47 protein-coding genes (2 of these 47 cut by a window edge) are annotated in these 57,671 nt (G+C 69.7%); 18 read left to right on the forward strand and 29 right to left on the reverse strand.

All coding sequences use genetic code 11. The features are described 5' to 3' along the window. A protein-coding gene (locus FHS29_RS04425; RefSeq protein ID WP_184688412.1) for a hypothetical protein crosses the window boundary here: on the reverse strand, window positions 1–401 show its 5' portion. The gene continues 127 nt to the left of window position 1, outside the view; the window shows 401 of its 528 coding nt (coding positions 1–401); the start codon lies at window positions 399–401; its stop codon lies off the left edge, out of view. A 535-nt stretch (window positions 402–936) separates the two neighbouring features. Between FHS29_RS04425 and FHS29_RS04430 the strand changes: the two genes are divergently transcribed. Continuing rightward, window positions 937–1,377, forward strand: a complete 441-nt coding sequence (locus FHS29_RS04430; protein WP_184688414.1) for a hypothetical protein — start codon at window positions 937–939, stop codon at window positions 1,375–1,377. Window positions 1,378–1,608: 231 nt separating this feature from the next. On the opposite strand, the gene FHS29_RS04435 is transcribed toward FHS29_RS04430, so the two are convergent. Together FHS29_RS04435 and FHS29_RS04440 are read right to left on the reverse strand one after the other, a co-directional pair. Then, a complete protein-coding gene (locus FHS29_RS04435) occupies window positions 1,609–2,271 on the reverse strand; it encodes a response regulator (RefSeq protein ID WP_184688416.1) in 663 nt (220 codons plus the stop codon). Further along, entirely contained in the window at window positions 2,268–3,557 is a 1,290-nt protein-coding gene (locus FHS29_RS04440) for a sensor histidine kinase (RefSeq protein ID WP_221455286.1), read from the reverse strand. The genes FHS29_RS04435 and FHS29_RS04440 overlap by 4 nt, the downstream gene beginning before the upstream one ends. Before the next feature lie 211 nt (window positions 3,558–3,768). Between FHS29_RS04440 and FHS29_RS04445 the strand changes: the two genes are divergently transcribed. Beyond that, window positions 3,769–5,370 carry an alpha/beta hydrolase family protein gene (locus FHS29_RS04445; RefSeq protein ID WP_312864742.1) on the forward strand — a complete coding sequence of 534 codons (1,602 nt, stop codon included), beginning with the start codon at window positions 3,769–3,771 and terminating at the stop codon, window positions 5,368–5,370. Window positions 5,371–5,771: 401 nt separating this feature from the next. On the opposite strand, the gene FHS29_RS04450 is transcribed toward FHS29_RS04445, so the two are convergent. Both FHS29_RS04450 and FHS29_RS04455 read right to left on the reverse strand, forming a co-directional pair. Then, complete coding sequence (locus tag FHS29_RS04450) at window positions 5,772–6,461, reverse strand: response regulator (protein WP_184688418.1); 690 nt, start codon at window positions 6,459–6,461, stop codon at window positions 5,772–5,774. Beyond that, window positions 6,458–7,639: a sensor histidine kinase gene (locus FHS29_RS04455; RefSeq protein ID WP_312864743.1), complete on the reverse strand. Its 1,182-nt coding sequence runs from the start codon at window positions 7,637–7,639 to the stop codon at window positions 6,458–6,460. Before FHS29_RS04455 ends, FHS29_RS04450 begins: the two co-directional genes overlap by 4 nt. Window positions 7,640–7,938: 299 nt before the next feature. Between FHS29_RS04455 and FHS29_RS04460 the strand changes: the two genes are divergently transcribed. The 3 genes from FHS29_RS04460 (at window position 7,939) to FHS29_RS04470 (ending at window position 15,493) form a co-directional block, all read left to right on the forward strand. Further along, a complete protein-coding gene (locus tag FHS29_RS04460; protein WP_221455455.1) occupies window positions 7,939–8,958 on the forward strand; it encodes an alpha/beta hydrolase family protein in 1,020 nt (339 codons plus the stop codon). A gap of 198 nt (window positions 8,959–9,156) precedes the next feature. Continuing rightward, window positions 9,157–11,190 carry an eCIS core domain-containing protein gene (locus FHS29_RS04465; RefSeq protein WP_221455287.1) on the forward strand — a complete coding sequence of 678 codons (2,034 nt, stop codon included), beginning with the start codon at window positions 9,157–9,159 and terminating at the stop codon, window positions 11,188–11,190. A 313-nt stretch (window positions 11,191–11,503) separates the two neighbouring features. Then, a complete protein-coding gene (locus FHS29_RS04470; protein ID WP_184688422.1) occupies window positions 11,504–15,493 on the forward strand; it encodes a P-loop domain-containing protein in 3,990 nt (1,329 codons plus the stop codon). Between the two features lie 30 nt (window positions 15,494–15,523). On the opposite strand, the gene FHS29_RS04475 is transcribed toward FHS29_RS04470, so the two are convergent. Further along, the gene (locus FHS29_RS04475) at window positions 15,524–15,916 is read right to left on the reverse strand and encodes a hypothetical protein (RefSeq protein ID WP_184688424.1); all 393 of its coding nucleotides are present in this window, start codon (window positions 15,914–15,916) and stop codon (window positions 15,524–15,526) included. Between the two features lie 198 nt (window positions 15,917–16,114). Here FHS29_RS04475 and FHS29_RS04480 point away from each other — a divergent pair, with 198 nt between their 5' ends. Further along, window positions 16,115–16,558: an STAS domain-containing protein gene (locus FHS29_RS04480; RefSeq protein WP_184688426.1), complete on the forward strand. Its 444-nt coding sequence runs from the start codon at window positions 16,115–16,117 to the stop codon at window positions 16,556–16,558. A gap of 197 nt (window positions 16,559–16,755) precedes the next feature. On the opposite strand, the gene FHS29_RS04485 is transcribed toward FHS29_RS04480, so the two are convergent. The 5 genes from FHS29_RS04485 to FHS29_RS04505 form a co-directional block, all read right to left on the reverse strand. After that, window positions 16,756–17,367, reverse strand: coding sequence for a hypothetical protein (locus FHS29_RS04485; RefSeq protein WP_184688428.1), 612 nt, complete (start codon window positions 17,365–17,367; stop codon window positions 16,756–16,758). 133 nt (window positions 17,368–17,500) lie between these two features. Beyond that, window positions 17,501–19,024, reverse strand: a complete 1,524-nt coding sequence (locus FHS29_RS04490; protein WP_312864744.1) for a pentapeptide repeat-containing protein — start codon at window positions 19,022–19,024, stop codon at window positions 17,501–17,503. Between the two features lie 276 nt (window positions 19,025–19,300). After that, a complete protein-coding gene (locus FHS29_RS04495; RefSeq protein ID WP_184688431.1) occupies window positions 19,301–20,734 on the reverse strand; it encodes a sensor histidine kinase in 1,434 nt (477 codons plus the stop codon). Next, a complete protein-coding gene (locus FHS29_RS04500; RefSeq protein ID WP_446689056.1) occupies window positions 20,731–21,939 on the reverse strand; it encodes an IS701 family transposase in 1,209 nt (402 codons plus the stop codon). The genes FHS29_RS04495 and FHS29_RS04500 overlap by 4 nt, the downstream gene beginning before the upstream one ends. 68 nt (window positions 21,940–22,007) lie before the next feature. Beyond that, window positions 22,008–23,057 (reverse strand): hypothetical protein, encoded by a 1,050-nt coding sequence (locus FHS29_RS04505; RefSeq protein ID WP_184688432.1) that lies wholly within the window; start codon window positions 23,055–23,057, stop codon window positions 22,008–22,010. A 453-nt stretch (window positions 23,058–23,510) separates the two neighbouring features. Between FHS29_RS04505 and FHS29_RS04510 the strand changes: the two genes are divergently transcribed. From FHS29_RS04510 to FHS29_RS04520, 3 genes are all read left to right on the forward strand, one after another. Next, window positions 23,511–24,329, forward strand: a complete 819-nt coding sequence (locus tag FHS29_RS04510; protein ID WP_184688434.1) for a helix-turn-helix transcriptional regulator — start codon at window positions 23,511–23,513, stop codon at window positions 24,327–24,329. A gap of 181 nt (window positions 24,330–24,510) precedes the next feature. Further along, complete coding sequence (locus FHS29_RS04515; RefSeq protein ID WP_184688435.1) at window positions 24,511–25,974, forward strand: AAA family ATPase; 1,464 nt, start codon at window positions 24,511–24,513, stop codon at window positions 25,972–25,974. Window positions 25,975–26,056: 82 nt separating this feature from the next. After that, a complete protein-coding gene (locus tag FHS29_RS04520) occupies window positions 26,057–28,990 on the forward strand; it encodes a type I polyketide synthase (protein ID WP_184688437.1) in 2,934 nt (977 codons plus the stop codon). An 82-nt stretch (window positions 28,991–29,072) separates the two neighbouring features. Here FHS29_RS04520 and FHS29_RS04525 read toward each other — a convergent pair whose 3' ends face one another. From FHS29_RS04525 to FHS29_RS04565, 9 genes are read right to left on the reverse strand one after another with little or no spacing between them, the layout of a single operon-like run. Next, window positions 29,073–30,317 (reverse strand): PP2C family protein-serine/threonine phosphatase, encoded by a 1,245-nt coding sequence (locus tag FHS29_RS04525; protein WP_184688438.1) that lies wholly within the window; start codon window positions 30,315–30,317, stop codon window positions 29,073–29,075. After that, window positions 30,286–30,747 carry an ATP-binding protein gene (locus FHS29_RS04530; RefSeq protein WP_184688440.1) on the reverse strand — a complete coding sequence of 154 codons (462 nt, stop codon included), beginning with the start codon at window positions 30,745–30,747 and terminating at the stop codon, window positions 30,286–30,288. The genes FHS29_RS04525 and FHS29_RS04530 overlap by 32 nt, the downstream gene beginning before the upstream one ends. Beyond that, window positions 30,747–31,067, reverse strand: a complete 321-nt coding sequence (locus FHS29_RS04535; protein WP_184688442.1) for an anti-sigma factor antagonist — start codon at window positions 31,065–31,067, stop codon at window positions 30,747–30,749. The genes FHS29_RS04530 and FHS29_RS04535 overlap by 1 nt, the downstream gene beginning before the upstream one ends. After that, entirely contained in the window at window positions 31,067–33,199 is a 2,133-nt protein-coding gene (glgX, locus tag FHS29_RS04540; protein WP_184688444.1) for a glycogen debranching protein GlgX, read from the reverse strand. Before glgX ends, FHS29_RS04535 begins: the two co-directional genes overlap by 1 nt. Then, window positions 33,196–33,531 (reverse strand): STAS domain-containing protein, encoded by a 336-nt coding sequence (locus FHS29_RS04545; protein WP_184688445.1) that lies wholly within the window; start codon window positions 33,529–33,531, stop codon window positions 33,196–33,198. Before FHS29_RS04545 ends, glgX begins: the two co-directional genes overlap by 4 nt. A gap of 29 nt (window positions 33,532–33,560) precedes the next feature. Further along, window positions 33,561–35,387, reverse strand: a complete 1,827-nt coding sequence (locus FHS29_RS04550; protein WP_184688447.1) for an AGE family epimerase/isomerase — start codon at window positions 35,385–35,387, stop codon at window positions 33,561–33,563. Next, window positions 35,380–36,048 (reverse strand): DJ-1/PfpI family protein, encoded by a 669-nt coding sequence (locus FHS29_RS04555; RefSeq protein ID WP_184688449.1) that lies wholly within the window; start codon window positions 36,046–36,048, stop codon window positions 35,380–35,382. Before FHS29_RS04555 ends, FHS29_RS04550 begins: the two co-directional genes overlap by 8 nt. A 15-nt stretch (window positions 36,049–36,063) precedes the next feature. Then, window positions 36,064–37,671: a thiamine pyrophosphate-binding protein gene (locus tag FHS29_RS04560; protein ID WP_184688451.1), complete on the reverse strand. Its 1,608-nt coding sequence runs from the start codon at window positions 37,669–37,671 to the stop codon at window positions 36,064–36,066. A gap of 28 nt (window positions 37,672–37,699) precedes the next feature. Next, on the reverse strand, window positions 37,700–38,524 hold the full coding sequence (locus tag FHS29_RS04565; protein ID WP_184688452.1) for a type 1 glutamine amidotransferase domain-containing protein: 825 nt from the start codon (window positions 38,522–38,524) through the stop codon (window positions 37,700–37,702). 248 nt (window positions 38,525–38,772) lie between these two features. On the opposite strand from FHS29_RS04565, the gene FHS29_RS04570 reads away from it, so the two are divergent. Then, the gene (locus FHS29_RS04570; protein ID WP_184688454.1) at window positions 38,773–40,428 is read left to right on the forward strand and encodes an NAD(P)/FAD-dependent oxidoreductase; all 1,656 of its coding nucleotides are present in this window, start codon (window positions 38,773–38,775) and stop codon (window positions 40,426–40,428) included. Window positions 40,429–40,497: 69 nt separating this feature from the next. Here FHS29_RS04570 and FHS29_RS04575 read toward each other — a convergent pair whose 3' ends face one another. From FHS29_RS04575 to FHS29_RS04590, 4 genes are all read right to left on the reverse strand, one after another. Continuing rightward, window positions 40,498–41,184: an EthD domain-containing protein gene (locus FHS29_RS04575; protein WP_184688456.1), complete on the reverse strand. Its 687-nt coding sequence runs from the start codon at window positions 41,182–41,184 to the stop codon at window positions 40,498–40,500. Window positions 41,185–41,195: 11 nt separating this feature from the next. Next, the gene (locus FHS29_RS04580) at window positions 41,196–41,504 is read right to left on the reverse strand and encodes a muconolactone Delta-isomerase family protein (RefSeq protein ID WP_184688458.1); all 309 of its coding nucleotides are present in this window, start codon (window positions 41,502–41,504) and stop codon (window positions 41,196–41,198) included. 4 nt (window positions 41,505–41,508) lie between these two features. Continuing rightward, window positions 41,509–42,966: an ankyrin repeat domain-containing protein gene (locus tag FHS29_RS04585; protein WP_184688460.1), complete on the reverse strand. Its 1,458-nt coding sequence runs from the start codon at window positions 42,964–42,966 to the stop codon at window positions 41,509–41,511. 207 nt (window positions 42,967–43,173) lie between these two features. Further along, entirely contained in the window at window positions 43,174–44,085 is a 912-nt protein-coding gene (locus FHS29_RS04590) for an alpha/beta hydrolase (RefSeq protein ID WP_184688462.1), read from the reverse strand. A gap of 220 nt (window positions 44,086–44,305) precedes the next feature. On the opposite strand from FHS29_RS04590, the gene FHS29_RS04595 reads away from it, so the two are divergent. Then, window positions 44,306–45,706 (forward strand): FAD-dependent monooxygenase, encoded by a 1,401-nt coding sequence (locus tag FHS29_RS04595; protein WP_184688464.1) that lies wholly within the window; start codon window positions 44,306–44,308, stop codon window positions 45,704–45,706. A 5-nt stretch (window positions 45,707–45,711) separates the two neighbouring features. On the opposite strand, the gene FHS29_RS04600 is transcribed toward FHS29_RS04595, so the two are convergent. Beyond that, window positions 45,712–46,929: a phosphotransferase gene (locus FHS29_RS04600; RefSeq protein ID WP_184688466.1), complete on the reverse strand. Its 1,218-nt coding sequence runs from the start codon at window positions 46,927–46,929 to the stop codon at window positions 45,712–45,714. A gap of 97 nt (window positions 46,930–47,026) precedes the next feature. After that, window positions 47,027–48,751, reverse strand: coding sequence for a maltose alpha-D-glucosyltransferase (gene treS, locus FHS29_RS04605; protein WP_184688468.1), 1,725 nt, complete (start codon window positions 48,749–48,751; stop codon window positions 47,027–47,029). A gap of 282 nt (window positions 48,752–49,033) precedes the next feature. On the opposite strand from treS, the gene FHS29_RS04610 reads away from it, so the two are divergent. From FHS29_RS04610 to mdlC, 4 genes are all read left to right on the forward strand, one after another. Beyond that, entirely contained in the window at window positions 49,034–49,519 is a 486-nt protein-coding gene (locus FHS29_RS04610; RefSeq protein WP_184688470.1) for a cupin domain-containing protein, read from the forward strand. Between the two features lie 19 nt (window positions 49,520–49,538). Then, complete coding sequence (locus FHS29_RS04615; protein WP_184688473.1) at window positions 49,539–49,835, forward strand: antibiotic biosynthesis monooxygenase family protein; 297 nt, start codon at window positions 49,539–49,541, stop codon at window positions 49,833–49,835. A gap of 2 nt (window positions 49,836–49,837) precedes the next feature. Further along, window positions 49,838–50,797, forward strand: a complete 960-nt coding sequence (locus tag FHS29_RS04620; RefSeq protein WP_221455290.1) for an NADP-dependent oxidoreductase — start codon at window positions 49,838–49,840, stop codon at window positions 50,795–50,797. A gap of 223 nt (window positions 50,798–51,020) precedes the next feature. Beyond that, window positions 51,021–52,643, forward strand: a complete 1,623-nt coding sequence (mdlC, locus tag FHS29_RS04625) for a benzoylformate decarboxylase (protein ID WP_184688475.1) — start codon at window positions 51,021–51,023, stop codon at window positions 52,641–52,643. Window positions 52,644–53,048: 405 nt separating this feature from the next. On the opposite strand, the gene FHS29_RS04630 is transcribed toward mdlC, so the two are convergent. From FHS29_RS04630 to FHS29_RS04640, 3 genes are read right to left on the reverse strand one after another with little or no spacing between them, the layout of a single operon-like run. Continuing rightward, window positions 53,049–54,284: an MFS transporter gene (locus FHS29_RS04630; RefSeq protein WP_184688476.1), complete on the reverse strand. Its 1,236-nt coding sequence runs from the start codon at window positions 54,282–54,284 to the stop codon at window positions 53,049–53,051. 40 nt (window positions 54,285–54,324) lie between these two features. Continuing rightward, on the reverse strand, window positions 54,325–54,738 hold the full coding sequence (locus tag FHS29_RS04635) for a GlcG/HbpS family heme-binding protein (RefSeq protein WP_184688478.1): 414 nt from the start codon (window positions 54,736–54,738) through the stop codon (window positions 54,325–54,327). 35 nt (window positions 54,739–54,773) lie between these two features. Beyond that, on the reverse strand, window positions 54,774–55,196 hold the full coding sequence (locus FHS29_RS04640) for a nuclear transport factor 2 family protein (protein ID WP_184688480.1): 423 nt from the start codon (window positions 55,194–55,196) through the stop codon (window positions 54,774–54,776). A 287-nt stretch (window positions 55,197–55,483) separates the two neighbouring features. Here FHS29_RS04640 and FHS29_RS04645 point away from each other — a divergent pair, with 287 nt between their 5' ends. The 3 genes from FHS29_RS04645 to FHS29_RS04655 form a co-directional block, all read left to right on the forward strand. Further along, on the forward strand, window positions 55,484–55,729 hold the full coding sequence (locus tag FHS29_RS04645) for a hypothetical protein (RefSeq protein ID WP_184688482.1): 246 nt from the start codon (window positions 55,484–55,486) through the stop codon (window positions 55,727–55,729). A gap of 58 nt (window positions 55,730–55,787) precedes the next feature. Then, window positions 55,788–56,672 carry a TIGR03619 family F420-dependent LLM class oxidoreductase gene (locus FHS29_RS04650; RefSeq protein ID WP_221455291.1) on the forward strand — a complete coding sequence of 295 codons (885 nt, stop codon included), beginning with the start codon at window positions 55,788–55,790 and terminating at the stop codon, window positions 56,670–56,672. A 399-nt stretch (window positions 56,673–57,071) separates the two neighbouring features. Beyond that, a protein-coding gene (locus FHS29_RS04655; protein ID WP_184688660.1) for a class I SAM-dependent methyltransferase crosses the window boundary here: on the forward strand, window positions 57,072–57,671 show its 5' portion. The gene runs 75 nt beyond the window's last position; only the first 600 of its 675 coding nucleotides appear in the window; the start codon lies at window positions 57,072–57,074; its stop codon lies off the right edge, out of view.

Here is a 57,671-nt window from a genome sequence, read left to right on the forward strand (position 1 = left end):
CCGGGCAACGCCCACACCGCCTCGTAGGGAATCCGGACGCGCCAGTACCGTCGCAGGCTGTAGACGTTGGGCCACAGGCACTTGCCCGGGTCGGGGTTCCACAGGCGTCGGGCGAACGCGGGGTCGCGGAAGGCGTGCCCGACCTCGCCGATGGCTTGCACGTGCTTCTGGCCGGTGAGCAGCACGACGTCGCCGGTGCGCACGGTGGCCATGCGCCGGTCGTGCTTGGCGGTGGCGCCCCAGAACCGGGCCCGGCCGGTCGGGTGCAAGTCCTCCAAGCGCTCCAGAACTTCCGGATCGAGGCCCGCGTCCCGGTACGACACGGCCCGGTCCAGCGTGGCCGTCCCGTACCGACGGGCCTCGGGCGTGCCGTAGGACGGCTGGATGAACACCTGCACCACGCAGGTACCGTACCCACGCGATCGGTTCACCGAACCACGCATTGCCGGCGGCTCGGCGATCCGGACATCCTGCTGGTCGCCGATGCCGGCTACGACGAACCTCGCCTGGCCGACCTGCCTCACCGTGTTGGCGCGGACGCGCTCGAACCGGGTCCAGCGCCGTCCGGGGCGATCCCGAAACCGGTGCGGTTATGGTATTCCGGACCGGTCCGGACGCCGCGGATGGGCACGAACACGATGCCCGCCAGTTCGGTCGCAAACCTTGTGTTACTCATGGATCGCGCCTTTGTCAGTGCGGATGCGAGTGCGGATCCACTGTGTCCTACTGCTCGTGGGACAGGTCCCGGAAACGGCGAGGCAGCCAGTCCGCACAACACTGCGGAGTAGGTCGGCTCCCCGAGGCGATCAAAGAGCGGATCGGGCCGAACGGCAACAGGAGCCGCGACGGCTGATCCGCCGACCACAAGACTGGCTACGTGACAGTCCTTGTGCGGTGCGGTGCGCGGGGCTGCGGCCGGCAGGCTAGTTTGCTCGGGTGAGCCTCCTCGATGATGTAGCCGAGCGCGACGGCTGGCGGTGCTGGGTCTGCGACGAACCGGTCGACCCCGACATGTCGGTGAACGACCCGCGAGGGCCCAGCGTCGACAGCCGGACCGCCGACCGGAAGGCCAAGATCGCCGAGCGGCTCGCGCACCGCGGGTGCAACTCCCGCAAGGGCGCGGTCACAGTGGTCATCGCCTGGCCGGACCGCCTGCACGTGGTCGAACCCGCGCCGCTGATCACCGTCGCCGGGAGGCTGGAGCGCAAGGGTGGCCGCGAGATGGTGGCCCGCTGCCCGACCGAACAGGACGCCCGCGAGGCGGCGGATTGGCTGGTGGACCGGTTCTCCCGACTGGTACCAGGGCTGCCGGTGACTACCGACATCGAACCGGGCGGCGGCCAGTACCTCGTCATCCTGACCACCGGCCGCCGCTGACCAGGAATCCGTACCTGCCGACAACCTCATCCATGCAGGCCGCGGACCGCGCAAAGCTCAGTGCCGCGAAACGTGGTTCCGCCACCAGCGCGGCATCGAGCAGTTGCGCGCATGAGTGGCCGGCAACGCGCTACCCAGGAAGGCGAGATGTCCGCCGAGGACGCCGGGAGCCTGCTGACGTAGGCGTTGGCGCCTGCGCCACGACCTGCTCACCGCTGACGGGCAGCAGCATCATGCCGGGTGGATGAGGCGGCTTTCGTAGGCGAAGACCACGGCCTGTATCCGGTCGCGGAGTTCGAGCTTCTGCAGGATTCGCCCCAGATGGGACTTCACGGTCGCCTCCGCGAGGTACAGGGTGGCCGCGATCTCGGTGTTGGACAGGCCGCAGCCCACCTGGATGAGCACCTCGCGCTCACGGGCGCTGAGCCGGCTCAGCCGCGCGTCGCGTTCGGCGTTGCTGCCGTCGGGGATGTACGGGCGGAAGCTTTCCAGCAGGCGGCGGGTGATCCGCGGGGAGACCACCGCGTCGCCCGCGGCCACGTTACGTATCGCGGTGAGCAGTTCCTCGGGCCTCGTGTTCTTCAGCAGGAAGCCCGAAGCTCCGGCGTTGAGTCCGGCGAAAGCGTACTCATCGAGGTCGAAGGTGGTGAGGATCAGCACTCTGGTCTGCGGGCAGTTCCGGATGATCTGCCGGGTCGCCTCGATCCCGTCGGTCCCAGGCATCCGGACGTCCATGAGGACGACATCGGGGCGCAGCTCCCGGGCGAGGAGTATGGCCTGCGTGCCGTCCGCGGCTTCACCGACCGGCTCCATGTCGGGCTGGGCCTCCAACACCGTGCTGAAAGCCATACGGAGCAGCGCTTCGTCGTCGACGATCAGGATGCGGATCGTCATTCGGACACGACTCCGCTGCTGCTGAGGAAGAGGCAGGTATGGACGCCCCAGCCGCCGTCCGGAAGCGGTCCGGCCTGCAACTTCCCCCCGTAGGCGGCCGAGCGCTCGCGCATCCCGGGGATGCCGTGGCCGAACGATGTGGCACCGGGAAGTGGCGGGCGGGGACCGCTGTCGGTGACGTCCACTGTGACGGTCTCGGCTGAGCACCGTATCCGGACCTTCGCGTGTGTGCCGGCGGGTGTGTGCTTGAGGGTGTTGGTCAAGGCTTCCTGTACCAGGCGATAGACGGTCAGTTGTGCGGTGGCGGGTATGTGGGTGTGGCCGCCCTCGACCTCAAGACGGGTTGGCAGCCCGGCGGCGCACATCTGGTCGGCGAGGGCCTCCAGTTGTGCGATGCCCGGCAGCGGGTGGCGCTCCGCGTCCGGTTCGTCGGTTCGCAGGACGCCCAGAGAACGCCGCATGTCCGTCAGGGCCTGCCGCCCTGTCTCGGAAATCTGGAGCATCGCGGTGGTGGCCTTGTCGGGCGACCGGTGCTGCGCGTAGACGGCGGCGTCGGTGAGCGCGACCATGACGGACAGGTTGTGGGTGACGATGTCGTGCATTTCCCGGGTGATACGTGTCCTTTCCTCGGCGACGGCCACTCGTGCCTGCTGCTCCTGTTCTTCCTCCAGGCGTGCGGCACGTTCCTTCAGTGCCGCGAGGTAGGCGCGCGTGGTCCGCACGTTCACACCGAGGACGGCGGCGGCAACGGTCATCGCGGTGACCGCGACGAAGGGGGTCAGGAATGCGCCTTCCGTCGCCCAGCGCAGGCAGGCCAGGAGGACCCCTGCCTCCACGATGGCAGCGGCGACGAGCGTGCCGCGCCGGCCCGAGTTCGCGGCCACCGTGTAGAGAGCCACCAGCAAGGCGATGTCCGCCGGCAGTTGAACGTCCACCAGCCACTGGACGAAGGCCGCAGCAGCCACGACGCCGAACACCGTGAGCGGAGCCCGGCGGCGCCACACCAGGGGCAGCGCAAGGGCGGTGGTAAGGACCACGGCCACCGGCAACTCCTGCGGCGCGCGTGTGGTCATGACGTTGAGCAGGAGAAGCGTCGGCAACATCAAGTCCCACACCAGAGGCGGCAGTCGGGAGCCCAAACGCCCGGCAGCTCTCACCAATCGCGCCGCTCGTGCGGAGGCCTGGTCGGCATACCTCGCCAGCCGTACGACCGCCCTCGCCCGCCGCACCTGGTCCCGGTAGCGCACCCGCTGGGCATTGCCAAGTTCCGCGGCCGCCTCGGTCATCACACGTCCCTGTCGATTGAGCGTCAGAGTGGCCCCGGCCGGGGGCCGCCACCGCGTACAACCGGAGCCGAGTACGGAAACGTACGCCTCACGCTGCCCGGCACCCACTACGGCCCTGTCACGGTAGGCCGCGGGCCCGCGAAGCACATGAGTCCACCGTCTGATGCCACCGTGCCGAAGTACGACCGCAGGAGGAGTCCCACTACCTCCCGTGGTCGCAGACCGACCGCTGATCCGACGCGTTCGATTGCCACTCCGAGCGCATGAGGACCTGCTTCGGATTGCGACCCCGGTTGCCTACGACGGCGACCCGGGATCGATGTGGCAGCGCCTACCCAGCGCCGACTATGGCCGGGTGAACGAGATCGTCACGGGACTGCACATGTCTCCCCTCGAAATACTCGCCTTGCTGGGTGCCGTCGCGCTGGTAGTGGCGCGCTGGCTTCCCCCCGCCGTCCGCCCACGCGTCACGATCGCGGCGGCGGCGGTTCTCGTGCCGTCCGCGATCGTGCTGAGTGTGGCGGAAATCCGCTGGCAGATGCTGCCGGTACTGGCAGGCGCCGCCTTCGCGTTGCCGTTCGCCCTCTTCCCCCTGCTGCGACGCCGTACCGGCCGGCCGGCGTGGCGGGCCCGCTGGTGGCTGGCGTTGCCGGGATCGGTGGCCTGCCTCGGCCTGATCACCACGGGCCCGGTGGCCGCCTGGGCTCTTCCCGTGCCCGTGTTCCCCGAACCCTCGGGCGACTTCCGGGTCGGCACCCATTTGGTGCAGTGGACCGATCCGAGCCGCCCCGAGACCTTCACCGCCGATCCGACCGACCGGCGCACGGTCGTGGTCCAGCTCTGGTACCCCGCGCAGGAGAGCCCCGCAGGCGCGCAGCCGGCGGCCCAGTACCTCGGACGCACGGAGGACGAGGCGCGCACCGTTTCCGGTGCCCTCGCCCGCGGAGTCGGCCTGCCGGGCTTCCTGGTCGACGGTGTTCCGCGTGCCCACACCCACTCGGTCTTCGACGCCCCGGTGGCCCACGGGGCGGAACGGTTCCCGGTCGTGCTGTTCTCCCCCGGGTCGAGCGGAGTGCGCACCCAGAACACCGCCTGGGCGGAGGACCTGGCCAGCCACGGCTATGTGGTCGCCGCCCTCGACCACCCGTACGACTCGGCCGCCGTCGTCCTCGCCGACGGCCGAACGATCAACACCGAGACCATCTCCACCGGCGACCGGGACCAGGACGACAAGCTGGCGGCCGACTGGACAGCGGTTCGAGCCGCCGACCTCGGCTTCGTCCTCACCCGGTTGGACAGTCTGGACCGAGGTGAGATCGCCGGCCCACTGGTCGGGCGGCTGGACACCAGCCGGGTCGCGGTGACCGGCCACTCCATGGGTGGTGCTGCCGCTCTGCAGGCGGCTCGGCAGGATCGCCGGTTCGACGCCGTCATCAACCTGGACGGCTACCCCCGCGGCCCCGCCTCACCCTCGCTCGACCAGCCGACGCTCGCGCTCACCCAGGCCATCACTCCGGGGACCGACCCGCGCTTCCTACCCCGCCTCACCGAGGTGCTCGAACTCAGCACCGCGACGAGCTACCGGCTCACCATCCCCGACGCCGCGCATCTCACTTTCATGGACGGGCCCCTGTACCTCCCGCCGGTGCCCTCGATAGTCGGCTCCCTGGGCCGCACCGAGAGCCCGCGCGTCGTCGCCACCACCACTCTTGCCTTCTTGGACACCATTCTGCGGGACAAACCCGGCGACCTGGCGGACGTTCTGTCGGCCTACGGCGATCTCACCGTCTATCACCCGGACAACAGCCGCTGATCGGCCGCGCCGCAGCAATCGACGGCACGGCCGTTCTCTCCCCCCGCCGAAGTGCAGTCCGCCGTGCCACCCCCGCCGCGAGCGGTAGTTCCACGCACATCCGCTCGGGATCGGTGAAGTCCAAGCCTCGGATGAACGGCTCCATCGGACCCTCGGCGGGGGCTCGTCGGCGACGAAGTCGAAGGCTCCCACCACCTCGCCGTCGTGGGCCAGGGCGACTTGGGTGCGCAGGTTGACGTTCCAGTAGGCGCTCGCGGCCACGGTGCCGGCTCCGGACAACCGGGCCAGGACCGGGAGATCCGCCCCATGCAGACCGTTGTCCTCGGCCGGCACCACCCACCCGTCCTTCCGCAGTGGAGGCCGCAACTGTGCCACGGCGCCGTAGCTTTCCAACTCCTCGATCACCGAGTCACATGACAGCCCTTGGTCTTCACCGTTCCGGTTTCCCATGCCCAGGCGGCGATCTGGACCCGGTTGCGTGCTCGGAGCTTGGTTTGGATGCCGGACACGTGGCTCTTGACCGTGCTCAGCGAGATGAACAGCTCGGCGGCGATTTCCCGGTTGGTGCGGCCCCTGGCGATGGCCCGGACGACTTCGGTCTCCCGTTCGGACAGTGGGGGTGTTGGTTCGTTGGCGGTGGGTGTGATGTGGGTGTCTGCGAGGTGGCGTAGCAGCCGCAGGGTGATCGATGGTGAGACCAGGGCGTCGCCGATGTTCGCGGCGCGGACGGCTTCGGCGAGGAGGGCGGGGCCTGCGTCCTTCAGGATGAAGCCGACCGCTCCGCCGCGGAGTGCGCCGTAGACGTATTCGTCGGTGTCGAAGGTGGTGACCACGACCACCCGGAACGGATTGGAGACGCCGGGGCCGGCCAAGGCGCGGGTGACCTCGATGCCGTCGAGACGGGGCATGCGGATGTCCACGAGGCACACGTCGGGACGTAGCCGGCGGGCCAGTTCGACCGCCTCGACGCCGTCTGAGGCTTCCGCGACCACGCTGATGTCGGGTTCGTCATCGAGCAGGAGCCGCAGGCCGCTGCGGATCATGGCCTGGTCGTCGGCCAGCAGGACGCTGATGGGCGCTGAGCCGGTCATCGGAGCTCCCGGGCAGGAAGCGGCAGGACGGCCCGCACGGACCAGCCGGTGCTGGAGCAGGGACCGGCGCGCAGTGTGCCGTCGAGGGCCTCAACGCGTTCGCGCATTCCGACCAGGCCGTACCCGCTGCGGTGGGGGTAGCGGGGCGGGTGTGGTGGGGCGTCGTCGGTGATCTCGACGGTGATGGTCGGTTGCTCCTGGGTGATGTCGTTGCCGTTGATGTGGTCATGGGTGACGCGGACAGTGACCGAATGGGCGTGCGGGGCGTGCTTGGCGATGTTGGTCAAGGATTCCTGGACGACCCGGTACACCGTGCTGGTGACTTCCGGCGGCCATTCCGGTTCGTCGTCGGGCAGCCGGAGGTGCACGGTGCGGCCGTGGCTGGTGAAGCGTTCGACCAGCGCGCTGAGCTGCTCGGGACCGGGCGTGGCAGGGGCCGCGTCGTCGGTGTCACGCAGCAGGTCGACGACGCGGCGCATCGCGGCCAACGCCTCTGAGCCGGCGGTCTCGATACCGGCCAGGGAGTCGTCCAGTTCCTCCGGGTACTTGCGCCGGACGACCTGGGCGGCCTGGGCGTGGAGCACGACGCCGGTGATGTGGTGGGCGACGATGTCGTGCAGTTCTCTGGCCAGGTCGAGGCGTTCGGCGCGGCGTACCTGCTCGGCGACCGTGCGGCGGCGGGTGTCGAGCAGCCGCAGACCCAGCCCGGTGGCCAGCGCGGCGAGCCAGCCGGCGCCGTTGAACGTCAGCACGGCCGGGACTCCGGACGGGGATGCCGGTGCGGTGAGCCCGGCGCCGACGACGAGGGCGAGCCCTGCGGTCGCGATGGTGGCTGCCCAGCGGATCGGGAGTGCCCTGATCGCGGAGCCGATGAGCACGTACAGGCCGACAGCGGCGGCGGGCCCGGGCTCGGCGGGCAGGTGCGCGACCTGGGCGACCACGATCGCGACCGCTGCGACGGCAAGCCCCACACCGGCGGCCCATCCCGGGTGGCGGCGGCGCATCAGGGCGAGCGCACCCATCACCAGCCCGGCGGCGCAGCCGAACACCCAGTAACCGCCGCCCCAGCTGTCCGCGATCGCGAACGCCGTGATGGCGAGCGCCGCGGCGTGCCCGACGATGAGCCCCGCATCGGCCGCGATGCCGAGCAGATCGGTCGGCCGGTCCCGAGTGTCCACGTGGGCAGGCTACGGAACCGCTACCGGTGTGCCGTATCGGTCAAAAGTACGGTTGCGGCCGGCGCGAACCCTGCTTTGGCCTGATGTTCAGCGCCGCAGCGGCTCCCAGGATGAAAACCATGCCCAATGAAGAAGACGCCACGCCGGCTGCAACAACCGTGAGACTGACCAAGCGGTTCCGCGAACGCACTCGCGGTCTGGTCACCGTCGCCGGACTGCTTGCCGTCGCGGTCGCCGCCTCGTCCACACACACAGCCGCGGCCGACTCTCCTGACCCGGCGACCGCATCGACCAGCACGATGTACCTGCCCCCACCAACCGGTCCTCATCCGGTCGGCATCACGTCCCTGCACCTGACCGACGAATCGCGCCAGGACCCCTGGGTGCCCGAGGCGGGGGCGAGAGAACTCATGGTTTCCCTGTGGTATCCCGCGAAGTCGCGTGGCGAGCGGCGGGCTTCGTACATGACGCCGAAGGAGTCAGAGCTCCTCTTGGAGGGCCACGGGATCACCGGCGTGCCACCCGACAGCTTCAGCAAGACCAGGACCAACGCGTACACCGACGTGCGGCCGACGGGAGGCAGGCATCCTCTCGTGGTGCTCTCGCCCGGCTACACCTGGTACCGCAGCTCGTTCGGCGCGCTGGCCGAGGAACTGGCGAGCAGAGGCTATGTGGTGGCCGGGATCGACCACACCTACGAGAACTTCGCCACGACCTTCCCCGACGGGAGGGTCACCACCTGCGCCACGTGCGACCTGCAAGTCGAGGACTTCGGCAGGCTCGCGGTGGAGAGCCGAGCCCGCGACGTCTCCTTCGTGCTCGACGAACTGATCGGCCGGCGGGGCACGCTGATCGACCCGGCGCGGATCGCGATGGCGGGCATGTCCCTCGGCGGCGCGAGCGTCGGCGAGACCATGCTGACCGATCCGAGGGTCCGGGCCGGCGCCAACCTGGACGGCACGATGTTCAAGCCACTGCCGGAAAGCGGGCTGTCGCGGCCGTTCCTGTTCTTCACCCAGGACGCCGACGACGCCACGCTGAACCGGGACTGGCAACGCCTGACCGGGTGGAAGCGCTGGTTCAAGGTGACCGGAGCGGTGCACCCGTCGTTCGCCGACTACGACCTGCTGACCCAGCAGATGGGCCTCGACTTCGGCAGCGAGCTCGCCGGAACCCGTTCCGTGGAGATCGTCCGCGCCTACGTCGCCGCCTTCTTCGACCGGCACCTGCGCAGCCGGCCGCAACCCCTGCTGGAGCGGCCTTCCACGCAGTACCCAGAGGTCAGGTTCTGCACGCCGGAACAGAAGAACTGCCACTAGGGGCATCGGTCACGCGGGCCCGTTTCCTCAGACGTCGTCGAAGAAACGGGCCCGTCCCCTCGACCCGCGCCGGCTCGTCCACGCTGCTGCAACCGGCCGGCGGACTGATCACCCCGGTACACCCAGTGTGCTCGGATTGGGGCGGCCCACAGCGATCGAGCCGGTCGCCGGATCGCGGAAGGTCGCCAAGGGCAAAACGTGTGCCCCGGCAGTGCCTTCGCGGTCCTGTGCCGCGCACGCGGCGAGCCGGTATCAAAAACACGAACCGCTGCCCACCGGAGGAGAGTGCTTGTGCGGAACCACCACAGTGGCAACTCGGGCGATGGGCGGGACACATCGTCCACTTCCACCGCCGACGAACGACCCGCTGTTCAACGGCAGTACCCTGGTCTGACGTCAGTCGGGGGGATCCAGGCGCTCCAGGCCACCGTGGGCAACGCTGCCGTCGTTCAGCTGCTCCGCCAGACCGGGCATCCGTCGGCCCAAGACCGACATCAGCACGGTCCTGCATGTGGGCACCACGGAGCTGGTTCCCAGGTCCAGCGTTCCACACAGGACGAGGTCGTCGAACGTGCCCCCGAGAGCGAGGAGCACGGTCACGTGGCCGTGCCGGACGACAGCCCGGCCGGTCAGAAGGCCTTGCTCGACCAGGCCATGGCCTCACCGAGCCGCTCGCTCCCCGAACCGCTGCTCGCGGCGGCGACGCCGTTCTTCCAGAACCCGAACCTCGCCGCCACCCGGCTCCACGACAACCCGGTGGCCCAGCGAGCCACCGCGGCCCTGGGCGCCCGGGCCATGACGGTCGGTACCCACATCTTCGCGGCCCCGCAGGTCGTCGCGGACAAGGAGGTCATGGGTCACGAGCTGAGCCATGTCAACGAGAACCTCATGGGAACCCGCGAGACCGGTAACAGCAACGGCGCCGGAGTCACGATCACCGATCCCGGCCAGGGTTCCGAGCAGAAGGCGGCCGGCGACGGGGTCTCCTTCGGTGCCGGTGCGGCGACCGCCCGGTCCGTCGCGGGCCGGCGGGCCGTCCCGCAGCACGTCGACTCCGCGCCCGTCGACGAGGGTGCGTCGATGGCGGGCGGAGCCGTGCAGCGCATGGAGAGTCCGCCACGGGGCCGCCGGGGCAGTGGGGACTACGAGGCCGACGACTCCGAATCCTCCGACGGCCGGGACACCGACAGCTCCCGGGAGCGGCGGGAACTCCGCGAGATCGCGGACCGGACGGAGAGGTTGGCGGGACAACCCCCGACGTTCCGCCGAGCCCGGCCGGTACCCCACCAGGAATCCGAATCCGAATCCTCCGACAGCCGGGACACCGACAGCTCCCGGGAGCGGCGGGAACTCCGCGAGATCGCGGACCGGACGGAGAGGTTGGCGGGACAACCCCCGACGTTCCGCCGGATCCGGCCGGTACCCAACCCGATCGACGAAGACCCGATCCCGGTGGTACCCCACCGGGAATCCGAATCGGAGTCCGTATCCGAGTCCGAGTCCGAATCCGAGTCCGAATCGGCGACGGCGGCTCAGGTCGTCGAACCACTTCCCGAACTGCCGGAGAACAACCGTCTGACACCGCTGCGCGAACTGCTCCAGAACGAGATGCTCCTGCACGGTGTCGCCAAGAAGCTGAAAGTCACGTTCATGGTGGACGGGGGCGCTCGCGACCCCAGGCAAGGCGCCGGGCACGCCTGGATCGAGATCACCGGATCGCAGCGGAGCATCTCCTTCGGTTTCTACCCGGAAGACCCGTATGCCACGTTGGTCAGTGTGAAAGGCGGCATTCAATGCCCCGACAAGTACAGCGACCACTATCCTGCCACTCACCATGAGTCGAAGAAAGTGGCTTTGAGGGACATCGTCAATGGCTACCTGCTCACCCATCAGAAGTCCCAGGCCGACTACAACCTCACCCTGCACAACTGCTCGACCTTCGCGGGCGAGGTGTGGACGGCCATGACCGGCAAGTCGATCCCCCGGGAGTGGTTCACCGCGTACGGCGTGCTCGGGCTGGTCGTCTCGACTCCCCACGGTGCCGCCGAAGGCCTGGAAAGCCACCAGGGGAAGAGACTGGAGAAGAGGAGTAAGCGCACGCGCGACCTCGCGAAAGGACCCGTACGCGGTTTGATGCCCGGCTCCGGCGACCCGGAGGAGGTAGCCCGCCGGATGGCCGGCATGAATCTCTCCGAGAGCAGTCCGTCCCAGTCCTCCGAAGAGGTGGACTGACCGACACGACAGACGATGCCCCGCGGGCACCTTCAACCTGAAACCGCCTGGAAGCGCTGCGGGCGGGCTGGTGGCGGTAGGACTCCACCAGCTCGCCCGGGACATCGACCGCCGGCCCGGGTCGACATGGGAATCACCCGCACTCCCCCACTCGCGGCACGGGCGATCGAGATCGCCGCAGACGTCGCCGCCGCGCCGAGGTGCCCTCGTCCTGATTCGTGTTCGCCCGGACCTCGGGGATTCGACCTCGGTAGCGGCCGGCTTCTGGTGTAGTGGAGCCACATGGGGTTGTCCGGTCGGATGAAGGAGGCTCGTGACCGCTACGGGTGCTGCCGGACGGCTCCACGAGGATGATCACGACGGCTTCGTCGGTCGTGAGTGGGCGGTGGAGCGATGTCTCGACCGGCTCCGCGCTCCGAGGCAGACCCTTCTCGTTCTCGGCCGACCCGCTTCGGGCAAGACGACGCTCGCACGGCGTGTGCACAGGGACCTCATGGCGAAGGGAGCCGAAGGTCCCGTCGTCGTATTGCACGAATGTCACGCCAACGACGACGCCACCCTGCTGCCGTGGCGCCTGATCGACCGGATCGTCACGGAGTTGTCCGCACGCTCCACCGACTACGTGGAAGCTCTCGCCGGATCCGCGGGCAGCCGAGTCGAGATCAAGTCCGACATCTCCATCGGGAACGCCGTGCAGTCGCGGGTGTCCGGCGTGTCGATCGAGAACCTCCGACTGGGAGTCGAGTCGCCCCGGTCGATGTTCGCGCGGTGCGTCCGGAAACCGCTCGAAGCGATCGGAACACCCCCTGCGGTCGTGGTCATCGTCGACGCCGTCGACGAGACGGACTCCCCCGGCCTGGACAACGAGTTCGCCAACCTGCTCGCCGGCGCCATCGGGAGCCTCGGCAACTCGGCGCTCGACTTCCGTTTCATGTTGACCTGCAGGACCGTCGAACAGGACCGCTTCGGGCGGCTCGCCACCGAAGTCGTCGACCTCGACCGGGATGAGCCGCGAGCCGGCGCCGACATGCTGTTGTTCTGCCGGTCGCGCCTGGCGCTGACGGAGGGTGCCCACTCCGACGACCGTGCCTGGGTGGTGGCGGGCAAGGCCGGGGGCAACTACCTCTACGCCAAGTACGCCATCGACCTGGTGAGCGGCACGACCTCGGCGATGAGCGTGGCCGAACTCCCGAGCGGCCTGGGCGAGATGTACCACGAGTTCCTCGTCAGGAGGGTCGCGAACGACCTGTCGGGCCGGCAGTGGCGTGACCGGTACCGGCCCGTCCTCGGACTCGTCGCCGTGGCGCGCGAGCCCGGCCTGACCGTCCAGGACCTCGTCGGCCTGCTGCACCTGCCGGAGTCGACGGTCGAGGACATCGTCGACGACCTGAGCGAGTTCTTGCGACTCGACCCGCGAACGGCACGTCGGAGCATCTTCCACGACTCGTTCCGAGAATTCCTGCTCGTCGAGGGCACCCTGCGGATCAAAGCGGCGGAATCGCACCGCAGGTTCAGCGAGTCCTTCCTGGGATCCGCGCCCGAGCTGGTCTCCGACTACCTGTCGCGCAACTTCGCGTACCACCTGCACAGCGCCGGCATGCACCTCGAACTGTGCGAATACGTGATCTCCGCCGAGCGTTGGCGGGCACACGAGAAGCGTGCCGGAGTCTCCCTGTCCGCGCGTTTCACCACCCTGCTGACCGCATGTGAATCGGCCATCGAACTGGACAGTCCGCGGATGATGGCCGGGCTCCTGCTCCGCGACCTCGAACTGCGCGCTGAGGTGGGAAGTGCCGCGCCGGACGTGACAGTGCACGATGCGGACGACCTGGCGCACAGCACGCTCTCGCAGGTCGGCGAGTACGACGTGAACGTGATGTGGCAGCTCGTCAGGGCATGTCAGGAACTGGAGGCGGGAACCCACGGCGCCGCGTCGGGCAGGCTCGACCGGCTCGCCAGGTGGTGCGACCGGAGCCTGGGCGGGGACTGGCAGTGCCGGATCGGAGTACTGCTCGCCCACCTGCGCGTCACGTGCGGCTCGGACGGTCCGGTGGGCGAGTTGTGCCACGTGCTGCTCGACGATGTGGGGATCGCCTACCTCAAGCGCTACCTGGTCGAGCGAGGCGCCATCGCCCCGGCTCTGGGCGGGCCCGACATCGTCGACTCGCACCGGTACCGGCAGGGGGTTCTCCGGTACGCGATGGACCTCTCGGAGAAGCGGCGGGATCCGGACGGTGCGACGGCCGTTGCCCGGCGCGTGGTCGCGATGGCGAGGAGATCCACCGGCGGGCCGACGCTGTTCGAGGACATGGCGGTCGGCGCCGCGACGGAATGGCTCGTCGGCAACGAAATCAGCGGCATCGACGGCTTGGGCGGCGTGCTCGCGCGACTGCGCGATGTCACGTACTGCTATGCGGACATGTTGGCGTCCTGCGGACGTCCCGAGATCGCCGCCGACGCGGCGCGCCGGCGTGAGGGCCTGCGGAAGCTCGAGGATCTTCGTGCCCGCAGCTCGCGGTACCCCGACCGGATGTGGCTGGACTACTTCATCGCGGTCGCACTGCGCAGGCACGGCAGGCAAGCGGATGCGCGAACGCTCCTGCGCTCCCTTCGAGGGCGACTTCCCGCGCTGGACGCCGAACCCGACGGCGCGTTCGTCGCCGACATGCACCTGGATGCCACGCATGGTCCGTGCCTGCAAGGACTTGTGTTCCTCGCGGCGATGGAGGCCGCGACTGTCCGGGACTTCGCGCTGGCCGAGGATCTCGTGTCGGACCTGCTGCGTTTCCACTCGATCGACGGCGTGTCGGCGCTCGTGCACCTCATCGCGGAGATGGAGGTCGCCGGCGAGACGGCCACGCGGATCGGGTCGGTGACGGACCGCCTCGCGGACCTGATCGTGGCACACCTCGACGATGAGGACGCCGGGGTGCAACTGTTCTCCGCGGGAGTCGCGCTCCGGGATCTCGCCGGTGCCGCAGGACGGTTCGACGCGCTCGTCCTTCGGGGAATCGACACGATGGTGGAGTCGTTGAGCGGGCGCGTGGTCGTCGGTGACCGGGCCGATTCCGACGAGTCCAAGCGTGCGCTGGCCGCGGCCTTGGCCCAGGCGTTCGACGCGGAACGGGACGCCGCGACCACGAACGCGTTGCTCGAATTCGTCGACGGGCACCAAGGCGACGAGTTCGACGACGTGGTGGGCAGGTTCCTCGGCTCCGTCGCCGGAGGCCGGCCGGTGATCGACGAACTCGACCGGATCACCACGAAGCACAGCCGCGACCTCCACGCCGCCAGGATTCGCGATCACCTGGCCGACCGCGACGACCTCGCGGCTGCCGACGCGATCACCGCACGATTCGACGTCGCGGACTCGCTGTCGGTGCTCAGCGCGCGGATCCGGGCCGAGGCGCGACGAGGAGAACTCGCCGCCGTTGTCCGCTTGTGCCGTCAGGACGAACATCCCCTTCGGCGGGCGCACCTGATGCTCGATGCCGGGGAAGTGATCACCGGTGGTCCGCATCGCCTCGAAGGGCAGGTACGGGGTGCGCTCGCCGAAGCGAGCCGCTTCGCCGACTCGATCCGCTCAGGCGATCGCCGAAGCGTCGCCTCGATGTACTACTTCCACGCACGCCTGCTCGCTCGCGCCGGCCTCGCGGATCGGGCGGTGACAACACACATCCTCGCGACCAACGCCTACGAAGCCTCCGTCGACTGGATTCGCATGATGAGCATCCGCATGGGTGGCAACCGCTACCTCCAGGACGGCACCGAGGACGCCGACTACGACGAGCTCGAGGACAACATCGCCACCACGATCCTGGACGCCGACCGCTGCCTGTCGGTCGAACTGGTCCGGGGCAGGTGCGTCGAAGAGGCGCGCGACGTGGTTTTGGGCATGGCCGGACTGGGCGGCGGCTTGATCGAGTACCACCGGCACCGGGCCTGGACCGTCGCCGGCGCCAACGAGCTGACCCGCGTGTCCATCGCGGCGAGGGCGGCGGCCGAGTGCGGGTTCGCGGACATCCTGCAACAGCTGCTGTCGAGCGAGCACGACCGGGGCGCGACGGCGGCCTGGGTGGCGAACCGGATGCTCGACGCGCCCGCGTGGCACCAGGAGCCGCGGACCCGGCAGGCAATGCTCATCCGGCTGTGCGCAAACGCTCTGGGCAGGCGCGACGCCGCCACCACGGCACTCGCGCACCTCGTGATGGCCGCGCCCGAGGCGGCGACGTCGATCGAGCCCTCACGCTGGCTCGCCGTGCTACGACGTGGCGATGCGGCACGCGTCGACGACGTCGACTGACGGAGGGGTTGGGGGTGCCCTCTCCGGACCTCAGTCCCGGCTGTCCGGCGACGAGTTCGGCTCCGCGGACGTGGCGCCGGTGCTCCTGTAGCCGTACACCGTCCCGTCGCGCACCTCGCTCGCCGTCAGCTTGACCTCGACGGAGCGCCGGTCGTCCGCCTCGACCTCGACACCGGTGACCGTGGTGCGGAGGAGCCTGCCGAGTTCGAGGTCGACGCTGACCTTCTCCGATTCGGCGTCGCGAGGCGCGGTCCACCACAGCACCAGGCCCTGCCCGACGACGAGGACCGCGACACCGATGCCGACAGGCGTCGACCAACTGCTGGTCCACACGTTGACCAGCGCCGCGACGGCGGCGGCGAGCAGGACGTTGAGCAGCGACGCGACCAGCCGACCGGGCCTGCGGCCCGACTGTCCGGACATGAGTCCCCTCCTTGGGCCACGGAGCGGCAACCGCGCGGCTCATCGTCTTGCGCTCCGCCCACACTACGAGGTCGCGGGCGAGTCGAGCGCGGACGGCGTCAGGTCCGCCCGGCCCGAACGCTCCGGCGGTCCACCGCTGCGCGCGGAGTCCGGCGCGGCCCGTCGTGAATTCCCCGCCGATGTGGTGGGGTGACGGGTATGGACTCCGGGACGAACGTGTGGACGCGGGTCGAGGCGCTGCCGGCTCGGCGGGCGGTGGTGGTGCAGGTCGGGGGCGAGGTCGACCACGTGACGATCGAGTCCGTCCAGTCGGCGATCGACCGGGGTTTCGCCGTGCTCGCCGCGTCCCGGCCCGCCCCGCCCCGTGCCGGTGCCCCGGTGGTCGCGCCGGTGGAGGTGCTGGTGCTGGATCTGGCGCAGGTCACGTACTTCGGGTCGCTGGGGTTGGTCGCGCTGCTCCAGGCCCGTGAGCAGGCTGTCGGCTTCGGGATGCGGTTGGTCGTCGCGATCCCGCCCGGCCATCCGATCAGGCGGATCGCGGGGATGACCAAGGTGGACCGGGACGTGGAGCTGGCGGCGTCGGTCGACCAGGCGCTGGCCGTCCCGTCCGTCGGTCGCCACCACAAGCCCGCCCCCCGGTGACCCATCGGATTCCCGAAGGATCCGTCACATCCTGGACGTTGATCAACGATCAGCCGGGGAGCCGTGGTGCTGGGCCGACCGCAGTCATCATCTCCGCGACTTCGTCGGCCGGCACGGTCATGATCGCGGCGCCGGCCACGGTGTCGGAGTTACCGGACGACTTCCGCCCGGAAGCCCAGGAGTCCGACGGCACTTCATCAGGAGTACGCCGTCAGCACCAGGCAGAGCAGGTTCCCCTCCTCGTCGGTGATCTCGAAGCCGCCGACGTTCTCGGCATCCACGAGGAAGACGAAGGCGTTCACGCCGGTTTCCCGATCCATCACCACCTCCACCCAGTTGCCGCGCCGACGGTGGGCTCCCGCTGCCGTGATCCGGTCACGCGCATCGGGGAAGAACGAGGGCACGTCGTCGTGGGCCATGAGTGCCGCGTGCACGGCTCCTCTCGCCCACAGGATGGCGTATTGCTCGATCAGGTGGATGTCGTCGTACCCGTCGTCGCCCCACTTCGCTTCGGCGATCCGCGCCGGCTCGGCCAGTGGGATCACGATCATGCTGACGACGTGCCGGATCCCGTCGCGGTTGCGGTCGTCCGGGTTGCTGACCGAGGTGCCCGCGTACACCGGGTAGGTGCCTGCGGGGAACGCGTGGGTGAACCCTCCCTCGGTGACCCACGGGGTCTCCCACATGACCCGGCCATCCGTCACGACGAGGTCACCGGCGTGGTCGAACCACTTGGGCCTGCGATGAGGCACCCGTGCGGCCGGCGCGTACTTGTCTGCCAGACCCCACAGCAGTCGCTCCACGTCCACGCGATCGTGTCCTTCCGGTCGTCTGACTTCCGTCACGTCGGATTCCACCACGCGCGATCATCGTCCCACCCCAACGCCGAACGTGGTCGGCATCCAGGACTGCGCCTTCGAGAGACGAGACTCAGGCGTCCCGTCATGCCGCCGGGTCACGGGACTCCACGTGCGCCCACACACCGTCGCGGTCCGGTACGTCGCGGTCCGGTACGTCACCGTCCGCCGACTCGGCCACGCCGTCCGGCCACACGTGCCTGGCGTCGGTGTCGACCCGCGCCCGTGCGCCCGAGAACGTCGGCGGCATTGCGAACCGCGCCCGGCCCGACATGCCGCTGCTCCACGACAAGCCTCCACCGCCGGCCCCCATGAACCAGCCCGGAGCGTGCTGGTCGAACTCCTCCTCATCGAGGCCCCGATCACCCCCGTACGCGGCCCCGCCATAGCTCGTGAAGTGGTCAAAGCGAACCATGCCGCCGAACCACGCCCCGTCGAACACGGCCTTTCCGCCGAAGACGCTCTCACCGAACATTGCGCTCCCGCCGAACTCCACGTCCTTGAACGTGACCGCGTCCGCGAACTCCGCTTCGGTGAACAACCCGTTCCGGCGCAGCCGCGCCCCTTCGAACGTCGCGTCACAGGCGAAGCGCGTCTTCTCCAACCTGAGGTCGTCGTGGCACTCGACGCCGCCGAAGGAGGCGCTCCCCTCGAAGCAGGCCCCACCGAACACGGAGCCTCGGGCGAACTGGGCGCCGCCGAACAACGCTTTGCCTTCGAACCGGCCGTGGTCGAAGCGGGCCTCGCCGGCGAAGCCGGACATGGTGAACGAGGCTTCGCCGTGGAAGACAGCCTCGCCGAACACGGCGTTCCCGGCGAACCGGGCACCCTCGAACACCGCCCTGCCGTGAAACTCCGCCCGGCCGAATGACGCCTTGCCCGCGAACCACGCGCCACCGAACGCCGCGAAACCGGTGAACCGCGCGCCGTGGAACCGCGCCGTGCGCACGCGACAGCCGACGAGGTCCAGGTCGTGCAGGGTCGCGCCGGTCAGGTCGAGGTCCACGTCCGGCCAGAACACCTTCGTGCCCCACCGCAGATGGGCCCGCAGGATGCGCTGCGCCGTGAGCCGGACCTGCCGCTCCTGCCCGACCTGCTGGGCCCCGGCGAGGTCCTCGGTCGGGTTCTCGTTCGGGTTCTCGGTCGGCGGGGGCATCCGCAGGTACGCGCACAGCACGTTGACGATGGTCTGCCGTTGCTCGGGCACGTTCTGCGCCAGGCGTTCCAGCGCGTACATCCCACCCAGCCGGACCGGCGCCTTGTCCGAGCCGAGCTGCTCGACAGCCTTGGTGTACAGCTCGGTGACGCGCCGCTCGGCGGCGTCGACCTGGACCGCGAGCGCGACGCGCTCCTGGTGCTCCTGGTCGACGTCTTTCTGCCGCAACGCGATCTCTGCGCTCTGCTGCCGCCGGGCGGCCAGCCACAGCGCCGCCGCTCCGCCAGTGCCGACGACGATCGTGCCTGCGGTCCGGATCGCGTCCAGTCGCGCCTTGTCCGCCTCGGTGCCACCGCCGTAGGCCCACAGCAGCGCCACCGCCAGCCCCACACCGACGGACACCAGCAGCACGGCGGCCAGCGTGATGGTCTTGGTGGTCAGCACGCGGTACACCGGGCGATCCGGTCGCTCTCCCATGATCGGTAGATCGCGGCGCAGGCCGCACCGGTTACCGGCGGCGGATCACCGACGTTGCAGCCGGCTGGACCCGCTCGGCGACTGGGTGGGCGAGTGGGTCCAGGCCCACGACGTCAGCGCGGCGACCTGGGCCACCCACGACTCCCACCTGCGCAACCACTCGACAGGCCGACACCATGTCCTCGATCGGGAGCCACTCCTCCACCAACTCCTGGGCGAGCCACTACATGACCGGCGCGGCGCGTTGCTCATCTAGCAGTGCACGCTGTCGGCAGGCAGCCGGACGGTGAACCTCGTGTCGCCCGGTACCGACGTGACGTCGATGGAACCGTTGTGCCGCTGGGTGATGATGTCGTGGCTCAGGTGCAGGCCGAGGCCCGTGCCCTGGCCGATGTCCTTCGTCGTGAAGAACGGCTGGAACAGCAGCGGCAACACGTCGGGCGCGATGCCGATGCCGGAGTCGCGGATCTCCACCACGGCGCAGTGCGCCTCCAGTTTGGTGCTGATCCACAGCTGCCCGCTGCCGTTCATCGCGTCGACGGCGTTGTCGATCAGGTTGGTCCACACCTGGTTCAGCTCGCTCGGGTAGACCGTCAGCGGCGGCAGGTCGGCGTAGTCGCGGTGGATGCGGACGCCCGTGAGTCGGGGCGACTGCATCGCCAGCGTCGCCTCCAGCCCCTCGGCCAGGTCGACCACCTGCACCGGCGCGCGGTCCAGGTTCGTGTACGCCTTGGCGGAGTGCAGCAGCGCGCTGATCCGCTGCCCCGCCTCCGACACGTCGCGCACCAAAGACCTGCTGTGCAGGGAAAGTCCGAGGTACCCGACCGCCACGTCGAGCGCCTCGGGCCGCACGGTCCGCGCGACCGTGGCCAGCACGCTGGGCACCACGCCGTGGTCGGCCAGCACCGTGTCGATGCCGTCCAGGCCCGTCACGCCGCGGTCCTCCAGCCAGTCCCGCACCGCGTCACTGAACTCGGCCGCCTCGAACGCGTCCCGCGGCCGGTTCACCTGCTCCCACGCCTCGGCCGCGGCGAGCATCGACGTGACCACGACGTGCTCCTCCGGCAGCGCGATCCGCCCCCACCGCCATGACCAGTCCGCCAGCTCCCGGACCGCGCCGCCCAGTTCCGCCACGGACCTGGACACCGCCGCCGCCGGGTTGTTCAGCTCGTGCGCCAACCCGGCGGTGAGGGTGCCCAGGCCCTCCAGCATCGCCCGCCGCCCGGCGTGCGCCTCGTACGAGTGGATCCGCCAGGCCAGCACCGGCAGCAGCACCTGGCACACCTGCGGGCAGCGCACCAGGATCTCCAGGAACGCGGCCCTGTCGTAGGCCAGCAACGTCGTCAGCCCCACGGCGGTGGCCTTGGCGACGTACCCGCCACCCGCGAGCAGCGGCAGCTCTCCCGTGAACTGGTGCGCCGCCGCGGGCTTGTCGTCCACGGGGGGCAGCTTCGCCATCCGCGCCGAGTGCCTGCTCAGCACGTGCTCGCGGCCGTCGACCACCTTGGTGATCAGCAGTTCGCCCTCGAGCAGGACGTAGAAGTGCCGGGCGATCTCGCCGTCCTCGAACAGGACGTCACCGTCCTGCAGCACGACGGGTTCGGCCTCGTCGTCGAGCCAGCGCAACTGCTCGCCGTTGAGCGTTGCGAAGAGCTCGACGTCCCGGAGCTGGTCGACGCGACTCACGCGTACGGCCGCAACGACATCTCGGGCTGCCGCTGCCGCTGCCGGTTGAGCGTGCTGTACGCGTGCGCCACCGACGCCAGCGTCACGTGGTGGTGCCAGCCGCGGAACGAGCGGCCCTCGAAGTGCCGCAGCCCGAAGTCGCACTGCAGCCGCGTGAGGTCCTGGTTCGTCCGGCCGGGCAGCCGCACCAGGCCGATCAGCTCCGACATGCGCGAGGAGTCGAGGTTGGTCAGCCACACCGAACTCGGGCGCACCCGACCCGACGGCCACTCCGCGAGCACCCGCCGCAGCCGCGGGTACGGCGCCCCCGGCACGATCCGCACCGGACCCGCGCCCGCGCGACCCGGCACCGTGGCGGCGACGAAGTGCGAGCCGGCCGGCCCGCCGTCGGCCCGGTCACCCCAGTGCACCGTCATCCGGCCGCGCCGGGCCGACAGGGTGACGAGCTCCTCCACCGTCACCTGACGTTCCGACGAGCGGTTCGCGGCGGGCACGGCGGGCGTGTCCGGACCCACCTGGACCACATAGGACAGACCGCGTTCCTCCAGGCCCTGCACCAGCTGCTCGACCTGGATCTCGTGCCGCGCGTCCACCAACACCGGCGGCGGCGTGAGGCTCCACTCACCGACCATCTCGTCGAGCGCTTCGAGCAGGTAGCTCCAGCGGTGCCGGTGCCGCTCGTCGGCGGGCACGTGAGTCCGCGCCCGGCGCTTGTCGTCGTCGTCCCAGCAGCGCGGCAGCATCAGCCGCCAGTTCACCGGGAAGCTGGACTCGTGGCAGGCCATGAACACGGCCAGCCCCAGCTGGCAGTTGAGGGTGCGGCGCGCGGAGGACACGTACTGCTTCGCCACGCCCACCGAGCTGTCCCCGTTCTTGGGGAACACCGCCTCCTGCACCACCCACGCCCGGGGCGTGACCTCGGAGACCAGGTGCCGGGCCAACCCGAGGCGGACCGGTTCCCAGCGCCACGGGCTCTGGTTCACGAACTGCTGCAGGCACTGGTCGGCGCGCCAGCCTACGACGTGGTCGGAAATGCGCCGGATGGACTTGCGGCCCGGCACGTAAATGAGGCCGCGGACGTACATCTCGGCCCAACGCCGTTGGTCCGAGCGGGTCAACGGCATGAAGAAGTCTTGACAAAAGCGCGACAGGTGCTCGGAGTCGTGCAAGATTACGGACTCGTATAACTCGCTGTCCTCACTCATTTTATTCCCCCGGAGAGTAGAACGTTGCGGCGACATCTACGGGCAAACCGTCGAGATGCGCCCGCCGATCAGGCGGAAGGCACCTTCTTCCGCACGTCCGGGACTGGCTCCACGGGCGGCGCGGGCAACTCGAAGTCGTACATCAGCCGGGCCGAGATCGCGCTGATGTGCGGCGCGTACCGGGTGCGCGCCGCCTGGAAGGCCCACCAGGCGTCCTGCCCGGTGCGCTCGGGCGGCAGACCCGCCGACACGGCGCCCCGCACGGAGTCCGTGAATGCGTGCTCCTCGCGGCCGTGCAGGCTGACGACGGACTTCGGCACGTGCAGTCCGAGCCGGATCGCGGACTCGTGCAGGCAGCACGTGCCGGTGTGCAGCAGGGCCCTGGTGTGCGGCGGCGCCCAGTTCGGCGCGACCGCCTGCACCAGCGCGGCGGCGTCGAGGACGACCACCGCGGCACGCAGCCAGACGAACTGGCTCGCGGGCCGGTAGTAGAGCAGCGACGGGTAGGAGACGTGCGTCGCGCGGATGTCGGCGAGCCACGCGGACCACTGCGCGAACATGCCGTCGAGCTGTTCGCGCGACCCCGTCCGGAGGTAGTCGGCCAGCAGGCTCTCGGCGTCCAGCGGGGTCTCCGCCGTGGCCATCAAGCCCGCGACCGAGAGTTCACGGCGCCGGAACGAGTCCGTCAACCGCAGCAGGTGCACCATGAACACCGACAGCACCATCACGCATGACACCCACGCGGGCAGCACGAGTCCGGCCGCCGCGCCCACTCCCTCGAGCATGAAGAACCGGACGACCTCGGTGAACCGCGGCGGCGTCGCGCCGGTCGAGACCGCCAGCAGACCGAAGCCGACGACCTGCAGGCCGAGCCAGCACCACGCCATCAGGAACACGCTCACCGGCGTGCACGTGTCGAGCACCCGTTCCCGCAACTGGTGCGGCAGGTGCCGCGCCAGCGGGAACACCACCGCCACCACCGCACGCACCGAACCGCGGGCGATGCGGGACGACGTCCGACGGGGCGTGAACACGGTGCGCAGCACGCTGAGCCACCCGGTCACCACCACGACGACGCCGAGCAGGCCCGTGATCGGTACCAGTACGCCAGAAACCATCGGAGTTTCCTCTCGTGGTGGTGCCTGCTCCCACCATGCAGGACCTGTCACCCCATTTCCCAGACCGTGCTTGTGGTGGCACTCCGGGTACCAGCATCGGCGGGAGAACCCACGCACGCCGGCGGTTCCCCGAACCCACGATCGTGTGTCCCGAACCGGACGTGCTCATTGCGACCGCGCCGTCCACAACCACTGGGAGGGCGATCTCGTTGTCGGAGCGCAAGGAAGATCAGCGTGCAGCAATCCGGTCGAGAGATTCTCGCGTTTCTCGGTGATGGCCACCATCGCCACCGGACTCATCGTGCGAACACGCCGCATCCCGGGTTCCCGAACCTCGAACAGAACTCTTCGCCGACCCCTCACCAGCGCGAATGCTTCCACCGACGAAAGGCGCCACCGGCGAACCGGGAGAGCGACCACGCGACTGCGTTACCCTCCGCAAGAGGTGGTGGAGTGCTCGACGGGGACAACGGCAGACGCGAACTCGCGCAGTTCCTGCGCAGTCGGCGGGAACGGATCAACCCGGCACAGGTCGGGTTGCCGGTCGGACCGCGTCGACGCACGGCGGGACTGCGGCGCGAGGAAGTCGCGGTGCTCGCCGGGCTGAGCCCCACCTGGTACTCCTACCTGGAGCAGGGCCGCAAGATCCGGCCGTCCTCCGAGGTACTCGACAGCCTCGCGCGGGTGCTGCTGCTCTCCGAGGACGAGCGCCGGTACATGCACCTGCTCGCGCACGGGCAGGTCGCCGAGTTGCACCCGCTGGAGACCGAGTTCCCGCCCGAGGAGATCGTGCAGCAGCTCGTGCAGGTGTCGGGCAGCGGCCCGTACCCGGTGTACGCGCTCAACCTCAGCGGCGACGTGATCGCGTGGAACCGCCCGGCGACGCGGTGGTACGCCGACTTCGGCGCGATGCCCGCGCACGACCGCAACATGGTGCGGTGGATGTTCACCGCCCCGGCCGCCCGCGTGCGGTTCGCGGATTGGGAGGCCGACGCGCGGGACATCGTGGCGCGGCTGCGCACCGTGCCCGCCCGCCGACCGCAGGACGCGCGGCTCGCGCAGCTGATCGCGGACATGCACCGGCAGAGCGCCGAGTTCAGCACGTGGTGGAGCGCGCACGACGTCACCGAGCAGCGCAGCAGGCTGCGCACGCTGCGCCACCCCGACTCGGGTGCGCCGCACACCATGCGGCTGGTCGTGGTGTACCCGTCCGACACGGCCTCGTTCATGGTGGCCTACCACCTGCCTGCTACGCCGAATGACGTTCTGTAGCCAGCCAAGTGCGCCGGTGTCCCCCGGACGTTCTAGGACTGTGTTATATCGCCGTTGACCGGATCACGCAGCGTCGGACACCGTGCTGGGTAGCCGCACATCCGCCGCGGCGTTCCGGACCGCTGTGACGTCGTGCTCGAAGGCACTCCCGGTCGCAGTCAGGTGAAGCCCAGGAGGCACCATGCCTTGGCACTTCGTCGGCAGGACCGAGCAGCTCGAGCGCATCCGGGCGACCGTCGCCGCCCCGGACGCGGGACCGCTGGTGATCACCGGCGAGTCCGGGATGGGCCGCACCACCGTGCTGCGCCAGGCTTTGGACGGGCTCGACGACACCGACCGGCTGATGATCCACCTGGCGCCCGACGGCGGCTTCCTGCCGTTCGCGACCGTGCACGACCACCTGCCCGAGGACTTCCCCACCACCGCGCCGCTGGGTGTCGGGGTGCGACTCGCCGTGGACGCGATCCTCGACCGCGCGGACGGTCGCCGCGTCGTCGTCGTGGTCGACGACGCCCACCTGGCCGACCACGCCAGCATGCTGGTCCTGCGCGACCTGCACCGCCGGGCGGGCGCGTTGCCGCTGATCACGCGGCCGAACGCGGCTACACCGGCGCGCGTGCCCGACCCGTTGGACTGCCTGCGCTACGAGCGCGGCATCCAGACGTTGTGCCTGCCGCCGCTGAACGCGGACGAGGTCGGCGTGGTGCTGAGCACCGAGCTGGGCGGCCGGGTCCGGCGGGCCACGTCCGAGGCGCTGCACGCCGTGACGCGCGGCAATCCCCGGCTGCTGCACGACCTCGTCGGCGAGGGCCGGATCGGCGACCACGCCGTGCGGGACGGCGGCACGTGGCGGTTCGACGCCCGCCGCACCACCGTGGGCACCGCGCTCGACGCCGACTGCGTCACCCGGTTGGTCGACGCCACCCACAAGGCGTGGTGCGAACTGTCGTTGGACCGGGCCGAGGAGCTGTGCTGCCTGGCCAAGTGGAGCGGCGCCTCCGAGCGGGTGGCGGCCGTCCACGCCGGGGTCCTGCTGCTGCGCGGCAAGGCCCGTGAGGCGCTGCGGTTCCTCGACTCCCTGCCGATCCGCCGGCTCGACGACAGCCCGTGGTCCGGTACCGCGCCGACCCGCGCGCTCGTGCTGGCACTCGGACTCGGCCGCACCGAAGAGGCCGGTGAACTGCTCCGACTGGTCGCGGGCACCAACCCCGAACGGCGCGCGCACCTGCTCGCGCTGCGCGCGTGGCTGTTGGCCGTGACGGGCTCTCCCACCGAGGCGACGACCGCGCTCGACGTGCTCGACCGCGACGCCGACCGCGACGCGGCGCTGTTCACCAGGGCCGCCCGCGCCGCCGTCGAACTGGCGCGCAACTCGCCCGCCACCGCTGTGCCACACCTGCGGCGCGCGCTGATCGTGGCACAGGCCCGCCGCGAGGACTTGCCGTGGATGACGCCGTACCTGACCGCGAACCTGATCGACGCGCTGCTGCTGGCCGGCAGGCTCACCGAGGCGACGGCCGTCGCGTCGGAGTTCCACGGCGGACGCCGCGACAACGGCTGGAACGTCGTCGCAACCCTCGCCGAGTTGATCCAGCACCGCGTGCCGACGCACGTCGGGCCGCTCACCGTCGGACTGGCGTCCTAGCCCCAGCGCCCGCTTCTCGGTGCCCGCCCCGATCACCTGGACGGGCACCTCCTTTGCCGAACGCCGAGACAGGAGATGTCACATGGGGCACACATCCGCAGAAGACCGGAGCAGAGACCGCGAGCAGATCGCCATCGTCGGCCTCGCGTGCCGATTACCGGGCGCACCGAACGCCCAACGGTTCTGGGAGGTGCTCGACCGAGGTGAGGACCGCGTCGGCGCGCCTCCCGTGTCCAGGTCCGACACCGACGCCCGCGCGGGCGGTTACCTCGACGACGTGGCGAGCTTCGACGCCGCGTTCTTCGAGATCTCGCCACGCGAGGCCGTCCGGATGGATCCGCAGCACCGGATCCTCACCGAGGCCACGTGGGTCGCCCTCGACGACGCGGGCCTGTCCGCCGAGTCGCTCGCCGGGTCGAGAACCGGCGTCTACACCGCGTGCCTCGGCTCGGACTACTGGGAACTGCTGCGGCAGACGGGCTTCAACGACATGCACGGCCTGACCGGGTCCGCGCTGCACGGCGCGGCCGCGGGCCGGATTTCGCGGATGCTCGACCTGCGGGGCCCGAGCATGGCGCTCGACGCGACCTGCTCCTCGTCGCTGCTGGCGGTGCACCTCGCGTGTCAGAGCCTCATCTTGGGCGAGACGGACTTCGCGGTCGTCTCGGGCGCGAACGTTCTGCTGGACGGCGGCTACTGGGACGCGTTGACCAGGGCCAGGGTGCTGGCGCCGGACGGGCGCAGCAAGTTCGGCCACGCCGAGGCCAACGGCTACGGCAGGGGCGAGGGCGCCGCGTCGGTGGTGCTGCGGCCCTTGGACGCCGCGCTGGCCGCCGGGGACCGCGTGCACGCGGTGATACTGGGCAGCGGCGCCAGCAACAACGGGTGCAGCAGCATCGCGCTCATCACGCCGTCCAGCGACGGCCAGGAGGAGGCACTCCGGCAGGCGCACCGCGGCGCGCGCGTCCGCGCCGCCGACGTCGACTACGTGGAAGCCCACGGCACCGGCACGGTGTCGGGCGACCAGGTGGAGTTGTCGGTGCTGAACAAGGTGTTGGGCGAGGACCGGCCCGCGGGCGACCGCTGCCTCGTCGGTTCGGTCAAGACCAACATAGGCCACACCGAGGCCGTGTCGGGGCTCGTCGGCCTGATCAAGACCGTGCTGGCGATCGAGCACCGAACCGTGCCGGCCACCCTGCACGTCGAGCGGCGCAACCCGCTGCTCGACGAACCGGACTGCGCCGTGGAGCTGGTCGCCGCAGGCACACCGTGGCCCGATCGGGGGAAGCCCGCGCTGGCGGGGGTGAGCTCGTTCGGGCTGTCCGGGACGAACGTCCACGTCGTGGTGGGTGAGGCGCCCGCGGTATCACCGGCGCAGCCGGTGCACCGGGCGGCGCACGTGCTGCCGCTGTCCGCCCGCTCCCCCAGCGCGCTGCGCGCCTTGGCCGGGGAGTACTCGGAGACCTTGGACGGCGACCTGCTGGACCTCTGCTTCAGCGCGAGCGTGCGCAGAACCCACCACGAGCGGCGGATCGCCGTGACCGGCTCCGACCGGGAGTCGCTCGTGGCAGGCCTGCGGGCCTTCGCGGCGGGCGCCGAGCACTCGGCGGTGACCGTCGGGGTCGCGGGTACGCCGAAGATCGTCTTCGTGTTCCCCGGCCAGGGCTCGCAGTGGGTCGGCATGGGCCGGGAACTGCTGGTGGACAACGATGTATTCGCGCGCAGGCTGCGTGAGTGCGATGCGGCCGTGCGGGCGGAGACCGGGTGGTCGGTGATCGACCGGCTGCACGACGACCGGCCGTTGACCGCGGTACGTGAGGTCCAACCGGTCCTGTGGGCGGTGCAGGTGGCGCTGGCCGCCGTGTGGCAGGACTGGGGTGTGCGACCGGACCTCGTGATCGGGCACAGCATGGGCGAGGTGGCCGCGGCCACCGTGTCGGGTGCGCTGTCCCTCGAGGACGGCGCCGCGGTGATCTGCCGCCGCAGTGCCCTGATCACGACGCACTGCCAACCCGGCGGCATGGTCGCGGTCCAACTCGGCGCACGGGACGCGGCACGGTCGGTCCACGGCCACCAGGGCGAGCTGTGCGTCGGCGTGGTCAACAGCGCGCACTCCTCGGTGATCTCGGGTGACCACGTGGCGCTGGCCGAGGTGGTCAAGGCGTTGCGGGAACGCGATGTGCACTGCACTCGGGTGGACGTCGAGTTCGCCTCGCACGCACCGCAGGTGGACCCCGTGCGGCCGTTGCTGGCGCAGGCGTTGAGCGGGCTGAAGCCGCGCACCGGGACCATCCCGATGCACTCCACCGTGCGGGACGAAGTGGTGGACGGCGCGTCGCTCGACGCGGACTACTGGATGTCGAACCTGCGCGAGCAGGTCAAGTTCGCCGCCGCGGTGGAATCGGCGGCCGAGGACCGCACGCTGTTCGTGGAGATCAGCCCGCACCCCGTGCTGGTGCACGCCGTCGAGGACGGCATGGACCGCATGGGCAGCACTGGTGCGGTCCTCGCCTCGACGCGTCGCGACCGTCCCCAGCTCGCTGAGCTGCTGAGGGCTCTGGGGGTCGTGTACGCGCAGGGCGGCAACGTCGCGTGGGAGCGGGTGCAGTCGGGCGGCAGGTTCGCCGATCTGCCCGCGTACCCGTTCCAGCGCAAGCACTTCTGGCTCACCGACACACAGGGACCGGTTCTGTGTGACCACTACTCCACCGCACCCGCGCAAGCGGTGATCGCGGTGCCACCGAGGTCGATCGCGGACTTCGAGCGTTACCTGCGCACCCGGGTGGGCGCGCTGCTGCAGATCCGGGACGAGGACCTCGACCTGGACCGCACTCCCGGCGCACTCGGCCTGGACTCGCTGCTGGCGACCCAGCTGCGGCTGGCCGTGGAAAGGGAACTGGACTGCAAGGTTCCGACGAGGTTGTTCTTCGGCACGGCCCCGCTGCGCCGGCTGGCGCGCGAGCTGCACCTACGCGCGGGCGAGGCCCGCCCGGACTGGGCGACGGCGATCAGCTGACCGGGGACCACGACGGCCCATCCCCGCGGTGGGGATGGGCCGGCGTGGTGTCAGCGCAGGGGTTCGCCAGATCGAGGAGAGGTCAGCGAACGGCGGTGCGCCGCAACGCCAGCATGGTGATGTCGTCGAATTGCTCGGCCGCGCCGACGTGGTGGTGCAACCCGGTGTCGACCCGGTCCAGCAGCGCTTCGGCGGACGGCGCGGAGCCGCAGGCGATGTCGATCAGCGAATCCATGCCGAACTGGCCGCCCACGCCGTTGCGGGCCTCGACGACCCCGTCGGTGTAGACGAGCAGCGAGTCGCCGGGGTCCAGGCTGGTGTGGTGCAGCAGGAACCCGCTGTCGGCGAGTATCCCGACGGCGGGACCGGTGGGCTGCAACAGGGTGTGCCCGCCGCGAGCCCGTGCCAGCACCGGCGGGTTGTGACCGCCGTTGATGTAGAGCAACGCGCCGGACACAGGGTCGAGCACCCCGAAGAACAACGTCGCGAAGTAGCCCTGCCGCAGGTGGTTCTTGGCCATGTACCGGTTGGTCCCGACCACGGCCTGCACCAGCGGCCCGGCGCCCAACGCCAGCAGCGGGGTCAACGCGGTGCCCGCGGCGACCGCGCTGTCCGCCCCGACGTCCGGCTCGGCGTCGTGCAGGTCCCACCCGCCGGTGTGCTCCGCGGTGTGCCGCAACAAGGTCCGGATCAGGGCCATGAACAACGCGGCCCCGACGCCCTTGTCGCACACGTCGGCGACGATGAACCCGAGCCTGCGCCCGTTGACGAGTTCGAAGCCGTCGTAGAAGTCTCCGCCGACCTGCCGGGCCGGCCGCGTGCGGGCGGCGAACTCCCACCCGTGCGGCGAGGGCAGCGTCTCGGGCAGGAACCCGGCCTGGATCTGGCGGGCGATGTCGAGGTCCTGCTCGTACTGGCGCAGGCTGGCCGCGGCGGCCAGCTCCTCGACGGCCAGCGCCAGCTTCCCGCGTTCCTTGCACGACGCCATCCTGCTGCGCAGCAACGTGGGCAGGAACGGCGGCGCGACGAAGTCGAACCCGCTGCGCACGCACGACTCCAGCGCCGCGTAGTCCCCCTCCTCCGGGAACACCAGCAGCGTCGGCGGCGGCGTCCCGGCGTTCAGGTGCCGGCTGAGCAGGGCGATCTTCTGCAGGCCGAGCGAGGCCGAAGCCAGCACGACGTCGACCGCGCTGCCGTGCACCGGGTCGACCACGACCTCGTCGGGTGTCCGGTGCACGACCTCGAAGGAGCCGTCCCGCAGAGCCCGGTCCAGGTCCGGGATGGACGCCGCCCGCTCAACGATCACCAGCGCGACCATCTTGTCCATCCGTACCTCCCGACGAAGTTCTCCGCACGACCAGCGTGTTGAGGTTGCGACCGCCGACGTAGTCGTAGGCGAAGTAGTCCAACCCGCGCAGCGCGAGGTACAACCCGAACCCGCCCTCCGGCCCCTCGGTGGGGTCGGCGGCCCCCAGTCGGGGGCCGGGGTCGTGGGTGTGGGGATCGAACGGCGGGGCGGAGTCCTCGATGCGCAACCGCACGCCGTCCGGACCCGCCTCGCCCTCGATCTCCACCACTCCCCCGGCGTCGCCGTAGCCGTGCAGCACGATGTTCGTGGTGATCTCGTCCGCGGCGAGCCGCAGCCGGTAGACCTGTTGCGGGTCCAGGCCCGCCTGCCGGGCGAGCGAGCGGACGAACTCGGCCAGCTCCTCCCCGGCGCACCGGCCTTCGCGCAGTCTGAGCCGGTGCTGGGTCATCACGTCTCCACGGGATCCTGCATGATCACGCTGCGGTCGAAACCGGTCAGCCTGATCGTCTCGGCGACCTCGGGCCGGACGCCCACGAGGACGATGTCCACACCGCGCCCCATCTTCTGGTGCGCGAACACCAGGCAGCGCAGGCCCGCGGACGACAGGTAGGCCAGCTCGTCGACCAGCAGCACCAGGCGCCGCACGGGTTGCGCGTCGATCTCGGCGATCAGCTCGTTCAACACCGGGGCGGACCTGGAGTCCAGGTCGCCGATCAGCCGAATGGTGACCACACCGTCGTCGGTGGTCGACTTCGCTCGGAAACTCATCAGTCCTCACCTCTGGAGATCGACGAACGGGTGCCGGCGGTCAGCACCAGGACGCTGCGCGGGCCGATCCGGATCGACGACTGGTCGGCCAGCCGCGGTTCGGAGCCCGGTTCGTGCGAGTCGCCGGGCGATGGTGCCGCCGTGTCGGCGAACACGTGCCACGCCAAGTGCTCCGGGAGTTCCGGCAGCTCCAAGTCGCAGCCCTCCCAATGCGAGTTGGCCGCTACGTAGACGATGTCACCGTCGCGCGTGCAGTGCATCGCGGCCAGTAGCCTGCTGTAGCCCGACCACTCCGGCGTCCAAGCGTGCGCGCCGTGCCAGCTGGTGTCCGGGAAGATCCCCTCCCCGGTGTGGCCGGTCGGGTGCTCGCGGCGGCGCAGTGCCGGGTGCGCCTTGCGGAACGCGATCGCGTTGCGCACGAAACGCACCAGGTCGGAGTTGCGGTCCACCAGGTCCCAGTCGAACCACGAGATCTCGTCGTCGTGGCAGTAGGCGTTGTTGTTGCCCTGCTGGGTTCGGCCCGCCTCGTCACCCGCGACGATCATCGGGATGCCCAGGCTGGTCAGCAACAGCAGGAACGCGTTGCGCTGCTGCCGTCCGCGCAGAGCGAGCACCTCGGGGTCGTCGGTCGGCCCCTCGGCGCCGCAGTTCCACGAGTGGTTGGCGTTGTCGCCGTCGCGGTTTCCCTCGCCGTTGCCGTCGTTGTGCTTGTCGTCGTACGACACCAGGTCGTGCAGCGTGAAGCCGTCGTGGGCGGTGACGAAGTTGACCGACGCAACCGGCCCTCGACGATGGTAGAGGTCCGGCGAGCCGACCATCCGGGTCGCCAGGTCCCCGGTGACGCCGAGGTCACCGCGCAGGAACCTGCGCACGGTATCGCGGTAGCGGCCGTTCCACTCGCCGAAGCGGCAGTAGTCCGGGAAGCTGCCGACCTGGTAGAGCCCACCGGCGTCCCAGGCCTCCGCGATCAGCTTGCAGTCGCGCAGCACCGGGTCGCCGGCCAGGGTTTCGACCAACGGCGGCTCCATGAGCGACCGGCCGTCCTGCGCCCGGCCCAGGATCGACGCGAGGTCGAACCGGAACCCGTCGACGTGGAACTCCGATGCCCAGTACCGCAGGCAGTCCAGCACGAAGCCGCGCACGACCGGGTGGTTGCAGTTGACGGTGTTCCCGGTGCCGCTGAAGTTGTAGTAGTAGCCGTCCGACGTGAGCATGTAGTAGACGCGGTTGTCCAAGCCGCGGAAGGAGATCGTCGGGCCGAGCTCGTTGCCCTCCGCGGTGTGGTTGAACACCACGTCGAGCATCACCTCGATGCCCGCCTTATGCAGCTCCTTCACCAGGTTTTTGAACTCGTCGACCTGCATCCCGTGCCTGCCGGTCGCCGCGAACGACGCCTTGGGCGCGAAGAAGCCGACGGTGCTGTAGCCCCAGTAGTTGTGCAGCCGGTCGCCGGTGGTCGGGTCGACCCGGACGTTGTCCATCTCGTCGAACTCGAACACCGGCATCAGTTCGACGCAGGTGACCCCGAGCTCCTTCAGGTACGGGATCTTCTCGACCAGCCCGGCGAACGTGCCAGGGGCGCCCACCGCGGCGGACGGGTGGCGGGTGAATCCGCGCACGTGCGCCTCGTAGACGACCAGGTCCTCCTCGGGCAGTCCGAGCGGGCGGTCGCCCTCCCAGTCGAAGTCGTCCGGCGCGATCCCGGATCGGCGCGGGAACTCCTGGTCCCGGTCGACCGGCACGCCCCAGATCTCCTGGCCGTTCAACACCTTCGCGTACGGGTCGACCAGGATTCTGGTGGCGTCGAACCGGTGCCCCTCCTCGGGCCGGAACGGGCCGTCGGCGCGGTAGCCGTACTGCGTGGTCTCCGGGTCGATGCCGAACACCGTCATCGCGTACACGCCGCCGATCCGGAACTCCGCGGGGAACGGGAGCTCCGCGAAGGGCCCCCGCTCCCCGCGTCGGAACAGCACGAGCGTCATGGCGGTGGCGTTGTTCGAGTAGACCGAGAAGTTGACGCCGCCCGGCACCTCCGTGGCGCCGAAGGGCATCAACCGTCCGCTCCGGACCGACAGGCCCGCGATCCAGTGCGTCGGGTAGGCGTCGATCCGCTGTGGCAACGTCCTGCTCATACCGCCAACGCCTCCAGTCCCTCGTCGACCGTGTCGGTCACCGTGAAGAAGGAGAGGAACCCGGTCGCGGACATCATCGCGAGCACGTCCTCCGGCACGCAGGAGAGCACCAAGCCCACCTTGTCCTGCCGAGCCTGTCGGTAGACGAGCAGGAGGACCCGCAGGCCCGCGCTGGACATGTACGACATCCGGCTCAGGTCGAGCACGACCGTCCCGTCACCCGGCACCAGGTCGTCCAGGCTCCGCTGCACCTCCGGCGCGGTGTGGCTGTCCAGCTCGCCGTTCAACGCGATGACGGTCACCGTCCCGCGCATGTACTTGTCCACCTGCATGTCAAATCGCCCTTCACGACGCGCGGCGGCTAGTCCTCCACGGGCGACAGGTGCGCGCGCACCACGACGTCGCCGGTGGCATCGGCCAGGTTCACGGTCATCGCGACCGGATCGAAGTCGGAGCAGGGCCGGTCGTCGATCTCGACCCAGTCCAGTCGCACCCGGCCGGGCGGCAGGGCGTCGGGCGCCACGCGCAGCACGCGGTCCGGGAACCCGTCGGGCCTCGGCTTGAACCACAGCGTCAGCGGCTCGCCGTGCAGCAGCAGGCGGCCGTAGACCGTGGACAGGAAGGCGAGTTCGGACGCGTGGTACATGCTCATCGAGTGGCTGCCCTTGAGCCGCTCGTTGCCGAGCAGGTACGGGGTGCCGTCGGCGAGCACGTTGAAGTAGACGCCGCCCTCGTCGTGGTCGAGGAAGAAGGCGTTGTAGAACGAGGACGCCTCCCTGGCGTGGCGCAGGAAGCCCTCGTCGCCGGTGTTGCCCGCGAGGAGCAGGTAGGCCAGGATGGCCTGCTCCTGCTGCCACCACGCCTTGCGGTCGTGCCACACGAACCGGTGCGCCGTCTCGCCTTCGCGCAGCGTGCGCTCGACGACGTCGTACCAGCCGCCGCGCCACTGGTCGCTGCCCACCTCGGGCATCGACCGGCCGAGCTTCTCGGCCAGCTCGACGTACTCCTTCTTGGGGCGGATGGCGTTCATCCGCATCAGGTTCCAGGCGATCTTGAGGTTGTGGCCCACGACCGCGCTGTCCTGCTGCCAGCGCCAGGTCCGGTCGGGCGTCCAGTCGGCGTGGAAGCGCTCCTGCACGAACGGGCTGCCGTCCTCGGGGAAGTGCTCGACGATCAGGTCGAACGTCTCCTCCAGCATGTCCGCGTGCCGCTTGTCGCCGGTGGCCAGGAACAGGTTGATCAGGTACGCCGGGGCGTGATCCCCGACGGAGTTCCAGTTCTTCCTCGACTTGTTGTGCCCCAACGACTCGTGGTCCGGGCTGAGCAGGATCGGGTCGATGTGCGAGAAGTACCCGCCCCGCTGCTCGTCGTGGAAGAAGTTCTTGAACAAACGCAGCGTGCTCTCGATGTCGGTGGAGATCCGCGGGTCGCCGGTCACCCGGTAGGTCTGGGTCGGGCCGACCAACGCGTAGATCTGCTCGTACATCGCGATCGCGTCGTAGTCGTCGTCGAAGTCGGACGTGAACAGCTTCGACTCGACGCCGTCGCGCACGTCGACCCCGTGGTACCAGTACGTCACGTCCTCGTCGCGGTCCACGAACCGCATGTGCCGGCGCAGGTACTCGGTGCCGCGCTCGGCCACGCCGAGGAAGTCCTCGTCGCCGGTGAGCATGTAGGCCGACGCCATGCCGTACACCAGGCGGGAGATCGTGTCGGTCTCCTGCACGTGGTGGTCGGACTTGTCGCCGCCCAGCCGCAGTATCGTGCGGTAGTCCGCGTAGTCGACCGGGTTCTTCGTGCCGAACTGCGCGCGGCGGTAGAAGCGGGCCAGCTCGCCGAGCTGCCGCGCCCACCACCCGTGCTCCTCGAAGTTGAAGTCGCCGGGCTTGCGGCCCAGGAACAGCAACCTCCTGACCATGAACGACTCCTCGCCGCGGCCTGGGTAGAAGATGCCGTGCGCGTAGAGGTACCGGCCGGGCCGCAGCAGGTCGTCCACGTGCGCCGAGGCGTCCAGGTACGGGTCGCCCAGGTTGCGCAGGAACTCCGCGGAGGTCGTCTCGGTGATCGTCATCCGCAGGTTCCGGCCGTCGCTGGTGCGCAGGTCGACGATCGACCGGTCGCGGTCGTAGGCCGTCACGTACCCCGCGACCAGGTCGGAGAACGTGTGCTCGGGGGTCCGGTCACTCATGCGGCGCTCCTAGGGGTGCGAGTTGCGTCGTAACGGACCGCCACCACTTCGCTCCGCCCCGCTCGCTGCGCGCGGCGACCATGTCGATGATGGTGCGGGCGAACAGGTGGCAGTGGCTCGCGCTGCGGCCGGTCACCAGGTCGCCGTCGACCACGACGTGCTGGTCGGTGTAGTGGGCGCCCATGTTGTGGATGTCGCTGACGAGGTTGTTGTGGCACGTCACGCGACGGCCGCGGACCACCCCGGGGATCGGGGACACCAACCACATCCCGTGGCAGATGACTCCCTTGAGGACCGACGGCATCGCGAACGCCCGCTTGAGCAGCTCGACCGCGGGCGGCAGCTGCGTGACGTCTTCGCTGTAGCGCAACCGGTCCGAAACCATGCCGGAGGGCACGATCAGCGCGTCGAACGTGCTGAGCACGTCGTCGTCCACCGCTTCCAGGTCACCGCTGACCGTGAACGGCAGCTGGTACTCGTGACCGGTGAAGGTCATGGAGTCCTGGCCCCACAAGCGGGTCAGGAACACCGTGCGCGCGCCCTCCTCGGCGAACCGGCGCTCGTAGTAGTGCAGTTCCGGTTCGACGTAGTCGCTCTCCACGAGGATCGCGATGGTACGGCCCGCGAGCCGTCCGCCGTCCCGGATGATGATGTCGGCCATGGGTATTTCCTCGACTCATCCGGTGAGCAGGTCGACCAGGAACGGACCGGTGTGGCTGAGCATCCGGCGCACGGCGTCCTCGACCTGCGAGGCCTTCTCGACCCGGATCCCGTCCACGCCGAGGCTGTTCGCCAGACGGACGAAGTCGATCTCGGGCCGGGACAGGTCGAACGAGTCCGGGAAGTCGTGGCCGGGGATGTCGCGTTCCTGCCAGTACTGCTCGATGTTGAGGTCGAGCAGGTTGTAGCGGTGGTTGTTGCAGATGACGAACTTGGCGGCCAGCTCGTGGCGGGCCGCGGTCCACAGCGCCTGGATCGTGTACATGCTGCCGCCGTCGCCGGTGAAGCCGACCACCTCGGCCTCGGGGCGGGCGAGCTTGGCGCCGATCGCGCCGGGGATGCCGATGCCCAGCGAGCCGCCCCTGGTGCAGAAGTAGGTGCCGGGTTCGCGTGGTGGCAGGTACTTCACCATCGACGGCGACGCGGTCAGCGCCTCGTCGAACACCACCAGGCCCTCGGGCGCCTGCCGCGCCAGCTCGGCCGCGAACACCTCCATCAGCGTGGCGTCCTCGGTGGGCTCCGGGATCTCCCAGGTGACGACGGCGGGCTTGGGGGTCCGGCCGGCCGCCGTCAGGCCCTGCGACAACGCCGCCAGCGTCGGCTTCGGGTCGGCCACCAGCGCCACGTCGACCGGGAAGTTCTTCGCGATCTCGTAGTCGTCGAGGTCGATGTGGACGATCTTCGCGTCCGGGTGGAACGGGCTGTCCAGCAGCGGGAAGACCTCGGGGAACACGTACGTGCCGACGATCAGCACCGCGTCCGCGTCCCCCACCACCTCGGCGCTGCTCGCGCCGAACATGTGGCCCAGCTGCCCCCGGTTGAGCGGGTGCACGGCGTCCATGTTGAGTTCGGAGTCGTCCACGCCCCACACCGGCGCGTCGAGCTGCTCGGCCACCGCGGTCAGTTCGGCCTGGGCGTCCGCCACCGAGATGCCGTCACCCATCATGATGATCGGGCGCTCGGCGTCGTACAGGGCGTCGACCGCACGGTCCACCTCGGACTGGACGGGCACGCTCTTGCGGCTGGGCACCGTGCTGGGCACGACGGGCTCGGTCGTGTCGGCGTCCAGCACGTCCATCGGCAGTGCGACGAACACCGGACCGCGCGGTTCGGTCATCGCGATCTTCACGGCCCGGCGCAGCACCCGCAGCAGCGAACCGGGGTGCGTCACCCTGGTCGCGTACTTCGTGACCGGCCGCGCCATGGCCACCAGGTCCGAGGCCATCTGGGCGTCCATCGCGTCGTACCGGACACCCGACTCGCCCGCGATCACCACGAGCGGCGAGTGCCCGCGCTTGGCCTGGTAGAGCATGCCGATGCCGTTGCCGAGCCCGACGCCGGTGTGCAACTGGACCAGGGCGGGCCCGGCCGTGGCGCGGGCGTAGCCGTCGGCCATCGCGATCGCCACGGTCTCCTGCAACGCCAGCACGTACTCGAAGTCCGGGAGCCCGTCGACGACGTCGAGGAAACCCTGCTCCACCGTGCCCGGGTTGCCGAACATCCGGGTGATCCCGTCGGCTGCGAACTGTTCGAAAATCGCGACCTTTCCCGGCCTCGCGGTCATCGGAGTTCTTCCCCCTCGAAATAGTCGATTACCAGCCGAACTTGCGCAGACCCTTTTCGAGGACCTCGACCATCTTCCGGCCCGCCAGGAAAGAGTCCGGCGTCGACCGGGCGGTGATGAACGGGTAGTCCACGAGCACGGACGTCTCACGCCCCACGTTGCCGTGGTAACGGCCGGTCGGACCGGTCGCGTCCTGCAGGACGTACTCCAGTGGGTACGGCGGCGGACCCATGTTGAAGTCCGTTCCGATGAACCCGGTGCCGTCCTTGTAGTCGTACTCCTTGCAGTGACCCGTCACGTGCTTGCCGTCGATGATGCTCCGGCGGTCGTCCCAGTTCCGGGCGAACGCGAGGCAGGTGACGCCGTAGCACTCGGCGACGATGGGCTTGTCGGCCTCGACGAACGCCAGGATCAACTCGTGCAGCCTGCCGTTGTTCGCCAGGTCGACGATCGGGCCGCTGCCGCCGACGATGACCATCGCGTCGTACTGCTCGATGTCGGTCTCGATCGCGCCCAGGTCGCGGTAGTAGGCCTCGATCTTGCGCAGGTAGTCCGGCTCGCTGAAGTACGGCCGGTCCGGGATCCACGCGGTCAGCGACAACGGGTTGTCGAGGCGGCTCGAGCCGTCCAGCGCGGTGGCGGCGACGGCGACCTCCGGGGTGGTCACCGAGCGGCCCAGCGGCGGGTCGACGTAGCCGGGGTCGAGGCTCGGCGGCAAGGCCTGCGGGCGCTTGCCGGTGGCCGTGGCGAACACCGCCTGATAGCCGTTCTCGTCACAGGCCACCACGGGTCCGAGGAGTTCCTCGCCCCAGTACCCGTATTCCGAGAGAATGAAGAGGATCTTCTTGGACATGAGTTCTCCTGCCGGCGCCGGTCACATTTCCGGTTGCTTTGACGAGTCAAGCAACCTGATGGCGGCCGGACAAGGGAGGCGGGCACACTTCGACAAGTCGACGTGCCGGGCCCACCACTTCGTCAAGTGCTCCGGACGTCCACAGAAATGTGGACGCACTCCGTCAAATAGGCGTCCCGTGACCGTGGGTGACCACTGCACACTGCGCTGGAGACCTCATCTTGTCGACGCGGTAGTTCGGAGAACCGATGCCTGCTCAGCCCCGCCCCACGCTGCTCGCGGTGGACGACGATCCGCACGTGCTGCGGGCGATCCGCCGCGACCTCAACCGCGAGTACAACGGGCAGTACCGGGTGCTGGCCTCGCAGTCGCCGTCGGAGGGCTTGCGCGTGCTGGAGGCGTTGCGCGCGCGCAAGGAAGAACCCGCCCTGATCCTGGTCGACCAGCGAATGCCGGAAATGACCGGGATCGAGTTCCTGGCCTCGTCGCTGGACTTGTTCCCGTCGGCCCGACGGGTGCTGCTGACCGCCTACGCGGACACCGGCGTGGCCATCGACGCGATCAACCGCGTCAGCCTGGACCACTACCTGGTCAAACCGTGGGAGCCACCGGAGGAGCTGCTGTACCCGGTGCTCAACGACCTGCTCGCCGACTGGCGGCTGTCGTACTCGCCACCCTACGGCGGGATCCGGATCATCGGGCACCGCTTCACGCCCGCGACCCACCAGCTGCGCGACTTCCTCACCCGGATGCACCAGCCGTTCCGGTTCGTCGACGTGGAGCGCGACGCGTCCGAAGTGGACGGCATGGAACTCGGCGCGCTGCCCGCCGTGCTGCTGCCCGACGGGACGCGACTGGACAAGCCGTCGCACACGGACCTGATGGAAGTGCTGGGGTTGGGCGGGGAAACCCTGCAGCCGCACTACGACGTGGTGATCGTCGGCGGCGGACCCGCCGGCCTGGCCGCGGCCGTGTACAGCGCCTCCGAGGGCCTCTCGACGATCCTGCTGGAGTCCTACGTCCCCGGCGGGCAGGCGGGTACGTCGTCGCGGATCGAGAACTACCTCGGCTTCCCCGCCGGGGTGTCCGGAGCCGAACTCACCCGGCGCGCGGTCGCCCAGGTGCGCAAGTTCGGCGCCGAGGTGCTGTCCCCGGTGTCCGCGGTGTCGCTGCGCTCCGCCGGCCGGGGCCGCGTGATCACGCTGTCCGACGGCAGCGAGATCAGCGGCAGCACCGTGCTGCTGGCCACCGGCCTCGCCTACCACCGCCTGGACGCGGCAGGTGCCGAGCGGTTCGAGGGCGCCGGGATCTACTACGGGGCAACGTCTTCCGAGACGACGTCGTGCACCGACCAGCACGTGTGGATCGTCGGCGGCGCCAACTCCGCGGGCCAGGCGGCGTTGCACTTCGCCCAGCACGCCAAGTCGGTGTCGATGGTCATCCGGGGCAAGGGCCTGGACGCCGGCATGTCCCGCTACCTGGTGCACGAGATCGAGCACACGCCCAACATCCGGGTGCTCACCGAGACCCGCATCGTGGCCGCCGACGGCAACGGCCGGTTGGAGCAGATCACCCTGGAACACGTCACCACCGGGGCACTGACCACCGAGCCCGCCGAGTACGTGTTCACCTACATCGGCGCTCGGCCGCGCACGGACTGGCTCGACCAGTCGGTTCTGCGTGACGCCAGAGGTTTCGTGCTCACCGGCCCGGACCTGTGCCTCGGCGGGACGTCGCCGCTGCGATGGGAGCAACCACGTGAGCCGATGCTGCTGGAGACGAGCATGCCCGGCGTGTTCGCCGCCGGTGACGTGCGGTCGCAGTCGATCAAGCGCATCGCATCCGGTGTGGGCGAGGGCGCGATGGCCGTGGCCTTGATCCACCACTACCGCGCGGTCTGCTGACAGCGTTCAAGACCCGAACGTGCCCGCACACCGGGGAGCGTGTGCGGGCACGTTCGGCGTGATGCCCGGTCAGCGGGCCTCGGGTCCGATGACCCAGTGCTCCTCGGTGATCATCCGGTGGATGTAGCGCGGCTCCACGAAGGACTTCAAGTCCTCCTCCGCGGCCTTGAACTCCGGAGAGGCGAGAGCCGCGTCCAACGAAGCGAGGTCGTCGAAGTACAACTGATAGGCGGCATCGAGCACAGCCTCGCCGATGCCGTAGGCACCGTCCACCGTGGTGCCCTGGATGTACCGCCGCAAGCCGGGGACCTGAAGCACGAGATCGGCGTGCTCACCGAGGCTCCGCTTGCGGAAGTCCTCCAGCGGCAGGCCTTCCTTGCGCTTCACGAGCACGACCAGCTTGACACCGCCGGCGGCCTCGTCGCCCTCCAGCACGATGTGCACGTCGGTGTCGAGCACGAGCGAGCGCCAGAACGCGGCCCACTTGGGCTCGTCGAGACGTGCGCCCTCGAGGAATTCGGGAGTCTGCAGCGACTCCAGCTGCTCCTGCGCGTTGCGCAGCCAGATCTCCGCGATGCCACTCCACAGGGGCTCCTCGGTCTCGCCGGGAATGGCCACCCTGGTGGCGATCAGGTACTTGCGGATCTGCGGGATCTTGCCGGCGAACTGGACCGCGTGGACCTCCAGCCAGTACTTCTGGAACTCCTGCTCGGTCATGCCGGGCTTGGGGTGGGCGAAGATCAGTTGGTGGATCATGCGGTGTCTCCTCAAACCTTGTACTTCTTGATGACGTCGTCCGCGAACCCCAGGTAGTCCCGGAGCGGCCAGACCTCTTCGAACTCCAGGTACTCGCGCATCGGGAGCCTGCCGAGCGCGGTGCGATCGAGCTCTTCGGCGTCCGGCGAGTCGATGATGGCGATGACCCGCTTCTGGGCCGCCACCTTCCAGATACCCACGCAGAAGCCGGAGTCGAGCGTCTCCTGGGCGTGCAAGGCCTCTTCGGCCTCCACCTCCCAGAGCTCGTCGAGCGTGATCCGACCTTCGTGCATCCACTTCATCTGCACGTAGAACAGCATGTCGTCACCTCTCGTCTGCCGCGGCCTCGGTCGCGATCCGGCGGGTCAGGGGGTTGTCGGCGCCGAGCGCCTCGGTGGCGAGGTCGAGCGGCGTCTTGCCGTCGTGGCCGAGCAGGTCGAGGCGGGCGCCCGCGGTCACGAGGATCGCGGCGCACTCCTCGTAGCCGTGCCACAGGGCGTCGTGCAGCGGGGTGTAGCCGTTGGTGGCGCCCTGGAAGTCCAAGTCCACGCCGGGCCGCGACGCGATCAGTTCAGTGAGCGCGACGTGTCCGTTGTAGACGGCCTTGTGCAGCGGAACCGCGCCGAACGTGGGCTCGGTGGCGTTGACGTCCGCGCCCGCTTCCAGCAGGAGCTTCGCGATCTCGGTGTGCCCGTCACGGGCCGCCACCAGCAGTGCGGTGTGGGCGTCGTTGAAGCCGTTGACGATCGGGAACAGCTCGTCGACCTCGACACCTTCGGCGAGCAGCGCGCGCACGGCTTCGACATCGCCCGTGGCAGTGGCGGCCATCAAGCGGTGGCCCGCGGCACGCTCGTCGTCGCCGGCCTGGCGGGCCTTCAAGTACTGCTCCGCCAACAACAAGCGGTCCTTGCCGCTGGTGTTCACGTTGAGCTCGTAATCGAAGTGCTCCTTGAGCGTGAACCCGTAGTGCGTGGAGATGTTGAGCCCGGTGCCCTGGTCCAGCAGGTACTTCGCGATGTCCGGGTACTTGAACCACAGCGCGTCCATCAGCGGCGTGTGACCTGTGGTCGTGGCGACGGCGTCGACGAACGCGCCCGCCTCGACCAGCGCTCGCACGACGTCGAGGCTGCCGCCCTGGCAGGCCTTGTGCAACGCGGTCGCGCCCGCGCCGCTGTCAGCGGTGTACACGTCGGCGCCCGCGTCGAGCAGCAGCCGCACCAGTCGCGGGTCGGCCTTGCCCGCCGCGATCAGCAACGGGGTGAGTCCGCTGGCCGGGTCGCGGTGGTCGACGTGGGCGCCTGCCGCGAGCAGCTCGGCGACCAGGTCGCTGTCGCCCGCCCACGACGCGGCGATCAACCGCTCCTCACGGTCGGCGTTGAACGCGGCGACCTCGTCGTTCGGGTCGAAGTAGACCTTCCAACCGATGATCCTGCCGCTGTCGTCGACGACGAGCTTGTGCGAGTCCTCGATCTCGAACGTCTCACCGGTGCGGGTGTGGACGGCCTTGGTGTAGATCACCGCGAACGCGGTGTCGCCCTCGGCGCGCAGGTCCCGCAGCTCGTACTCGAGCACCTCGGTGGTCTCGCCGCGCACCTGGAAGGCGCGGGTGACCGCGTCGACGCCGTAGTGCACGCCGAGGTACGGGATGACCGCGTTCCACTTGTCCTTCGGCAGCTCGAACTCGATCTTGTCGGACAGCGCGGACAGCGCCGAGGTGAGATCGCCGTTCTCCAGGTCGGTGAAGTACTTCTCCACCACCTGACGGGTTTGCTGGGTGCTCATCACGCACTCCTGTTCGTGTTCCGATGCGGTTCGACTCGACAGGTGGTGAAGACGGACCATCCTGGTTCCCCCGTCCTGGACTCTCGCCCATGAATGGCCCTCGCGGCAGTCCTGCGCGCCACGAGCGCGGCACTCCGTCGGATTGGGATCGCCGAGACCGAACGCACCGGGAAAGGCAAGTCGCACTGCACGCAGTGCGGTCGGGAATCAGCGCCCGGCGGTGACGGGCGCGCTGCCGTGGAAGTGCTCGGCGACGGCCGCCAGCGCCAGCGACGCCGGGTCCTGGTCGTAGAAGTCGAACTGGATCCCCGAGAGCCAGCGCAGCTCGCCCGGTCCGGCCAGCCGGGCCTGGAAACGGCGGGCGCCGTCCGGGATCGCCGCGTCGGGGCTGTGCACCAGCAGCGTCGGCGCGGTGATCCGGGCGGCCGCCGAGATGGGGTCGAAGCGCAGCCAGCCGGGCCACGCCATCACGGCGAACCGGTTGGACCACTCGGCGATGCCGCCGCGGGCGGGGTCGAGGTAGTACTCGCAGCGGCCGTACATCGCAGCCGCCTCCTCGGTATCGCTGGACACCGGCACGTAGTCGACGCGTCCGGTGCGCTCGTACTCGCGCGCCGCCGCGTCGCCGCGCCGGATCCGGGACCGCACGCCGTCCGCGCCGCCGTACACGGCCTCGACGAGCGCGGCGTCGTGCAGCCACGGCGCGACCAGGCCGAGCGAGGTCACCCGGCGGTCCTCGGCGGCGGCGACCGCGGCGTACCCGGCCCCGGCGCACACGCCGAGCAGGCCGATCGCGTGGGAGTCGACGTCGGGGTGGCCCTCGAGGAACGTGATCGCGTTGCGGAGGTCCTCGATCTTGCGGACCGGCGACTCGAAGTCCCTGGGCAGGCCGCCCGACTCGCCGTAGCCGCGGAAGTCGAACGCGAGCGCGGCGATCCCGCGCGCGGCGAGGCCGGCGGCGTACCCGCCCGCCATCTGCTCTTTCACCGTCGACCACGAACCCGCCACGGCGACGGCCCGGACGGGGCCGGAGGCGCCGGTGGGCAGGTGCAGGTTCCCGACCAGCAGATCACCACCACTGCGAAAGGCGATCCGTTCGACACGGGCGGAATGCGGCATGGCTGTCACCTTCTCATCAATCGACCACGGATAGCTCGTCCGTCAAGGTAAAATGGGTTCAGCGCGAATTTTCGGTGGCCCTCCCGGTACCAGGTTCAGACCGGGAATGCGCAGGTCGAGTACTTCCACTACTTCGTGTAATTTGTGTTGCCGCGGCACGACCGGGTACTCCAAGGTCGAAAGGGCGCTCTCCTTTCCCCTGCCACCCCGAGGAGCTGCCATGACGAGATCACTGCCCTTGAGCACCGACGTGCTCGCGGTCGGCGCGGGACCGGCGGGACTGGCTTTGGGCTGCGCGCTGCGGGCGTCGGGCGTCGACCACGTCCTGGTCGACCGCGCTGCCGCACCCGCCCGGCATTCGCGGGCCGCCATCGTGCACGCGCGCACGTTGGAATTGCTGGCGCTCGTCGGCGCCGCGGACGACCTGGTCGCCTGCGGCCGTCCTGGCGCCACGGTCGCCGTGCACAGCCGCGACTCGGTGCTGCTGTCCGTGGACTTCGGCGGGCTCGACACCCCGTACCCGTTCGTGCTCGGCGTGCCGCAGGAGGCGACCGAACGCGTGCTCGACGCGCGCTTGCGGCAGCTGGGTGGCGTCGTGCACCGCTCGCACGCGCTGGTCGACGTGCGTCGACAGGAGTCCGGTGTCACGGCGATGGTGTCGGACGCCGAGGGCGTCGTGCACTCGGTGCGAGCCAGATACCTGGTGGGCTGCGACGGCCTGCACAGCGGGGTGCGCGACTGGTCCGGCATCCCGTTCCGCGGCCACACCGGGCCGCAGACGTTCGCGCTGGCCGAGGTCGAGATGGACTGGCCCGGCGCGCTCGACGCGTTCACGTACTTCCTGTCGGAGCAGGGCACCCTGCTGTTGTCGCCGATGCCGAACGGGAGGTTCCGGGTCGCGGCCCGCGTGCCCTGCGGCTCGCCCGCACCGGACCTGGCGCAGGTGCGCCGACTCCTCGACGCGGGCGGACCCCGCGGCGCGGCCGAGCGGGTGCGCGGGCTGGACGTGAGTTCCACCTGGCAGGTGCAGTACCGGCTGGCCGAGGCGTTCCGCGCCGGGCCGGTGTTCCTGGTCGGCGACGCGGCCCACGTGCACAGCCCGGTAGGCGGACTCGGCATGAACGTCGGCATCCAGGACGCGCTGAACCTGGCGTGGAAGCTGGCCTCGGTGCTCGACGGCACCGCCGCCGAGGCGTTGCTGGACACCTACGACGCCGAACGCCGCCCCGTCGCCGAGGGCACGCTGGCGTTCACCGAACGAGTCACCGAGGTCACCACAACCGGGTCGACCGCGATGCGCGACGACGTGCTGAGCGCGCTCGGGTCCACCCCGCGCTTCACGTCGTGGCTCGCGAACCGGTTGGCGCAACTGGACATCCGGTACGACGGGTCCGCAGAGCGCGTGCGTCCGTGGCCGACCACGCAGGCCCGGTACGGCTGGTCCCTGCTGGTCGCGGCCGAAGGCGTCGCGGCGGCCCGTGCGGCGGCCGAGCACACCCCGGTTCTCGTGGGCCGCGCCGACCACCTGCCGCAAGCGGTGCTCGTGCGACCGGACGGGTACACCGCGGCAACCGCGCCGCACGCCGAAGCACACCGCTTGCTCGGACGATGGTCGCGGTGAGGTCGTCACCCCAGCACCTGCAAGGCCCGCAACGGGATCCCGACCCAGTCCGGCCGGTTGCGGGTCTCGTAGACCACCTCGTACACCGCCTTGTCCAGCTCGTAGGCGGTGAGCAGGGTGGCCTGCGCGGCGAGGTCGATGCCGGACGCCTCGGCGTACCCGTCGAGGAACGCGGTCCGCGCGGCCGCGGCCCACTCCGTCGTGCCACCGGCGTGGGCGGTAGCGTAGTCGAACGACCGCAGCATCCCCGCGACGTCGCGCAGTGGTGAGTGGAACACCCTGCGCTGCGCCAAAGAAGCCGACGGCTCGCCCTCGAAGTCGATCAGCAGCCAGCGGTCACCGGTCCGCAGCACCTGGCCCAGGTGCAGGTCGCCGTGCACCCGGTGCACGCGCTGGCCGGGCGACAGGTCGGCGACCGCCGTGAACGCGGCCCGCACCTGTGCGGCCTCGGTGGACAGCAGGGGCACCGCGCGCACCGCCTCCTCCAGCCGGAACAGCATGTCGCGGCTGAGCAGTCCAAGAGCGCTTCCGTCCATTGTAGACGTACCGAACGCTATGGCGAGCTGGCGGTGCGTTATAGCCACCGTGCCGCCCAACTCCTCGGCGTGGGCGGTGAAGTCCTGGTCCGCGCCCGCCAGCCGGGTCGCGAGGTCCCAGCCCTCGACCGCGTCGGCCATGAACGGGTGCAGCACGCCGAGCGTCGTCGTGGTGCCCGCCAGTTCGCCCTCGATCGCGCCGAGCACCGGCGCGATGTGCCCGCTGCCCGCCCGACCGAGTGCCCGGTGCACTTCGAGATCAGGGTTGAGCCCCGCCGCCAACCGGCGGAACAGCTTGAGGATGTACCGCTCCCCCAGCACGACGGAGGTGTTGGACTGCTCGGCGCCCAACTCGCGAGCGACCAGCCCGAGCCCCGGCAGCAGCCCACTGCGCGGCTCGGTGCGGCACCGCAGACCGTTGGCCGTGTGGTTGCTCGCGATCACGTCGAGCAAGGCGGAGGTCATGTCCGGGTCGGCCGTCCCGTCCCGCACGACGAACCCGCCGAACCGCGCCAGCACGTCGGTGCCGTCGGACGTGCTCCAGCGCAAGGACAACGGCACGTGGTAGTGCTCGACGTCGTCGCTGTCGGCGAACCGCGCGGCCACGATCGCGAGCAACCCCCGTGGCCCACCCACGTCCAGGCGGTCGAACGCCTCGACCAACGACACCACGTCGATCCGCCGCACGGTCCGCCCGCCGCCGCCGAATCACCGCCTGCCCGGCAGCCAGGACGCCAGCGCCCGACCCAACACCTCGGTGAACTCGACGGTGATCGCGGTCATCTCACTTCTCCTCGGCCGGTTCGAGCACGAGCCAGTAGAAACCGTGGCCCGACAACGTGAGCAGGTAGGGGAGTTCGCCGATGCGGGGGAACCGCGCGCCGCCGATCAGCTCGACCGGAGTGCGGCCCTCGTACTCGCGCAGGTCCAGTTCGACCGGCTGCGGGAAGCGCGACAGGTTGTTCACGCACAGCACGACCGTCTCCACGCCGTCCTCCGCGACGCAGCGCCGCTGGTAGGCCAGGACGCCGGGGTTGGACGCGCACAGCTCCAGGAACGTGCCGACCCCGAACACCGGGTTCGCGGCGCGGATCTGGAGCATCCGGCGCGTCCAGTGCAGCAGCGACGACGGGCTGTTGAGCTGCGCCTCGACGTTGACGCTCTGGTAGCCGTGCACGGCGTCCGCGATCACCGGCAGGTAGAGCCTGCCGGGGTCGGCCGTGGAGAAGCCCGCGTTGCGGTCGGGCGTCCACTGCATCGGCGTGCGGACACCGTCGCGGTCGCCGAGCCAGATGTTGTCGCCCATGCCGATCTCGTCGCCGTAGTACAGGACGGGCGAGCCGGGCAGGGACAACAACATCGCGGTGAACAGCTCCTGCTGATCGCGGTCGTTGTCCAGCAGCGGCGCCAGTCGCCGTCTGATGCCGATGTTCGCCTTCATCCGCGGGTCCTTGGCGTACTCCGCGTACATGTAGTCGCGTTCCTCGTCGCTGACCATCTCGAGCGTGAGCTCGTCGTGGTTGCGCAGGAAGATCCCCCACTGCGTGCCCGACGGGATCTCCGGCGTCTGCGCGAGGATTTCCGAGATGGGGAACCGCGACTCACGCCGGACCGCCATGAAGATGCGCGGCATCAACGGGAAGTGGAACGCCATGTGGCACTCGTCGCCGCCGACTGTCGCGTCGCCGAAGTAGTCGATGACGTCCGCGGGCCACTGGTTGGCCTCCGCGAGCAGCACCCGGCCGGGGTACTCGTCGTCCACGATCTTGCGGCAGCGCTTGAGGAAGTCGTGCGTGCGCGGCAGGTTCTCGCAGTTCGTACCCTCCTCCTCGAACAGGTAGGGCACGGCGTCGAGCCGAAAGCCGTCGATGCCGAGGTCCAGCCAGAACCGCAGCGTGTCCAGCATCGCCTCCTGCACCTGCGGGTTCTCGTAGTTGAGATCCGGCTGGTGGTTGAAGAAGCGGTGCCAGTAGAACTGCCCGCGCACCGGGTCGTAGGTCCAGTTCGACGTCTCGGTGTCCACGAAGATGACGCGCGCGTCGCCGTACTTCTGGTCGTCGTCGTTCCACACGTAGTAATCGCCGTAGGGCCCGTCGGGGTCGCGCCGGGACCGCTCAAACCACGGGTGCTGGTCCGAGGTGTGGTTCATGACCAGGTCGGTGACCACCCGGATGCCGCGCCGGTGCGCCTCGTCCAGCAGATACACGAAGTCCTCGACCGTGCCGAACTCCGGCAGCACCGCGCGGAAGTCGCTGATGTCGTACCCGCCGTCGCGCAGCGGCGACGCGTAGAACGGCGGCAGCCACAGGCACCCGACGCCGAGCCACTCCAGGTAGTCGAGCTTCTGCGCCAACCCGCGCAGGTCACCCGTCCCGCCGCCGTCGGAGTCGTGGAACGCCCGCGCGAGCACCTCGTAGAACACGACCTTCTTGAACCAGTCGGGGTCGACCCCCAAGGTCCGCGCGGACTCGAAGTCCTCCGACTCCGGTTCGATGAACACGCCGGTCATCGACCGACCACCAAGCCACTACCGAACACCGCGACCGCCTCCTCGACTCGCACTCTCCCCCACCACACTGAGGACGGGAACGGGATTTGACGAGAACTCGGAGGCCACTGCTCGGAGTTGACGCAGTACCCCGCAGTCCATACCGGACAGCTGTTCCTGGTAGTGGCAGTACCACCACAAACACGCGCTCCCGCCCAGCCCGCCGATGCGTCAGTGTGGGAGCGTCATCGTCGCTCTCGCGGACGACGGCGTGTCCACCCGTTCCCCACGGAGGAGAGAACGATGACCGCTACGGAAGCCAGGGTGGACGTCATCCACCACTCCAGGGGCGAAGGCCCGACGGTGTGGTTCGGCGACGCCATCTACACGTTCAAGGCCACCCACGAAACCACGAACGGGTCGTTGACGTTCGCGGAGGCGTCCGTGCCACCCGGCAGCGGCCCGCCGCCGCACGTCCATCCGCGCGCCGATGAGGCGTTCTTCATCCTCTCGGGTGAACTTGAATTCCTCAACGGCACGGAGACCTTCCGCGCGGGCGAGGGCGACTTCGTGTTCGTGCCGCGCGGCACCAGGCACTGCTTCCGCAACGTGGGCCTGCACGTGTCGCGACTGCTGTTCCTGTTCACGCCCAGCAGCGGCCTGGAGAACTTCTTCGGCGAGATCGGCAAGCCCGCGCAGGCGGGGGTCGCGCCCGCGCCGCTGACGGACGAGCAGAAGCGCCAGATCGTCGAACTGGCCCCGAAACACGGCCTGCGGCTCGCACTCTGACACCACACCGGGAGACACGATGAGCACCGTCGAGACGATCAGGTTCAAGCTGCGCGAGGGCATCGCGGACGAGGACTTCCTGCGCCGCAACCGCACGGTCGAGGCCGAGTACATGGCGAAGCGGCCCGGCTTCAAGTCCCGCCAGACCGCGGTCAGCGCGGACGGCGAGTACCTGGTGCAGGTGCACTGGGCGACCGCCGAGGACGCCGACGCCACCATCGCCGCGTTCTCCGGCGCGCCGGAGACGCAGGACTTCCTCGCCGCCGTGGACGTGTCCACGGTCGCGTCCGGCCGCTACCAGCTGGTGGACCACTGACCATGACGAACATCATGCGCGCGGCGGTCATCGACGCGTTCGGCCCGGCCGACACCCTCCGACTCACCGACCTCCCCGTCCCGGTGCCCGGCGAGGGCGAGGTGCTGATCCGGGTGCACGCGGCGGGGATCAACGCGATCGACTGGGCGTCGCGCGCGGGCCAGGGGGTCGGCGTCTCCGCCTTCCCCGCCGTGCTGGGCTGGGACCTGTCCGGCACGGTGGTCACCGGCACCGGTGTGACCGGCCCCCAGGCGGGCGACGAGGTGTTCGGCATGCCGCGCTTCCCCGCGTTGGCGGGCGCGTACGCCGAGTACGTGGTGAGCCCGGCGGACGAGGTGGTGCCCAAGCCGGACAACGTGGACCACCGCACAGCCGCGGCGGCGCCGATGGTCGGGATCACCGCGTGGCAGACGCTGTTCCGCCACGCGGGCCTGGAGAGGGGCCAGCGGGTGCTGGTGCACGGCGCCGCCGGCGGGGTCGGTCACGTGGCCGTGCAGCTCGCGGCCGGAACGGGGGCCGAGGTCGTCGGCACGGCGTCAGCCCGCAACCACGACTTCGTCGCCGGTCTGGGCGCGTCGCGAGTCGTGGACTACACCGCGGAACGGGTCGAGGACGTCGTGCGCGACATCGACGTGGTCGTTGACACGAGAGGTGGGGACGACGCCGTGCGGCTGCTGGACGTGCTGCGCCCCGGCGGCATCCTGGTCACGCTCAAGGGCCAGGACGACAAGCTCGACGCGACCGCCCGCGAACGCGGGCTGCGCACCGGCTACACGTACGTGAGCCCGGACGCCGAGGCGCTCGTGGACATCGCGCGGCGGCTGGCCGACGGCTCGCTGCGGATCGCGCTGGAGCAGGCGTTCCCGCTGGAGCGGGTGGCCGCCGCCCATGCCACCGGCGAGGAGGGCCACGTGCGCGGCAGGCTCGTGCTCGACGTGTATTCCGCGTCCGGCGGCAACTAACGAAGTGGTGCTGCGGGAAAGCGGGACGCTTGTGACCGATCGGGCGCTGGGACAGTATTTGGTCCGTAGGCGACCGATTCAGGTAGCGGAATGGAAATCGCACCGGTTCGCCGATCCCGGGGAGCAGGGGCGCATTCACCGCCGATGCGATCGCTGCCGATCCCCAACCACGACCGAGCCAGGAGTGTGGACGATGACAGGTGAAGAAAACGGTTCACAAACCGTGCGCGAAGCGACCCTGGATCTCTTTCGCGACCTGGGCCTCACGACGGTCTTCAGCAACCCGAGCCACACCGAGATGAAGTTGTTCGACAAGTGGCCGGACGACTTCAAGTTCATCATGGGCCTGCAGGAGGCCACGATCGTCGGCATGGCCGACGGTCACGCCCAGGCGACCGGCGAGCCGTCGCTGGTGATCATCAACGGTGGTCCCGGCGTGGGCAACGCGATGGGCGGCATCTACACCGCGGCCAGCGCGCACACCCCGATGGTGATCATCGGCGGCCAGCAGGCCCGCAAGCTGCTGATGGGCGAGCCGTTCCTCAAGGCCGGCGAGGCCACCCAGCTGCCCAAGCCCTACATCAAGTGGTCGGCGGAGCCCGCTCGTCCCCAGGACGTGCCCGCGCTGATCGAGAAGGCGTACCACATCGCCAAGCAGCAGCCCGCCGGTCCGGTGTTCATCGCCGTCCCGGAGGACGACTGGATCAGGCCCGCCGCGCCCACCGCGCACAAGGTCCGCAAGGTCGAGAGCGCGGTCGTGCCGGACCCGGCGGTGCTCGCCACCATCGCGGCCACGCTCGACAACGCCGAACGGCCCGCGCTGGTGGCGGGTCCTGGCGTGGAGATCGGCGGCGCGCGGCTCGACCTCGTGCAACTGGCCGAGAAGCTCAACGCCAGGGTGTACGGCAGCCCGGTGTGGCCGAGGGGCAGCTTCCCCGAGACGCACCCGCTGTTCGGCGGCGTCCTCGCGCCGATGCCGGAGCTGATCAACGCCAAGCTGGCCGAGCACGACGTGGTCGTGGTGCTGGGCAGCCCGACGTTCACGCTGTTCACGACGGTGGACCTGTTCAACCCGGCCCCGGCCCCGCTCGACCAGAGCGACGGGCCGAGCCTGGCGGAGGGCACGGAGTTCATCCACCTCACGGACAGCCCCGAGGCGGCCGCGTGGTCCATGGCGGCCTCCGCGTACGTCCTGCCGCCCGCGCAGGCGGTGCGGGACCTGGTGCCGCTGGTCCGCCGGCACGAGAAGGTGGCGCTGCCCTCCAACCGGGAGCCGGTCGCGGTGCCCGAGGCGTCCACGCCGCTCACCCAGGCGTACCTGTTCCACCTGCTCGCCCAGGAGCTGCCCTCCGACGCGCAGCTGTTCGAGGAGCTGCCGATCGCACGGGCGGACTTCCACGAGCAGATCCCGCTCGGTCCGGACAACGGCTACTTCGCCACGGCCAGTGGCGCGCTCGGCTTCCCCTTCGCGGGCGCCGTCGGCTACGCGGTCGCCCGTCCGGACCGCCGGGCCGTGGTCGTCATGGGCGAGGGTTCCGCGCAGTACACGATCCACGCGCTGTGGACCGCGGCCCAGCACAACCTGCCGGTCACCTTCATCATCCCGAACAACTCCGGCTACCTGTCGCTGAAGTACTACCTCGACGAGGACAGCCAGCAGGCCTGGCACGCCGGGTGGGACCTCAGCGGGGTCAACATGGCCGATCTGGCGCGCGGCTTCGGCTGTCCCGCCGAGCGCATCGAGTCCCCGGACTCGCTGCGCCAGTCGCTGAAGGCCGCCCTCAACGCGGACGGCCCGATGCTGCTGGACGTCGTCGTGCAGGACCCCGGCCTGTTCCGGCTGTAGATCCGCGCCGCGCACCCGCGCCCTCCGTCCGCACCCGGACGGAGGGCGCGGTTTTTTACCGACACCACGGAATGCGCCTGTCGGTATCCACTTCCTTGCCACCATTCCACCACTCCGAGACGATTCATTTGATTCCCGACGGATGATGCTGCCGGACGTGAATGGACTCGGTGGTCGTGCCGCACCGCCGGATTTCCTTGCCCGCCCCGGCGCGCAAGGCTTTTCTCCGCGCTGTCGTTGCCCGTGGCCGCCCAGCAGATCGGGCTGCAGAACGCCATCACCGCGTTCACCGTCGTGGTGGCGGCGCTGGTGCTGATGGCGATGGCGAGACTGCCGCACACCACACGTCGTGAGAAAGCCGATCGCCCCGAGCTCGGGGACTCGGGGCGATCGGATCTTCTCGCGTCAAGCGGTGACGGCGCCCGAGTTGGTCGGGACCGGGGCCTCCGGTGAAGATGCCGCGTCCGACACCTTGAGCAGGCCGATCGCCCACGTGGCGGGCAACGCGACCGCGCTGACGATGAGGGCCGTGAGAACCACGGCGTGCGCGCCGCTGGCGGCCAGCACCGCGCCACCCACGAGCGCGCCGACGGCGATGCCCGCGTTGACCGCGGAAGCGCCGAGCGTGGCCGCCAGGTCGCCGCCGGCGCCCGCCAACGTGATCACGCGCAGCTGCAGGGACGGGACGAGGCCGAACCCCACGAGACCCCACAGCGCCAATGTGATCGTGGCGAGGATCGGCGACCCACCGAACACGTAGAGCCCGGCGAACGCGATGATGAGCAGGATGTTGGCCACCACCAACGTCTTCGTCGCACTCTTGTCGGCGAACTTGCCGCCGAAGAACGTGCCGACCGCGCTGGCGACGCCGTACGCGAGCAGGAAGACGCTGATCAGCGAGCCCGAGATGCCGGTGATCTCCTCCAAATACGGCGCCAGGTACGTGAGCGCCGTGAACTGGCCGCCCAGCAACAGGAAACCGACCAGGAGCGTGGCGATGACCGGGAACGCGAACGCCGACCTGGCCTGCGCGCCGATCCCGGCGGAACCGGGGCTCCGCACCGGCGGCACCAGCAGCAGCGTCGCGGCCAGCGCGATCACACCGAGGATGACGATGCCGACGAACGCGGCCTGCCACCCGAGCGCCTGCCCGACCAGTGTGCCCAGCGGCACGCCGAGCACGGTCGACACGGCGATGCCGCCGAAAACCATCGCCATGGCCTGACCGCGCCGCTCCGCGGGCACCAGCACCGCCGCGACCGTGGACGCGACACCGATGAAGAGGCCGTGGATCGACCCGGTCAGCACCCGCGCGATCAGCAGCGCGCCGAAGCTCACCGAGATCACCGCGACCAGGTTGCCGACGATGTAGACCGCCAACGCCAGCCACAGCAGGAACTTGCGGCCCAGCTTGATGGTCAGCGCCGTGATGATCGGGCCGCCGATCGAGATGCCGAGCGCGTAGGCCGTGACGAGTTGCCCCGCCGTGCTCACCGACACCGAGAGATCGTCGGCGATGAGGTTCAGGATGCCGACGACCACGAGTTCCGCCGTGCCGATGACAAACGAACCCAGCGCCAGCGCCACCAGCGCCACAGTGCTCCGCGGATGCCCCGCCCCCGGCTGCATGGTCGTACTCATGTGCACCTACCTCTTCTCCTGTGATGTCCGGCTGTTCCAGTCAGGCGCCGACCGGGGCCGACGCGGCCAGACCGGCTTCGGCGATCGGCTGGTCCTCGCCGCCCTTGCCGCCGGAGACGCCGATCGCGCCCACGACCTCGCCGTCGACCGTGATCGGCGCGCCGCCGGGCAGGATCGCCACGTTCGGCTGCGCGGACAGGCCCGCCAGCAGCGGCGGGATGCCCGCCGCGAACTCCATGAAGTCCTGGGTGGAGACCCCGAGGCCGGCCGATGTGATCGCCTTGTTGGTCGCCAGACCGGTGTTGAAGAACGACGCGCCGTCCATCCGCGCGAACGCCTTCACGTGGCCACCGTCGTCCACGATGGAAATGGACACGCTGACGCCGAGTTGCTCCGCGTGCGCCAACGCCGCATCGAGCACACGTCGCGCGTACTGCGTGGAAAGGGAAACCATCGAACCGCTCCTCGTGTTCTTCGGGGGTGCGTGAACTACTTGTAGGAGACTTCGAGCATGCCGAAAGAGGTGCCTGCGAGAATGGGGTCGAAGTACTCCCAGTACTCGTGGATCAAGCCCGCCTCGTCGAACTTGAAGATGCCCAGGTAGCTGTTGCGGTACATCCCGCCGTCGTCCTTGAGCACCAGTTCCCCGTCGAAGCGCGCGAGGACGGTGTCACCGTCCACCCACGTCTCCCTGATCGGGAAGCTCAGGCTCTCGAACAGGCCGGGAGTGCCCCTCCAGCGCTCGAAGATCGCCGCCTTGCCGACCAGTCGGTGCGGGAACATCTCCGTGCCGTACGGGTAGTAGTGATCCGCGTCCTCGGCCCAGAGCTCGATCCACGACGCCGTGTCCTTCTCCTCCAGCAAACGCAGGAAGGTGGCCACGGTCGCGACATTCCGGCTTTTGTCGGCCATGCGATTCACCCCAGTCGTCCGTTCACGTGGGAACAGGATCCCGCCCGCACGGGTGGCGGAACCAGAACGGAGTGGTCGTGGTACTCCAAGTACCAGGATGAGGGTCGACGTTCACGCAGGTCAGCACCGTCCCGCAGAAGTGCGGACCACCCATTCGGGTGACCGGTCGCGATGTCCGACCGGAAATTTCGTATGGTCAACACTTCGTTCGGTTCCCGTTGGACAACCCCGCCGATTTCGGTACGGTCCGAAAGTCCGCACGCTCGACCAGGAATGCAGGAGGGCCGATGACTTCCACCTTGCCCGTCGTGGCCACCGCCTTGCGCTCGGCCGTGCGTGGCAACGTCCTGGTCGCCGCGGACCCTGCCTACGACGGCGCCCGCCGGGTCTGGAACGGCCTGGTGGACCGCTACCCGGCGGTGATCGCCCGCTGCGTCGACACCGCCGACGTGGTGGCCGCCGTGCGCAGCTGGGGCCGGACGACCAGGAACGCACCCGAGCGACCTTCGGCGAGAACCTGTCCAAGTCGTTGACCCCCAAGCAACTCCTCGATCCCGACGGAGTTTTCACCGCTGTACCGACCCTCGAGGGATGACGATGCGCTTCGGCGTCTCACTGGAACCGTCCAAGCCCGCCGACGCCGTCGCCGTCGCCCGTTCCGCAGAACAGCTGGGCTACGACTACGTCATGATGTCGAGCCACGTGCTGGCGAACAACGGCGGCTCAGCACTGGACCCGTTGGTGCTGCTGTCCTTCGTCGCCGGCGCCACCGCCCGAATCGGTGTGGCCACCAGCATCCTGGTGCTGCCGTACTACGACCCGGTGGTGCTGGCGAACCAGACGGCGACGTTGGACGTCCTGTCCGGCGGCCGGTTCACCCTCGCGGTGGGCACGGGCTGGAACCCGGACGAGTTCGCGGCGGTGGGCGTACCCGTGGCCGAACGCGGCTCCCGAACCGACGAGGGCCTGGCGGTGCTCCGCGCCTTGTGGAGTGGCTCGGCGGTCGACTTCGCGGGCAAGCACACCACGTTCCAGCAAGCCCGCATCGGCGTGCAGCCCCACACGCCGGGCGGCCCCCGAGTGTGGGTGGGCGGCCACAGCGACGCCGCGCTGCGCCGGGCGCTCCGCACCGCCGACGGGTGGCACGGCGCCGGCGTGGACTACCAGGCCATGCAGGACATCCACCACAGGCTGGCCAGACTGGGCGACGAGACAGGCCGCGACCCGGCAACGCTGGAACTGACGACCGTGGCGTTCGTCCAACCCCCCGGCTTCCCACGAACCGGCCCTCTACCGGGCCCTGGCCTGGGTGGAGACGCACCGACAGCAACACGTCTGGTGGACGAACTCTCGCTACTGCAAGAGGCCGGGATCAACACGGTCTCGCTGTGGATGCCACTGGCACCGGACCACACCCCGGCCGCCCTGGCCTGGCTGGCCGACGAGGTCATGTCCAAAATGGACAGCTCAAAATAGCGGCAGGCGTGCCGAGCCAAGGCGCCCCGTCGATCGGGTCGCCGTCGCTCGAAGTCGCGTTCACCGTCGCCAGAGTGCCGCTCGAGGACGCCTCGCGGCACCCGTGATGCTGCTCGGATGAGCCGATCGGTCGCTCGACGGGGTGCACGAGATGGCTGCGCACCACCAACCCGCACCTGCTGATCACCCAGCAAAGCGCCACCGACAACCGCAACCGGCCGATGCACGCCGTCAGCAAGCCACCCACCCCGACCTCGCACGACCTGACCCCACCCAAGCCTGGTGATCGTTACCCTCCAGGCAAGCCGGTCAACAGGGGAGGCACGAGTGGCCGCAGCAGAACTCTACGACGACATCGGTGCGGGATACTCGCTGGGACGGCGCACCGACCCGCGGTGGATGACAGCCATCCTCGCCGCGCTAGGCAACGCGCGGTCCATCGCCGACGTGGGCGCGGGCACCGGATCCTACGAGCCGGACGATCGGACAGTCCTCGCCATCGAACCGTCCACCGAGATGATTCGCCAACGACAGCCTACCGCCGCGCCCGCCGTTCGCGCGGTCGCCGAAGCACTCCCGGTCCGTGACCACGCAGTCGACGCCGCACTGGCCGTGCTCACCGTCCACCACTGGACCGACTGGCGACACGGGCTCGCCGAACTACGGCGAATAGCGCCGCGTCAAGTCGTCCTCGCCTACGACACCAACCGACACACCGAGTTCTGGCTCGTCCGCGAGTACATCCCCGAGATCGCCGACCTGGAACTGTCCCGCCCCTCCGCAAACGACATCGCGAACGAACTGAGCGCCGACAGCATCACACCGCTGCCGCTGCCATGGGACTTCACCGACGGCGTTTTCCCGGCCTACTGGCGACGCCCGGCCACCTACCTCGACCCCCGAGTCCGCCGCACCTGCTCCGCACTCGCGCAAACCGACCCCAGTGCCGTCGACCGAGGCCTACGCCGCCTCCGCGCAGACCTCGACAACGGCCGATGG

Source organism: Saccharothrix tamanrassetensis (assembly GCF_014203665.1).
GTDB classification, from domain to species: Bacteria; Actinomycetota; Actinomycetes; order Mycobacteriales; family Pseudonocardiaceae; genus Actinosynnema; species Actinosynnema tamanrassetense.

Excerpts from the sequence above, each read along its gene's own strand:
- FHS29_RS04535 (WP_184688442.1), bottom strand. The coding sequence starts at position 31,067 with ATGAGTTTCCGAGCGAAGTCGACCACCGACGACGGTGTGGTCACCATT.
- FHS29_RS04640 (WP_184688480.1), bottom strand. The coding sequence starts at position 55,196 with ATGGCCGACAAAAGCCGGAATGTCGCGACCGTGGCCACCTTCCTGCGT.
- FHS29_RS04560 (WP_184688451.1), bottom strand. The coding sequence starts at position 37,671 with ATGACCGCGAGGCCGGGAAAGGTCGCGATTTTCGAACAGTTCGCAGCC.
- FHS29_RS04460 (WP_221455455.1), top strand. The coding sequence starts at position 7,939 with ATGTACCTGCCCCCACCAACCGGTCCTCATCCGGTCGGCATCACGTCC.
- FHS29_RS04575 (WP_184688456.1), bottom strand. The coding sequence starts at position 41,184 with ATGATCCACCAACTGATCTTCGCCCACCCCAAGCCCGGCATGACCGAG.
- glgX (WP_184688444.1), bottom strand. The coding sequence starts at position 33,199 with ATGAGCAGGACGTTGCCACAGCGGATCGACGCCTACCCGACGCACTGG.
- FHS29_RS04450 (WP_184688418.1), bottom strand. The coding sequence starts at position 6,461 with ATGACCGGCTCAGCGCCCATCAGCGTCCTGCTGGCCGACGACCAGGCC.
- FHS29_RS04515 (WP_184688435.1), top strand. The coding sequence starts at position 24,511 with ATGCCTTGGCACTTCGTCGGCAGGACCGAGCAGCTCGAGCGCATCCGG.
- FHS29_RS04615 (WP_184688473.1), top strand. The coding sequence starts at position 49,539 with ATGAGCACCGTCGAGACGATCAGGTTCAAGCTGCGCGAGGGCATCGCG.
- FHS29_RS04630 (WP_184688476.1), bottom strand. The coding sequence starts at position 54,284 with ATGAGTACGACCATGCAGCCGGGGGCGGGGCATCCGCGGAGCACTGTG.
- FHS29_RS04595 (WP_184688464.1), top strand. The coding sequence starts at position 44,306 with ATGACGAGATCACTGCCCTTGAGCACCGACGTGCTCGCGGTCGGCGCG.
- FHS29_RS04565 (WP_184688452.1), bottom strand. The coding sequence starts at position 38,524 with ATGTCCAAGAAGATCCTCTTCATTCTCTCGGAATACGGGTACTGGGGC.
- FHS29_RS04480 (WP_184688426.1), top strand. The coding sequence starts at position 16,115 with ATGGACTCCGGGACGAACGTGTGGACGCGGGTCGAGGCGCTGCCGGCT.
- FHS29_RS04435 (WP_184688416.1), bottom strand. The coding sequence starts at position 2,271 with ATGACGATCCGCATCCTGATCGTCGACGACGAAGCGCTGCTCCGTATG.
- FHS29_RS04570 (WP_184688454.1), top strand. The coding sequence starts at position 38,773 with ATGCCTGCTCAGCCCCGCCCCACGCTGCTCGCGGTGGACGACGATCCG.
- treS (WP_184688468.1), bottom strand. The coding sequence starts at position 48,751 with ATGACCGGCGTGTTCATCGAACCGGAGTCGGAGGACTTCGAGTCCGCG.
- FHS29_RS04555 (WP_184688449.1), bottom strand. The coding sequence starts at position 36,048 with ATGGCCGACATCATCATCCGGGACGGCGGACGGCTCGCGGGCCGTACC.
- FHS29_RS04530 (WP_184688440.1), bottom strand. The coding sequence starts at position 30,747 with ATGACCCAGCACCGGCTCAGACTGCGCGAAGGCCGGTGCGCCGGGGAG.
- FHS29_RS04635 (WP_184688478.1), bottom strand. The coding sequence starts at position 54,738 with ATGGTTTCCCTTTCCACGCAGTACGCGCGACGTGTGCTCGATGCGGCG.
- FHS29_RS04550 (WP_184688447.1), bottom strand. The coding sequence starts at position 35,387 with ATGAGTGACCGGACCCCCGAGCACACGTTCTCCGACCTGGTCGCGGGG.
- FHS29_RS04590 (WP_184688462.1), bottom strand. The coding sequence starts at position 44,085 with ATGCCGCATTCCGCCCGTGTCGAACGGATCGCCTTTCGCAGTGGTGGT.
- FHS29_RS04620 (WP_221455290.1), top strand. The coding sequence starts at position 49,838 with ATGACGAACATCATGCGCGCGGCGGTCATCGACGCGTTCGGCCCGGCC.
- FHS29_RS04650 (WP_221455291.1), top strand. The coding sequence starts at position 55,788 with ATGACGATGCGCTTCGGCGTCTCACTGGAACCGTCCAAGCCCGCCGAC.
- FHS29_RS04525 (WP_184688438.1), bottom strand. The coding sequence starts at position 30,317 with ATGGACAAGATGGTCGCGCTGGTGATCGTTGAGCGGGCGGCGTCCATC.
- FHS29_RS04585 (WP_184688460.1), bottom strand. The coding sequence starts at position 42,966 with ATGAGCACCCAGCAAACCCGTCAGGTGGTGGAGAAGTACTTCACCGAC.
- FHS29_RS04475 (WP_184688424.1), bottom strand. The coding sequence starts at position 15,916 with ATGTCCGGACAGTCGGGCCGCAGGCCCGGTCGGCTGGTCGCGTCGCTG.
- FHS29_RS04645 (WP_184688482.1), top strand. The coding sequence starts at position 55,484 with ATGACTTCCACCTTGCCCGTCGTGGCCACCGCCTTGCGCTCGGCCGTG.
- FHS29_RS04545 (WP_184688445.1), bottom strand. The coding sequence starts at position 33,531 with ATGCAGGTGGACAAGTACATGCGCGGGACGGTGACCGTCATCGCGTTG.
- FHS29_RS04580 (WP_184688458.1), bottom strand. The coding sequence starts at position 41,504 with ATGCTGTTCTACGTGCAGATGAAGTGGATGCACGAAGGTCGGATCACG.
- FHS29_RS04440 (WP_221455286.1), bottom strand. The coding sequence starts at position 3,557 with ATGACCGAGGCGGCCGCGGAACTTGGCAATGCCCAGCGGGTGCGCTAC.
- FHS29_RS04505 (WP_184688432.1), bottom strand. The coding sequence starts at position 23,057 with ATGGTTTCTGGCGTACTGGTACCGATCACGGGCCTGCTCGGCGTCGTC.
- FHS29_RS04610 (WP_184688470.1), top strand. The coding sequence starts at position 49,034 with ATGACCGCTACGGAAGCCAGGGTGGACGTCATCCACCACTCCAGGGGC.
- FHS29_RS04520 (WP_184688437.1), top strand. The coding sequence starts at position 26,057 with ATGGGGCACACATCCGCAGAAGACCGGAGCAGAGACCGCGAGCAGATC.
- FHS29_RS04500 (WP_446689056.1), bottom strand. The coding sequence starts at position 21,939 with ATGAGTGAGGACAGCGAGTTATACGAGTCCGTAATCTTGCACGACTCC.